This window comes from Halosimplex carlsbadense 2-9-1, from assembly GCF_000337455.1.
Lineage (GTDB): Archaea > Halobacteriota > Halobacteria > Halobacteriales > Haloarculaceae > Halosimplex > Halosimplex carlsbadense.
Map to the genome: position 1 here is coordinate 57,672 of NZ_AOIU01000004.1, position 43,777 is coordinate 101,448.

The 43,777-nt window shown below is 69.8% G+C and carries 39 protein-coding genes and 1 tRNA gene (1 of these 40 running past the window's edge); 15 read left to right on the forward strand and 25 right to left on the reverse strand.

Annotated features, from left to right (window positions below; translation table 11 throughout):
- A protein-coding gene (locus C475_RS00825; RefSeq protein ID WP_006881821.1) for an ABC transporter ATP-binding protein crosses the window boundary here: on the reverse strand, window positions 1-1,160 show its 5' portion. It extends 718 nt beyond the left edge of the window; the window shows 1,160 of its 1,878 coding nt (coding positions 1-1,160); its start codon is at window positions 1,158-1,160; the stop codon falls past the left edge of the window.
- Window positions 1,157-3,019 (reverse strand): ABC transporter ATP-binding protein, encoded by a 1,863-nt coding sequence (locus C475_RS00830; protein WP_006881822.1) that lies wholly within the window; start codon window positions 3,017-3,019, stop codon window positions 1,157-1,159. The genes C475_RS00825 and C475_RS00830 overlap by 4 nt, the downstream gene beginning before the upstream one ends.
- 421 nt (window positions 3,020-3,440) lie before the next feature.
- Here C475_RS00830 and C475_RS00835 point away from each other — a divergent pair, with 421 nt between their 5' ends.
- Together C475_RS00835 and C475_RS00840 are read left to right on the forward strand one after the other, a co-directional pair.
- The gene (locus tag C475_RS00835) at window positions 3,441-6,149 is read left to right on the forward strand and encodes a cation-translocating P-type ATPase (protein ID WP_082223217.1); all 2,709 of its coding nucleotides are present in this window, start codon (window positions 3,441-3,443) and stop codon (window positions 6,147-6,149) included.
- 92 nt (window positions 6,150-6,241) lie between these two features.
- Complete coding sequence (locus tag C475_RS00840; protein ID WP_006881824.1) at window positions 6,242-6,703, forward strand: pyridoxamine 5'-phosphate oxidase family protein; 462 nt, start codon at window positions 6,242-6,244, stop codon at window positions 6,701-6,703.
- 21 nt (window positions 6,704-6,724) lie between these two features.
- On the opposite strand, the gene C475_RS00845 is transcribed toward C475_RS00840, so the two are convergent.
- The 3 genes from C475_RS00845 to C475_RS00855 form a co-directional block, all read right to left on the reverse strand.
- Complete coding sequence (locus C475_RS00845; RefSeq protein WP_006881825.1) at window positions 6,725-7,303, reverse strand: VIT1/CCC1 transporter family protein; 579 nt, start codon at window positions 7,301-7,303, stop codon at window positions 6,725-6,727.
- 2 nt (window positions 7,304-7,305) lie between these two features.
- Window positions 7,306-7,596, reverse strand: coding sequence for a DUF211 domain-containing protein (locus tag C475_RS00850; RefSeq protein WP_006881826.1), 291 nt, complete (start codon window positions 7,594-7,596; stop codon window positions 7,306-7,308).
- 72 nt (window positions 7,597-7,668) lie between these two features.
- Window positions 7,669-8,745: a flippase-like domain-containing protein gene (locus C475_RS00855; RefSeq protein ID WP_006881827.1), complete on the reverse strand. Its 1,077-nt coding sequence runs from the start codon at window positions 8,743-8,745 to the stop codon at window positions 7,669-7,671.
- Between the two features lie 359 nt (window positions 8,746-9,104).
- On the opposite strand from C475_RS00855, the gene C475_RS00860 reads away from it, so the two are divergent.
- Window positions 9,105-10,397 carry a glycosyltransferase gene (locus C475_RS00860; RefSeq protein WP_006881828.1) on the forward strand — a complete coding sequence of 431 codons (1,293 nt, stop codon included), beginning with the start codon at window positions 9,105-9,107 and terminating at the stop codon, window positions 10,395-10,397.
- Window positions 10,398-10,746: 349 nt separating this feature from the next.
- On the forward strand, window positions 10,747-12,957 hold the full coding sequence (locus tag C475_RS00865) for a beta-glucosidase (RefSeq protein ID WP_006881829.1): 2,211 nt from the start codon (window positions 10,747-10,749) through the stop codon (window positions 12,955-12,957).
- Between the two features lie 6 nt (window positions 12,958-12,963).
- Here C475_RS00865 and C475_RS00870 read toward each other — a convergent pair whose 3' ends face one another.
- Genes C475_RS00870 through C475_RS00885 form a run of 4 tightly spaced genes read right to left on the reverse strand, consistent with a single transcriptional unit; the run spans window position 12,964 to window position 16,505 of the window.
- Window positions 12,964-13,599 carry a cysteine hydrolase family protein gene (locus C475_RS00870; RefSeq protein ID WP_049929858.1) on the reverse strand — a complete coding sequence of 212 codons (636 nt, stop codon included), beginning with the start codon at window positions 13,597-13,599 and terminating at the stop codon, window positions 12,964-12,966.
- A 1-nt stretch (window position 13,600) separates the two neighbouring features.
- Window positions 13,601-14,431, reverse strand: a complete 831-nt coding sequence (locus C475_RS00875) for a YqcI/YcgG family protein (protein WP_006881831.1) — start codon at window positions 14,429-14,431, stop codon at window positions 13,601-13,603.
- Window positions 14,432-14,479: 48 nt separating this feature from the next.
- Entirely contained in the window at window positions 14,480-14,938 is a 459-nt protein-coding gene (locus C475_RS00880; protein ID WP_006881832.1) for an MOSC domain-containing protein, read from the reverse strand.
- A 49-nt stretch (window positions 14,939-14,987) separates the two neighbouring features.
- Window positions 14,988-16,505 (reverse strand): tryptophan 7-halogenase, encoded by a 1,518-nt coding sequence (locus C475_RS00885; protein ID WP_006881833.1) that lies wholly within the window; start codon window positions 16,503-16,505, stop codon window positions 14,988-14,990.
- Window positions 16,506-16,727: 222 nt separating this feature from the next.
- Between C475_RS00885 and C475_RS00890 the strand changes: the two genes are divergently transcribed.
- Genes C475_RS00890 through C475_RS00900 form a run of 3 tightly spaced genes read left to right on the forward strand, consistent with a single transcriptional unit; the run spans window position 16,728 to window position 22,389 of the window.
- On the forward strand, window positions 16,728-18,503 hold the full coding sequence (locus C475_RS00890; protein ID WP_006881834.1) for a type II/IV secretion system ATPase subunit: 1,776 nt from the start codon (window positions 16,728-16,730) through the stop codon (window positions 18,501-18,503).
- On the forward strand, window positions 18,500-20,755 hold the full coding sequence (locus tag C475_RS00895; protein ID WP_006881835.1) for a type II secretion system F family protein: 2,256 nt from the start codon (window positions 18,500-18,502) through the stop codon (window positions 20,753-20,755). Before C475_RS00890 ends, C475_RS00895 begins: the two co-directional genes overlap by 4 nt.
- 2 nt (window positions 20,756-20,757) lie before the next feature.
- The gene (locus C475_RS00900; RefSeq protein ID WP_006881836.1) at window positions 20,758-22,389 is read left to right on the forward strand and encodes a type IV pilin; all 1,632 of its coding nucleotides are present in this window, start codon (window positions 20,758-20,760) and stop codon (window positions 22,387-22,389) included.
- 262 nt (window positions 22,390-22,651) lie between these two features.
- Here the strand turns inward: C475_RS00900 and C475_RS00905 are convergent.
- From C475_RS00905 to gnd, 3 genes are all read right to left on the reverse strand, one after another.
- Window positions 22,652-22,724 (reverse strand) — tRNA-Arg (locus C475_RS00905).
- A 74-nt stretch (window positions 22,725-22,798) separates the two neighbouring features.
- On the reverse strand, window positions 22,799-23,380 hold the full coding sequence (locus tag C475_RS00910; protein ID WP_006881837.1) for a 2Fe-2S iron-sulfur cluster-binding protein: 582 nt from the start codon (window positions 23,378-23,380) through the stop codon (window positions 22,799-22,801).
- A gap of 114 nt (window positions 23,381-23,494) precedes the next feature.
- Complete coding sequence (gene gnd, locus C475_RS00915; RefSeq protein ID WP_006881838.1) at window positions 23,495-24,409, reverse strand: phosphogluconate dehydrogenase (NAD(+)-dependent, decarboxylating); 915 nt, start codon at window positions 24,407-24,409, stop codon at window positions 23,495-23,497.
- A gap of 734 nt (window positions 24,410-25,143) precedes the next feature.
- Here gnd and C475_RS00920 point away from each other — a divergent pair.
- Both C475_RS00920 and C475_RS00925 read left to right on the forward strand, forming a co-directional pair.
- Window positions 25,144-25,902 carry a creatininase family protein gene (locus C475_RS00920; protein ID WP_006881839.1) on the forward strand — a complete coding sequence of 253 codons (759 nt, stop codon included), beginning with the start codon at window positions 25,144-25,146 and terminating at the stop codon, window positions 25,900-25,902.
- 166 nt (window positions 25,903-26,068) lie between these two features.
- Window positions 26,069-26,416: a hypothetical protein gene (locus C475_RS00925; protein WP_006881840.1), complete on the forward strand. Its 348-nt coding sequence runs from the start codon at window positions 26,069-26,071 to the stop codon at window positions 26,414-26,416.
- 7 nt (window positions 26,417-26,423) lie between these two features.
- On the opposite strand, the gene C475_RS00930 is transcribed toward C475_RS00925, so the two are convergent.
- The 4 genes from C475_RS00930 to C475_RS00945 form a co-directional block, all read right to left on the reverse strand.
- Entirely contained in the window at window positions 26,424-27,338 is a 915-nt protein-coding gene (locus tag C475_RS00930) for an ABC transporter ATP-binding protein (RefSeq protein WP_006881841.1), read from the reverse strand.
- The gene (locus tag C475_RS00935; RefSeq protein WP_006881842.1) at window positions 27,335-28,498 is read right to left on the reverse strand and encodes a FecCD family ABC transporter permease; all 1,164 of its coding nucleotides are present in this window, start codon (window positions 28,496-28,498) and stop codon (window positions 27,335-27,337) included. The genes C475_RS00930 and C475_RS00935 overlap by 4 nt, the downstream gene beginning before the upstream one ends.
- Window positions 28,499-28,572: 74 nt before the next feature.
- Complete coding sequence (locus tag C475_RS00940; protein WP_006881843.1) at window positions 28,573-29,547, reverse strand: FAD-dependent oxidoreductase; 975 nt, start codon at window positions 29,545-29,547, stop codon at window positions 28,573-28,575.
- Window positions 29,548-30,780, reverse strand: coding sequence for an ABC transporter substrate-binding protein (locus C475_RS00945; RefSeq protein ID WP_006881844.1), 1,233 nt, complete (start codon window positions 30,778-30,780; stop codon window positions 29,548-29,550).
- A gap of 177 nt (window positions 30,781-30,957) precedes the next feature.
- On the opposite strand from C475_RS00945, the gene C475_RS00950 reads away from it, so the two are divergent.
- The 3 genes from C475_RS00950 (at window position 30,958) to C475_RS00960 (ending at window position 34,285) form a co-directional block, all read left to right on the forward strand.
- Entirely contained in the window at window positions 30,958-32,055 is a 1,098-nt protein-coding gene (locus C475_RS00950) for an aminopeptidase (protein WP_006881845.1), read from the forward strand.
- A 197-nt stretch (window positions 32,056-32,252) separates the two neighbouring features.
- Window positions 32,253-33,317, forward strand: coding sequence for a Gfo/Idh/MocA family protein (locus C475_RS00955; protein ID WP_006881846.1), 1,065 nt, complete (start codon window positions 32,253-32,255; stop codon window positions 33,315-33,317).
- Window positions 33,318-33,853: 536 nt separating this feature from the next.
- Window positions 33,854-34,285 (forward strand): dCTP deaminase/dUTPase family protein, encoded by a 432-nt coding sequence (locus C475_RS00960; RefSeq protein ID WP_006881847.1) that lies wholly within the window; start codon window positions 33,854-33,856, stop codon window positions 34,283-34,285.
- Window positions 34,286-34,312: 27 nt separating this feature from the next.
- Here C475_RS00960 and C475_RS00965 read toward each other — a convergent pair whose 3' ends face one another.
- Complete coding sequence (locus C475_RS00965) at window positions 34,313-34,540, reverse strand: hypothetical protein (protein ID WP_152436293.1); 228 nt, start codon at window positions 34,538-34,540, stop codon at window positions 34,313-34,315.
- Window positions 34,541-34,822: 282 nt separating this feature from the next.
- On the opposite strand from C475_RS00965, the gene C475_RS00970 reads away from it, so the two are divergent.
- The gene (locus C475_RS00970; RefSeq protein ID WP_006881849.1) at window positions 34,823-35,209 is read left to right on the forward strand and encodes a 30S ribosomal protein S6e; all 387 of its coding nucleotides are present in this window, start codon (window positions 34,823-34,825) and stop codon (window positions 35,207-35,209) included.
- Window positions 35,210-35,507: 298 nt separating this feature from the next.
- On the opposite strand, the gene C475_RS00975 is transcribed toward C475_RS00970, so the two are convergent.
- The 3 genes from C475_RS00975 to C475_RS00985 all read right to left on the reverse strand — a co-directional run bounded on the left by C475_RS00975 (window position 35,508) and on the right by C475_RS00985 (window position 37,643).
- Window positions 35,508-36,680 (reverse strand): inorganic phosphate transporter, encoded by a 1,173-nt coding sequence (locus C475_RS00975; RefSeq protein WP_006881850.1) that lies wholly within the window; start codon window positions 36,678-36,680, stop codon window positions 35,508-35,510.
- Between the two features lie 79 nt (window positions 36,681-36,759).
- Window positions 36,760-37,461: a DUF5828 family protein gene (locus C475_RS00980; RefSeq protein WP_006881851.1), complete on the reverse strand. Its 702-nt coding sequence runs from the start codon at window positions 37,459-37,461 to the stop codon at window positions 36,760-36,762.
- Window positions 37,461-37,643 carry a hypothetical protein gene (locus C475_RS00985; RefSeq protein WP_006881852.1) on the reverse strand — a complete coding sequence of 61 codons (183 nt, stop codon included), beginning with the start codon at window positions 37,641-37,643 and terminating at the stop codon, window positions 37,461-37,463. Before C475_RS00985 ends, C475_RS00980 begins: the two co-directional genes overlap by 1 nt.
- A 750-nt stretch (window positions 37,644-38,393) precedes the next feature.
- Between C475_RS00985 and C475_RS00990 the strand changes: the two genes are divergently transcribed.
- Both C475_RS00990 and C475_RS00995 read left to right on the forward strand, forming a co-directional pair.
- Window positions 38,394-38,606 carry a hypothetical protein gene (locus tag C475_RS00990; RefSeq protein WP_006881853.1) on the forward strand — a complete coding sequence of 71 codons (213 nt, stop codon included), beginning with the start codon at window positions 38,394-38,396 and terminating at the stop codon, window positions 38,604-38,606.
- Complete coding sequence (locus C475_RS00995) at window positions 38,603-39,259, forward strand: hypothetical protein (RefSeq protein WP_006881854.1); 657 nt, start codon at window positions 38,603-38,605, stop codon at window positions 39,257-39,259. Before C475_RS00990 ends, C475_RS00995 begins: the two co-directional genes overlap by 4 nt.
- Here C475_RS00995 and C475_RS01000 read toward each other — a convergent pair.
- The 5 genes from C475_RS01000 to C475_RS01020 all read right to left on the reverse strand — a co-directional run bounded on the left by C475_RS01000 (window position 39,256) and on the right by C475_RS01020 (window position 43,555).
- Entirely contained in the window at window positions 39,256-41,121 is a 1,866-nt protein-coding gene (locus tag C475_RS01000; RefSeq protein ID WP_006881855.1) for a carbon starvation CstA family protein, read from the reverse strand. The genes C475_RS00995 and C475_RS01000 overlap by 4 nt on opposite strands.
- A 224-nt stretch (window positions 41,122-41,345) precedes the next feature.
- A complete protein-coding gene (locus C475_RS01005; RefSeq protein WP_006881856.1) occupies window positions 41,346-42,317 on the reverse strand; it encodes an ArsA family ATPase in 972 nt (323 codons plus the stop codon).
- Window positions 42,318-42,366: 49 nt separating this feature from the next.
- Window positions 42,367-42,681 (reverse strand): hypothetical protein, encoded by a 315-nt coding sequence (locus C475_RS01010; RefSeq protein WP_006881857.1) that lies wholly within the window; start codon window positions 42,679-42,681, stop codon window positions 42,367-42,369.
- Between the two features lie 168 nt (window positions 42,682-42,849).
- Window positions 42,850-43,074, reverse strand: coding sequence for a zinc-ribbon domain-containing protein (locus C475_RS01015; protein ID WP_006881858.1), 225 nt, complete (start codon window positions 43,072-43,074; stop codon window positions 42,850-42,852).
- Window positions 43,075-43,144: 70 nt separating this feature from the next.
- Window positions 43,145-43,555: a hypothetical protein gene (locus tag C475_RS01020; protein ID WP_006881859.1), complete on the reverse strand. Its 411-nt coding sequence runs from the start codon at window positions 43,553-43,555 to the stop codon at window positions 43,145-43,147.
- Window positions 43,556-43,777 lie beyond the last annotated feature (222 nt).

Sequence of the window (43,777 nt, forward strand, 5' to 3'; positions counted from 1 at the left end):
ATGACGGACTCGTCGGTGCCAGGGTACGAGAAGCTCACGTCCTCGTACGCCACGTCACCGTCGACCCGTTCGACCGGATCGGCATCGGTATCCTCCGCCACGCGGCTGTCGGCGTTGCGCACACCGACGATGCGCGCGGCCGAGGAGTTCACCCACTGATAGATGCCGACGAGCGCCGAGAGGAACTCGATGCCCCCTTCCATGTTCCGCATGTAGAACAGGAAGGGCACGAGTTGGCCGACCGTGAGTGTCCCCGTGAAGAACAGCGGCGGGCCATCGATAACCCACAGGCCGCCGACTATCATCACGACGACGAGCACGAGGCCGGTCACGCCCTGTATGAGCGGCGTCTGCTGGATCCGCTTGCGCGTGCCGGTCCAGGATCTGTCTCGGAGGTCTCCCGAGCGCCCCGTGAACCGTTCCCGCTCGACGCCCTCTGCGCCGTTCGCTTTCACGACGTCCATCCCGCCGAGCGTGGACTCCATCCGGGCGTTGAGTCGTCCCTCGGCGCGCTGAATCGGGGGATACAGTTCGCTCAGCGCCCGCGAGAAGTGGATATTGATGGCCGCCAGGACGGGGAGGAGCAGGAACACGACGGCCGTGAGCTGCCAGTTCAGGTAGGCCATGAACGCCAGCGCGCTGAGGAGGGTGACCGACGTCCCTACCGCCCAGCGTGCGCTCTTCGACAGGCCGCGTTCCAGCGTGTTGACGTCGTCGTTGAGCGCGCTCATCACGTCGCCGGTCTGATGCGTGTCGAAGAACGCGAGCTCCTGGTGCTGGGCGGAGTCGAACGTCTGGACGCGGACGTCGTCGACGACGCGCTGGCCGAACAGCTCCCAGAGGACGTTCTTGCCGATAGCCATGAAGACGCCCACGGTCCCGCTGACGATCAGGAAGCCGCCGACGAACCAGAGTTGCCCCTCGGTGCTCGCGGGCACCCACGTGTCGGGCACCAACGGGACCGTCAGCGGCTGGGAACTGAACACGCTGTCGAAGCCGACGCCGATGACGTACACCGAGAGGTTGCTGTTCACTGCCGCGACTATCGTCACCAGCACGGCCGTGGCGAACAGCCCCAGATGTCGGCGACCGGCGTGCCGGATGACGTAGAAGAACGGGTACTCGACGTCGGACTCCTCGGCGAGGTCTCGCTCGCTCATCGGTTCGCCTCCACGAACTCCTCGGAGACGGCATCGATGTCCCCGACTTGCACCTTCCAGAGGTCGGCGTAGAGGCCGTCCCGTTCGAGGAGTTCCTCGTGGGTGCCTTCGGCCGCGACGGTGCCGTCGTCGACGACGAGAGTCCGGTCCGCGTCCCGAACCGTCGAGAGCCGGTGGGCGATGGCGAACGTCGTGCGCTCGCCGGCCATCGATTCGAGCGAGCGCTGTATCTGCACTTCCGTCTCGTTGTCGACGTGGCTGGTCGCCTCGTCGAGGACGAGGACCTTCGGGTCGCGCAACAGGGCTCGCGCGATAGCGACGCGCTGGCGCTGCCCGCCGGAGAGCTTCACGCCGCGCTCGCCGACCTCCGTGTCGTACCCCTCCGGGAGCTGCGCGACGAACTCGTGAGCGCCCGCGAGCGTCGCCGCGCGAACGATTCCGTCGGCCGGGTCGTCCGTATCGAAGCGGTCCTCGGTGGCGTACGCGATGTTTTCGGCTATCGTCCCGTCGAACAGCTGCGGGTCTTGGGAGACGTAGCCCAACTGCCGGCGCAGGCTCCGCAGGCTCACGTCTCGGATGTCCTGGCCGTCGATTCGAATCGCTCCGCTGTCCGGCTCGTAGAAGCGGAAGAGGAGCTTGACGAGCGTCGATTTTCCGGCCCCCGTGGAGCCGACGACGCCGACGAGTTCGCCCGGTTCGGCGGTGAACGACACGCGTTCGACGGCGGGCTCCTCGGCGCCCTCGTAGGTGAAGGTCACGTTGTCGAACTCGACGTGACCCTCGGTGACGTCCAGTTCGTCACCCTCGCGGGAACCGGCGCGGCGGGCGGGATGCGAGAGGAGGCCGTCGATACGCTTGGAGGATGCGAGCGCGTCCTCGTAGGCGTCGATGGTGTCGACGGCGAGGTCTTTGACCGGTTCCAGGAATCCCCGTGAGTACAGCATGAACGTCAAGAGGGCGCCGGCAGTGAACGTGCCCGAGAAGAACGCGGGCGGGCCGGCGATGACCCAGTAGCCGCCGAGGAGGAAGACGACCTTTCCGAAGACGTTGTTCGACATCCAGGTCACGAAGTCGAAGCCCAGGCGCAGGCGGATGGTTTCCCAGTTTTTCGTCCTGTATTTCGCCGAGATGTCGGCGACGCGTTCGCGCTCGAACTCCTCACGTGTGAACGCTTTCACCGTGCGAACGCCGTTCAGCGAGTCCTCCAGGCGGGCGTTCAACTCGCCGACGGTCTCGCGGACGGCTTCGTGGCGCGGTTCGAGCATCCGCGCGTAGACGCGACTGGCGAGCGCGACGAACACGGGGATGGTGGCGAGCACGAGCGCTAGCTGCCAGTTCAGCAGCGCCATCAGGGCGAACGCGACCACGACCTGCGAGACGCGGCTCGTGGCGCTGTAGACGGCACCGATGACGCCGCCGAAGTTCTCCGTGTCGTTGTGGATAACGCTCATCACGTCGCCGGTCTGTGAGTCGTCGTAGTAGCTCATCCGCAGGTCCGTCGCGGCGTCGTAGGCGTCCGTGCGCAGGTCGTGGCTCATCGCGACGTTCCCTCGGTTCTGGAACCACGAGGAGAGCCAGTCGAGACCGTTCTGCGCGACGAACGCGGCCGCGAGAACGCCTGCCGTCAGCCAGAGTTGCGCGATCTGACCCGACGGAACCCACGCGTCGGGAACGAGGGGCAGGCTGTACGCCCGGTCGCTCAGGAGCACGGCGTCGAAGGCGACGCCGATGACGAACGCCGGAGCGCGCTGAGGGATCCGAGCGAGCAGCAGCGCGACGAGTCCGAGTCCGAAGTTCGCCGCCTCCGGGCGGGCGTACTCCCGAAGGAGTTTCACGAGCGAGTTCTCGCTCGCGCTCATCGACTCACCTGCAGGTGGTTCGGGCCGGAACGACCGGCGCCGGACTGTGCTCGCAGTGGCGTGTGTGTTGACATCCGTGTCGGTGGTGGAAGTCGGTGAAACGGCGATTCGAACGAAGGAGCGAGGGAGCGTCCCGGCGCGGCCGGCGGGTGAAGCCCGACCGGGTTACGCCAGACCACTGTCCGCTGCCACAGATCCATGCCAGAGCACGGGTCCAAGCTCGGTAGCGGACATCATATTTCGATGAACTATGGTGTAGGATATAAAGTTTGGGAAACTAAGATGTGATCGTTTCCGACACGTCCGTCGCCGTCTCGTATCTGGCCGGACCGAGTTGTGGTCCGAGATCATCCCCGTTGGCTCTCGGTGATCGCCCGATCCGGCCAAACACCGATAGGACGGGGACGAGAAGGCGCTGTCAGTGACAGATCCCCCACACAGCCGACCGGTCGAGGCGGTGCTCGACGACGCTGGCGTCGACGAGTCGGGGCTGTCGGCGGCCGAGGCGGCCGAGCGCCGCGACGAGTACGGCCCGAACGAGATCGCCCGCGGGGAGGGGCGCTCGCCGGTCGATATCTTCCTGACGCAGTTCGACAGCTGGCTCATCTGGGTGCTGCTCGCCGCGGCCGTCCTCTCGGTGTGGGCCGGCCACACCGTCGACGCGGTCCTCATCGCGGTCATCGTCGTCGCGAACGGCGTGTTCGGGTTCGTCCAGGACTACCGCGCCGAGCAGAGCCTCGAATCGTTGCGGGAACTCACGGCGCCGACCGCCGTCGTCCGTCGCGACGGCGAATCGGCCGAGGTCGAGGCGACCGAACTCGTCCCGGGCGACGTGGTCGAACTCTCGGACGGCGACGTGGTGCCGGCGGACGGACGCGTCGTCGAGGCGACGGGACTGGAGGTCGACGAGGCGGCGCTGACCGGCGAGAGCCTCCCGGTCTCGAAGTCGGCCGAGCCCGTCGAGGCCGACGCGCCGCTGGCCGAGCGGTCGTCGATGGTCTACAAGAGCACGGCGGTCACGCGGGGGAAGGCCGCCGTCGTCGTGACCGCGACCGGCGAGGACACGGAGGTCGGCGCCATCGCGCGCCAGCTCGCCGACACAGAGGAGACCGAGACCCCGCTACAGGCGGAACTCGACGACCTCGGCCGGACGCTCGGGCTCGGCGTCGTCGCGCTGGCCGCGCTGGTCGTCCCCTTGCTCTGGGTCCGCGGCGTCGAACCGCTGCAGACGGCGCTCACGGCGATTTCGCTTGCCGTCGCGGCCGTGCCGGAGGGGCTGCCCGCGGTCGTGACGCTGACGCTCGCGCTCGGCGTCCGTCGGATGGCCGACGAGAACGCTCTCGTGCGCCGGTTGCCGGCCGTCGAAGCCCTGGGCGCCGTCGACGTGGTCTGTACCGACAAGACCGGGACGCTCACCGAGGGCCGGATGGCCGTCAGCCGGCTGTGGGTCGACGACGCCGTCGTCGGCTTCGACGAGGTGACCGACGCAGCGAGCGGGGCCGACGGTGACCGGCCGGCGGCGAACGGCGGCGCGACGGGCGAGGGCGAGTCGGCGACCGCGGCCGACCGCGTCGACCTGCTCCTGCGGGCGGGTGTGCTCTGTAACGACGCGACGGCCGAGGAGGGTGACCCCACGGAGCGGGCGCTCGTCGCCGCCGCCGAGGATCGGGGACTCGACGTGGCCGCGCTCCGCGAAGCGCACCCCCGGACCGACGAGATCCCCTTCTCCTCGGAGCGCAAGTGGATGGGGACGGTCCACGGCGACCGCGCCTACGTCAAAGGCGCCCCGGAGGTCGTCGTCGAGAAGTGCTCGCGAGTGCTGACCGACGACGGTCCGGTCGAACTGGACGAGGCGGGCGCCCAGCGAGTCCGAGAGCGGACCCGCGGGTTCGCCGACGACGCGCTGCGCGTGCTCGCGGTCGCCTACACCGAGGACGGGCGCGGGTTCGAGGGAGGCGGCGACGGCGACCTCGACGGCGGCGACGACCTCGATGATCTGGTGTTCGTCGGGCTCGTCGGGATGATCGATCCGCCGCGGACGGAGGTGGCCGACGCCATCGAGCGCACGCGGCGGGCGGGCATCGACGTGAAGATGATCACGGGCGACAACGTCCGGACGGCGGCGGCCATCGGCGCGGAACTCGGACTGGGCGGCGACGTGGTCGACGGCCGCGAGATCGAGGGGCTGAGCGACGCGGAACTCCGCGAGCGCGTCGTCGAGGTGGACGTGTTCGCGCGCGCCTCGCCCGAGCACAAGGTTCGGGTGTTGCGCGCGCTCCAGGACGAGGACCGAACGGTGGCGATGACGGGCGACGGCGTCAACGACGCGCCGGCGCTGAAAAACGCCGACGTGGGCGTCGCGATGGGCGTCCGCGGGACCGACGTGGCCAAGCAGGCCAGCGACGTGGTCTTGCTCGACGACAACTACGCGACCATCGCGCGGGCGGTCGAGCGCGGCCGGGCCATCTTCGACAACGTCTGGAAGTTCGTCGCCTACCTGCTGAGCGCCAACGTCGCCGAGGTCGCCATCGTCTTTCTCGCCTCGCTCGGTGGGTATCTCGTCCTCCCGGCGGTCCAGCTTTTGTGGATCAACCTCCTGACCGACGGCCTGCCGGCGCTGGCGCTGGGCGCCGACCCGGAGAGCGGCGACGTGATGGAGCGGCCGCCGCGCGAGCCCGACCAGGGCATCGTCGACCGGCCCATGCTCGGGGTCGTCGGCGGGACCGGCGCCGTCACGACCGTCGTCATGCTGGGCCTGCTCGCGCTCTTGCTCGACGGTGCGGGCGCGGTCGACGCGTACGTGACGACGATGATCTTCACCGCGTTCGTCGTCCTGGAGTTCGGGAAGCTGTTCGTCGTCCGCTGGCTGCGCGAGACGCCGACGCTGTCGAACCGCTGGCTGTTCGCCGCCGTGGCCGGGTCGCTGGCCCTGCAGCTGGCCGTCCTGTACACCCCCCTCCGCGAGTACTTCGACACGGTCGCGCTCGGTGTCGGCGACTGGGGGATCGTCGCCGGCGTCCTCGCCGTCACGCTGCCGGCGTACCTGCTCGTGGCCGTGGGCGTCCGACGCCTGCGCGAGTCGGGCGCGGCGGCGGGCGCGAACCCGGAGACGGCGTCGAGTGAGGGGTGACGCGAGCGGTCGGCAACGCAGCGATCGTCCGGCCGGGCCCGATCGGCTACGCCGGCCGCGGGCTTATTAGCGCGACGAGCGTATCTGTTTACATGACCGACGCGGAGGAGATCGAGATGGACGCCGCGGAGTGCGACCGGTTCCTGGGGAGCGGGGGGACGGGAGTGCTCTCCCTCTCGACGACGGGGGACGAACCGCCGGACGCCGTGCCGGTGTCCTACGGGTACGACGAGGAGGAGAGGGTGTTCTACTTTCGGATCTCGGTCGGCCACGAGGACGACCGCGGCGACCTCGCCGGGCGCGCGGTGACGTTCGTCGCGTACGGCGACGAGGACGGGGACGACGACGAGCGATGGCGCAGTGTGATCGCGCGCGGGCGGCTCCGCGACACTGAGGAGGAGGGCATCGCGACGGAGACGCTGGCGGAGATGGAGCGGGTCGACATCCCGCTGGTCGACGTGTTCGAGGAGCCGCTACGGATGGTGTCGTTCGACTTCTTCCGGCTCGACCCAGACGAGTTCACCGGCCGACGGGAGTCGCTCGTCAACGAGTAAACGACCTCCCCACGCCGGTCGCTACCCCGGCAGGAAGACGTTGATGACCGCGACGACCAGCCCGGCCAGCCCCATGCGAGCGGCGGCGACGTACCAGCGCTGGCCGGAGATCGAGCCCATGTACGCGCCGAAGGCGCCGAGGACCCCGACACCGAGCGCCACGGAAGCGAGAGCGGCCTCGACCATGGAGAAGACGGTCCCCTCGAAGACGAACGGGAGGAGGGTGATCAGGATGCCGATGAGCGGGCCGAGACCGCTCGCGACCGCGTGGACGACGCGGGCGCCGCTCTGTTCGCGCTGGATGCGCGTGTCGTCGAGGTCGGTGAGCATCGCCCGTTCGACGCGGCGGATCTCCGCGCGGGTCTCGGCGCGCTCGATCTCCCAGACGCTCCAGAGCGCCGAGGTGCCCAGCCCGACCGCGGCGCCGGCGCCGATCTTGATCACCGTCGCGCCGTCGGGCACGCCCGAGAGGACAGCCCCGACGACGACGCCGATGGCCGTGAGCGTCCCGTCGAAGCCGTTCGAGACGAAATAGCGGCGGGCGATCGAGAGCACGTCCTCCTTGCCGAGCAGGCGGCGGACCCGATCGAGCGCGGACACGGTCAGCCGTCCTGGGGCGTCGGACGGTTCTCGACGACGTAGTCGCCGCAGGCCACCTCGTCGACGGAGTGGATCGTCCCGCTGAGGTCCTCGACGGCCGCCTCGACGGCGTCGAAGTCGAGCGCCTCGCCCTCCAGCGTCACTTTGACGTTCTGGACCTCCTGGTCGAGTTCGACGAGCGACGTGCTCGCACCCTCGACGGAGTCGAGTTCGCTCAGGTGCTCGGTGAACGCGAGCAGCGGCGGGTCGTGCGGTTTCAACACGTCGACGACGAGTCGGCGGACGGGTGCCATGGGTGTCCGTCGGACTGCGACGCACAAAAAGGCAGGTCGACGCCGCCGGGGAGTGAGCGGCGGTGCGGTCAGTCAGTCCGCGCGAGCGTCGCCGTCGTCGGTCTCGCGAAGCCACCCGAGCGACACCGCGGCAGCGACGACGCCCCCGCCGACGACGAGCGCGGGGCCCGACGTAGCGATGCGGTAGACCAGCACGGCCGCCCCGGCGACGGGCGCGACGGCGCTCGTGCCCGCGGCGAGCAGGCCGACCAGCGCGGCGTCGACCCCGCTTCCGCCGGGTGCCGGGACGACCGCCGCCGCGACGGCGGCCGGGATGACCGCCAGGAGGACGCCCACCGAAACCGACTCGCCGACCGCCCGGAAGGAGAGCCACAGCGCCACGATGGTCAACGCGTGGGCGACCGCGAGCAGTCCGACGAGCGTCGCGAGTTGCCGCGGCGACCCGCCGCGCAGGCGCGAGAGCGCGTCCCGAAACCCGTCGACCCGCTCGGCGACGGCCGCCCGGTCCGGCGGGGTGAAGCGAGGGACGACCCGGAGCGCGCCGGCGATTCGGGCGGCCAGCGAGACGCCCAGTTCCGTCGCCCGGTCGCGGACCCGCCAGAGGGCGACCGCGCCCGCGACGGCCAGCGCGAACAGGCCGACGCCGACGGCCGCCAGCGTCGCCACGCCGCCGGCGCCCGCGGTCGCGAGCAGGTAGCCGACCCCGAGGACGCCGAAGGCGCCGACGAGGACGTTGGTGAGCGCGCTGACGGCGACGACGGCGGCGACGCCGTCTTCGTAGTCGGCGTCGGAGGAACGCGCGACGAGCAGGCCGTTGACGGGCGCGCCGCCCGCCTGGCCGCCCGGGACGACCGTGTTGACGACCGTCGTCGCGACGTACGCGCCGAGGACGCGACTCACCCGGGCGTCGTGACCGAGAATAGCCAGCAGGACGCCCAGCGCGAGGCCTCTGGCGACCAGCACCGCGACCGCGACGCCGGCGACCAGGCCCACGGTGCCCGCGTCCGCACCGGCCAGCCCCGCCCGTATCGCGCCGGGACCGACGAGCGCGACCGCCCCGGCGACGGCCGCCGGCGTCGCGACCAGCGCGACGGTCCTGCGGACTATCCGCCCGGTCGGACGCCCGGACCGACGGGTCGCGGAACTCACGGGACCACCCGTCGCCGTGGTCGCCCGTGGTCGGAACCGGCCGATCGCCGGATCGTCCGGATCCGTCGTTGTTCGTGCCCGTACATGTTGAATCGCCCGTACCGCGCACCCGTCGAGATGGTAGCACAGTTTGGGGTTACACCGACATAACTGTGACGCGGACGCGACCCTCGACTCGACGCCCTCCGACGAGGTGACGCGCTCCGGGGCGGGATCACCGCGACCCGTTGGAAGGGCAACACTTACCGGACGGCCGGGCGTACCGGTCGGAACAGTCGCTGTAACCGGCCTGTCCGTCGCCCCTGCCAGCGCGCCACGGCGTCGACGGTCCCCGCTCGACCGCACCCACCCCCGCCCCGATGGTTACGCACACCTTCCGCCGGTGGCTCGACCGGACCTGTTTCGCTCTCGCGACGCTGGCCGTCGTCACCGTCGGGTTCGTCCAGGGGCGGATCGCCGTCACGATCCCGCTGTTGTTCGTCGGTATCGGGGGCGTCACCGTCCTGAACGCGACGGTCGCCTGCCTGAGTTTCGCCGCGACGCTGCTGAGTTCCGGCGCCGTCTTCGTCACGGAGGTGCTCCGCGAGCGCCGCCGCGGCCCCTACCCGGCGAGCGGTCCGGAGATCGCGGCCATCGTGCCCTCCTACGGTGACGCGGGCGCGCTCCACCGCAGCGTCGAGAGCCTGCTGGCCGCCGACTACGGGGACCTGTCCGTCTACGTCGTCTGCGAACCGGGCGACGAGTCGACGCTGTCGGTCGCGCGCTCGCTCGCCGAGCGCCGCCGGGTGACCTGTCTCGTCAACGACCGCGACCCCGGCTCGAAGGCCGCCGCCGTCAACTGCGCGGTCGACCACACCGACGCGCCCTACGTCGGCGTGTTCGACGCCGACGAGCGCGTCCACCCGACCTTCGTCCCCGCCGCGGCCGCCGGCCTCGCCGACCACGAGGCCGTCCAGGGACGGACCGTCCCGCGCCCGGACGGGCTCCTCGAAGCCGTCACCTACTACGAGTCGGTCGTCCTCGGGTATCTGAGCCACCGGCTGGTCGCCCTGCTGACCGACTTCGACATGGTGGCGAGCAACGCGCTCGTCGTACGCCGGTCGACCTACGAGCGCGTCGGCGGCTACGACCCGCGGATGCTCACCGAGGACTTCGACTTCGCCTTCCGCTGCTACGAGGACGGCGTCTCCGTCCAGTCCTCCTTTGCCTACCCCTCCGAGATCGAGGGCGCCCACACCCTGCGGGACTGGTGGGGCCAGCGCAAGCGCTGGATGACCGGCTACGCCCAGGTGTTCCACCGCCGACTCGGCCGCCTGCACCCGATCGCCCGCCCGCGTAGCGTCGCGTCGCTGGTCTTCTGCGGCGGCGCCATCCTCGGCAACTTCGTCGTCCTCTCGCTGGTGCCCCAGGCCGTCGTCCTCGCCGTCGGTGGCGGGCCGGCCGTCCTCGCCGCGACGCTCGGGACGCTCGCCGGGATCTGCCTCGGCGTCCGACTGCTCGACCGCCGCGTCGGCGTCGTCGACTCGGTGGGGCTGGGGTGGCTACTCGTCCCCTTCGTCCTCCCGTTCTACAGCCTCGCCGCGATCAAGGGCATCGTCGAGTACCCCATCTCCTGGCGCGGCGAGTGGTTCCGCGTCGAAAAGGAGGGGTGAGAGTGGGGGTTCGGAACGAAAACGGTCGGCGGTACGAACCCGGACTCGACCGCGACCGCAGACAGCGTGAAAGCCCCCGTCTTCTGCGCTCCCGGGTAGCGAGGGGCCGAAGTCCCTCGGACAGTCGGGCGGCAAGGCCGCCCGACGAACTCGCTGCGCTCGCTCCAGTGCTTACTTCGTACGGGTTCCCGCAGAGGACGACCCCTTTCACGCTGTTTGCGGTCACGAGCACGAGAGCAGTCGCGGTAGCGACCAGTGCGGTCGCGGTCCGCTGAATCACACAGCACCTCGAACGGCGACCTACGACTCGCCACAACGGATTTCCCGTCGGCACCCCTCACACCGGCAGATGAGTGACGGCCGAGTCGACGCCCTCCTATCAGCGCTGACCCTCGACGAGAAACTCCGGTTGGTCCGCGGGCGGGCCGACCCCGAGGGACACGCCACGGGCTACGTTCCCGGCGTCGAGCGACTCGATATCCCGCCGCTGGGGCTCGTCGACGGCCCGCTGGGGATCCGCGACCGCCAGGCGACGGCGTTCCCGGCGACCATCGCCCTGGGGGCGGCATGGGACCCCGACCTGGCCCGCCGACTCGGTCGCGCGCTGGCGGCCGAGACGCGCGCTCGCGGCCACGACGTGTTGCTCGCGCCGGGACTCAATATCGTCCGCGTCCCCACCGGCGGGCGCAACTTCGAGTACCTGAGCGAGGACCCGCTGCTCACCGCCGAGGCGGCCGCGGCGTACGTCGACGGCGTCGAAACGGGGGGCGTCGGCGCGACGGCCAAACACTTCGTCGCGAACAACCAGGAGCGCCGCCGCGACACGGTCGACGCCGTCGTCTCCGAGCGCGCGCTGCGGGAGATCTACCTCCCGGGCTTTCGCGCGGCCGTCGACGCCGGCGCTTCGGCGGTGATGGCCGCCTACAACCGCGTCAACGGCCACTACATGAGCGAACACCAGCAACTCCTCGACGGCGTCCTGCGCGAGGAGTGGGGGTTCGGCGGCGTCGTGATGAGCGACTGGTGGGGGACTCACGACGCCGTCGCCGCGGCCGATGGCGGGCTGGACCTGGAGATGCCTGGCGCCTCTCCCCTCGAACTGTTCGCACCGAACAGCCGCGGCCTACGCGCGATGCTCCGACTCCGCCTCTCGGAGCGGCTCGACCTCGACCCGCCGCTGGTGTGGCGACTCGCAGACCGGGTGACCGACGACGGCCAGCCCGACCCCTATCCGTTCGATTTCTTCGGCGACCCGCTGCGTCGGGCCATCGCCGACGGCCTCGTCGCCGAGGCGACGCTCGACAGCAAGGTCCGGCGCGTCCTCGGGCTGTACGACCGACTGGGGACGCTCGACGGGTCCCGGTCGGACAGCGCGGGTGACACCGCGCCGACCGTCGACCGGGACGCCCACCACGACCTCGCCCGGGTGGTGGCCCGCCGCGGGACCGTCCTCCTGGCGAACGACGGCGTCCTCCCCCTGGAGGACGGCGACACCCTGGCCGTCGTCGGGCCGAACGCCGACGAGGCGAAGGTCGGCGGCGGCGGCAGTTCGGAAGTCACGCCCACCCGCACCGTGAGTCCCGTCGAGGGCCTGCGTGGGCGGACGAGCGCACCCGGGGTCACCTTCGAGCGCGGGGTCGAGCGGGTCGCGAACCCGTCGATGTTCGACCTGCCGGGGTCGGGACTCCGGCGGCGACTGGGCCGGGGACCGGACTTCGATGCCGCGGTCGAGGCGGCGGCCGACGCCGACGTCGCGGTCGTCGTCGTCCAGGACGGCGCGACCGAGGGCGAGGACCGCGACTCGATGGCGCTGCCCGGAAAGCAGGACCGACTCGTCCGGGCCGTCACCGAAGCGAACCCCGACACCGTCGTGGTCTGTCGGTCGAGCGGTCCCGTGGAGCTGCCGTGGGCCGACGACGCGGCCGCCGTGGTCCAGACGTGGTACCCCGGGCAGGCCGACGGCGCAGCGCTGGCGGACGTGCTCTACGGCGCCGACCCCGGCGGACGGCTCCCGGTGACGGTCGGCCGGCGGTTCGACGACTACCCGGTCGCCGGCGACGAGCGCCGCTACCCCGGCGAACACGAACACGTCCACTACGGCGAGGGCGTCTTCGTCGGGTATCGCGGGTTCGACCGCGACGGCGTCGCCCCCCGCTTCCCGTTCGGTCACGGCCTGAGCTACGCCGCGTTCGACTACGCCGACCTCGCGGTCGAGGCCACTGGCATCGACGGGACCGCCGATCTCGAAGCGACCGCCCTCGACGTGGCGGTCACCGTCGAGAACCGCGCGGACCGCCCCGGTCGGGAGGTCCTCCAGGCGTACGTCGGACCGCCGGCGGCGCCGGCGGGGGTCGACCGCCCGGAGCGCGAACTTGCGGCCTTCGAGTCGGTCGCGCTCGACGGCGGCGAGCGGCGGGCCGTCTCGCTGTCCGTTCCGCAACGGGCGCTCGCTCGCTACGACCCCCGCGACGGCTGGACGGTCGACGCCGGCGAGTACGCGGTCGTCGTCGGCCGCTCCGCGCGCGACGAGCGGGCGCGGGTGAGCGTCGAACTGTCCTGAGACGCGTCACCGACCGGCTTCGAGCGCATCGACGAGTTCGTCGCTCGACCGGATCGACGCGAACTCCCCGTCGAGGTGGGCCAGCGCCGTGCGGTGGACCAGATCGGCGTCGAAGGACTCGCCGTCGGACTCGTTCCGCTCGTCCGACGAGCCTCCGGTCGCTTCGCTCCCGGAGACGCCGCCCAGCGACCGGTCGAAGGTAGCGGTCGCGTCGCGGACGACGGTCACGTCGAAGCCCCGATTCTCGGCCATCCGCGCCGTCGTCGAGACGCAGTGGTCGGTCGTGAGCCCGCAGACGACGACGGCCTCGTGACCGCCCTCGCGGAGCCACCGTTCGAGGTCGGTCCCGACGAACGCGCCGTTGACCCGCTTGACGAACTCGGCTTCGCCCTCGCGGGGCTCGAACCCCTGCGTGAACGCGAACCCGGGTCGGTCGCGGCGGAGCGGCGAGTCGTCCTCCGTCGAGTCGTGACGGACGTGCGCTACGGGAGCGCCGGCCTCGCGCCAGGCGCCCAGCAAGCGGAGCGCCGCGTCCTCGGCGTCGGGGTTGTTGCGCGTCCCCCAGCCGGGTTCGTCGAAGCCGCGCTGGAAGTCGACGAGAACGAGCACCGGCGCGGACGGCCCAGCGGAGTCGCCCGTCATCTCAGTCGTCGCTCGCGGCGGCCCGGCCGCGACCGGCACCGAGCAGCGCGTCCGATTTCGGGTGCTCGCGCGTTACCGTGATGGGGCACTCGTCGGGCATCGCGGAGTCGTCCGACGAGAGCATGTACTGGACCCACTCGCGGTCGCCGTCGGCGCCCCAGTCGCCCAGGTCGGCGTGCGGGCAGACGCCGTCGTAGTCCTCCAGGCGGTCCTGGATGACCTCGCGGGCGTGCTGGCCGGCTGGCTGGTCGGCGGTCACGTCGAGGTTCTCGAACAGCGCCCGGGGCTGGAAGGTGATCTCCAGCCCGACCGGGCAGTAGCGGCTCATCCGGTCGTCGTAGAAGGGCGCCCGGCAGGTCGGGAACATCGGCTCGCCGCCGAAAGAGAACTCCCAGTAGGGGTCGTCTGGGTCGGTCGGGATGTCGGCTGGCCACGGCTCGGGGTCGTGGACGTGCAGGAACTGGAGGACGTGCCACAGGCTCCGGTGATACGCCGCCTCCGACAGCGGCTCTGTCGGCGGCCGGAAGAACGTCACGAGCGACGCCCGGTCGCTGTGGGCCTCGTAGCTGTCGAGGTACTCGAGGAGCGTCCGGCCCAGGTCGAGCAGCGCGTCCTTGTCGGTCATCGACGGGACGGCGGTGTACAGCGGATCGCCGTTGGCGACCGACTCCGCGCCGAAGAAACAGGGAAAGGGACTGTCGTTGCGCTCGCCGAGCAGCCCGTCGCGGAAGGTCCGCCAGTGGTCGCCGACCCAGTCGGGAGCCGCGCCCGACTCGACCCGCGACGCGACGGTCTCTTGGTCGACCAGTTCGCCGACGACCGGTTCTGTCATCGCCGGAATTTGGGACCGTTCGATGTTCAATCCATCGCTCGTCCGCGATCACTGCCACGAACCGACGGGATCACCGACGTCGATCCGCCCACCGTCGACGATCCGACAGCGCAGGCCGCCGCGGCCGGCCAGCGCCTCGGTCGTGCCCGGTTCGTCCAGACGGTCGGCCAGGTACGCACAGGGCTCGCAGGGCCCCGTCCCGACACAGACCGCATCGCCGACCCGGAATCGCTCGCCGACCAGCGCGTCGAGGTCGACGCCCGCGACGGTGACGTTGCGGCGGTGTTCGCCCCGGTCGAGGTCGATCCCGTGGTCCCGTTCGACCGCGGCGAGCGCCTCGCTCGCGACGAGCGTCAGGTCGCTGCCGGCGCGGGCCGAGCCCGACGAATCGTCGAAGTAGCGGTCGCCCCGCAGGCCCGCGCCGGCGACCGCTTCGACCCGCTCGACCGGGTCGGGCTCGCCGCCGCTGGTCGCGACGAGGTGTATCCGCTCGACGCGTCCGTCCATACGGTACCGTGGGCGGCGAGCGACGTAAGTGATACCCGCTCGCGGCGGGTCAGTGCTGGCCGAGCGCGCCGTGGTAGAACTCGCGGTGGTCGTAGTGGTCGGCCACGTCGTCGCGGATCGACCCGTAGTTGCGCTCGACCGCCCGGCGCGTCTCGTCGTCGATTTCGAAGTCGTGGGCCTCGTAGAACTCGGAGGTGGCGCCCATGTTGTGAATCAGCGCGTAGAAGTCCAGCGGCTGGAAGAAGAGCGGCTCGTCGACGTCGCTGTGGCCCATCGTCGGGTCGACGTGCGCGTCGAAGCCGTTCCGGTCGAAGTCCTCGAGGAGCAACTCGACGCGCGGGCTGAGATCGAGGCCCCGAGCCGACTCCCAGAACGCCGTCTCGCCGTCGGCGAAGGCGTAGTGGACGCTGACGAAGTCGTAAATCGACTCCCAGGTCCGCTCGACCCAGGCGTTGTACCGCTCGCGGACCGCGTCGGTGGCAACGCGCCCGTGGCCCGACAGCAGGGTCGCGAGCGTCACCGACGCCTTGGCGTTGGCGGTCAGCCCCGTCGACTGCAGCGGCTCGACGAACCCCTCGGCGTTACCGACCGCGACGCAGTTCTCGATCCACGCCCGGTCGTGATACCCCGACGAGAACTCGTAGTTCACCACGTCCTCGGCGTCGATCCCCTCGCAGTGGTCGACGAACTCCGCGCGGGCCTCGCTCTCGGAGACGTACTCGGAGGCGTAGACGTACCCCCGGTCGCGGCTGTCGGAGGTGTCGATCTGCCAGAACCAGCCGGCCTCGCCCGTGTCGATCACCGTCGCCGGCACCACCTCCGACAGGTCGATCTCCGAGCGGGCGTTCAGCGCCGCGTCCAGCGGCAGGTCGAACTCGCGGAACGCCGCGTCCTGTTCGCCTCTGAGGACGCGCGAAAAGCCCGACGCGTCGACGTAGAGGTCGGCCTCGTAGGCCCGGTCGCGGCCGCGCAGTCGCCGGATCCGGTCGCCGGCTGTGTCGACGGTGACGACCTCGTCGTCGACCAGCGAGATGTCGCGCTCGAGACACAGCTCGCGCAGGAAGCCGTTGAACCGCTCGGTGTCGAGGTGATAGGCGACGTTCTCGTACTTGCGGGCGCCGCCCTCGCGGGGCTCGAAGGACCACGGCGACTTCCCCTGGGCGACCAGCTGTTCGCATTTGGACAGGTGGTCGTCGCTGTCGGCGAGTTCCGCGTAGTAGAAGTAGTACGCCTCGCCCGTGTCGCGCTCTTCGGGGTTCGGGAACTTCCGCCTCTGGTCGAAGGGGTAGTGGAACGGGTCGCAGCCACACCAGTCCCGGAAGTACACCGACGCCTTCCAGACCGGCTGGACCGCCTCCACGAACCGCTGTTCGTCGATCCCCAGCGAGTCGTGGAGGATCTGCTGGATGGCCAGGAAGGTGCTCTTGCCGACCTGCGGGATCGGCCGGTCGAAGTCGTCGACGACCGATACGTCCAGCCCGGGGTTCGTCCGCTGTAGCGCCAGCGCCGCGAGCAGCCCCGAGTCCCCACCGCCGACCACAGTCACGTCCTCGATACGCTCGCCCATCTCTCCGTGACGATGGGACAGTCCCATACAAGAGTGTTATCCCGATTCGAGGAACAGGTCGCCGGGTCGTCGGCCGAGTCCTGGCGTCGAGGACGGGTCGAGTTCGCGACGGAAACGCGGCGAAACCGCATCACTACGGGGTCTCGCCGACCGCGGCGCGGCGGCGGTTCTCCGTCGTCGGGTTTTATGATTCGAGCGCCCAACGGTGGGGTATCCCGACGGATGTCCGACGACTTACACAGTGACGCGAGGACCCCCGACGGCGAGGCCGACCGAGCGGCGGCCGCCGACGGATCCGAGCGAGCGACGACCGCCGATGGCGACGGCACGAGCGACGCCGCGCCGGTGACCGGGAACGACCGCGAGGCGGTCGAGACGGCGGTACTCGACGACGTTCGAGCCTGGTTCGACGCCCACGAGGGCGAGACGGTCGTCGGCCGTCCCACCGACGAGTACATCGAGACCTCGTTTTTCGACTTCGACTACCTCGACGACTACGCCGAGTGCGAACGCTACTGGGTGGCCCAGCCGTTCGCCTACGTGACCGTCCTCTACGACGAGTCGACCAACAGCTACCGCTATCACGTCGTCGAACCGGCCCTCGACGAGTTCGAGGAGTACGTCCGCGAGGACCTGATACGGGTGCTCCGGAGCGACCTGATGTACCGCGACATCGACGAGGAGGCCGACCGGGCGACCGTCCTCGAAGAGGAACTCCCGCGGGTGATGGCCGACCACGCCGCGACCGTCCCCGACGGGACGCTCGAACAGGTGGCCTACTACCTCCGCCGGGACGTGGTCGGCTACGGCAAGGTCGACCCCGTCATGCGCGACGGTCGCATCGAGGACATCTCCTGTGACGGCGCGGACACGCCGCTGTTCGTCTACCACCACGAGTACCGCGACCTGCGGACGAACCTGACCTTCGAGGACGAGCGGCTCAACGCCTACGTCGTCCGCCTCGCCCAGCGAGCGGGCAAGCATCTCTCGGTCGCGGACCCGCTGGTCGACGCGCGGCTGCCCGACGGCTCGCGCGTCCAGTTGACGCTGGGCGGCGAGGTGACGACCCGCGGGTCGAACTTCACCGTCCGCAAGTTCGCCGAGGTGCCCTTCACGCCGGTCGACCTGATCGAGTGGAACACGTTCTCGCTGGCCCAGATGGCGTATCTCTGGCTGGCCATCGAGAACCGGCAGTCGCTGCTGGTCGCCGGCGGCACCGGCTCGGGGAAGACGACGACGCTCAATGCCCTCTCGCTGTTCATCCCGCCCGACAGCAAGGTCGTCTCCATCGAGGACACCCCCGAGATCACGCTGCCCCACGACAACTGGATCCAGAGCGTCACGAGGGAGGCGGTCACCGCCGCCGAGCGCGGGGCCGTCGACATGTTCGACCTGTTGCAGTCGGCGCTGCGCCAGCGGCCGGAGTTCCTCGTCGTCGGCGAGATCCGCACCGAGAGCGACGTGGCCCACACGTTCTTCCAGTCGATCGCGACCGGCCACACCGCCTACACCACGTTCCACGCCGACACGATCGACGGCATGCTCAGCCGCCTGGAGAACGACCCGCTGAACGTCCCGCCGGGGATGATCGCGAACCTCGACCTGGTCGCGATCCAGCAGCAGGTCCAGCAGGGCGAGAAACGCGTCCGGCGCAACCGACGGCTGGCCGAACTCGACCGCGACGACTCCGAGACCGGCCTGTCGACCAGCACCGTCTTCGAACACGACGCCGCGACCGACGCCATCGAGCGGGTCGGCGAGTCGACGCTGCTCGACGACGTCGCCGACGAGCGCGGGTGGAGCGACGAGCGCCTCGACCGCGCGCTCGCTCGGCGCCGCGAGGTGCTCGAACACCTCGTCGAGACCGACACGACGGACTACGAAGCCGTTAGCCGGACGATCCGCGGGTTCATGCGCGATCCCGAGACGGTCGTCGAGGCGATCCGCGCCGACCGCTTCGAGCCGACCGACCTGCCCGCGGCCGGGACCCAGTCATGAGCGGCCCGGGAGAACGCGAACGCGGGACCGCGACCGAGAGCGAGGGCGAGACCACGACGGAACGCGAGAGCGAGACCACGGCCGACGACGCGCCGTTCCGCGGGGCCGGCGTCGACCCCGAGACGGCCGAGACGGTGATCGCCGACGCGCTCGAGGAACCGGTCGGGGAACCGCTCGACCCCGCATCGGGGGACGCCGAGGCCGCTCGCGAGCGCCGGGGCGACCCGGGACCGCCCGAGGAAGTCGAGCGGCGGCCGGAGCCCGAGACCGCGCTTGGCAGCGGGCTCGAAGCGGGTCACGCCGCCCGCGAGAGCGAGCGCGAGGAGTTGCGCGAGGCCTACGGCTACGTCCGCGCGTTCTTCAAGCGTCGCCCCGACCGCTATCAGCGGCTGGCGCGCCGGCTCAAGCAGGCGCGGATCGGCGTCACGTACGACGAGTACCTGGTGACGAGTACGTACGTCGCAGCGCTGTGTGGCGTGGTCGGCCTCCTGGTCGGGCTGTGTGGCGTGGTGGCCTGGACCGCGTTCGGGGCGCAATCGGGGGCGGCCGCCGGGTCCGGCCTCGCGGCCGTCCTCTCGGGTGCGCTCGCGGCGACCGCGTGGCCGGTCCTGGTCGGCGCGGCCGTCGCCGGGGCGGTCCTCGGCGCCGGGTGCGGGTGGGTCGGGCGCAACTACTACTACCCGAGACGCGTCGTCGCGGCGCGCCGCCGGGAGATCGCGCTGACGCTCCCCTACGCCATCACGTACACGTACGCGCTCACCAGCGGTGGGATGACGTTTCTGGCGGTCTGTCGGCGGCTGGCCGCCGCCGACGCGGTGTACGGCGAGGTGGCCAACGAGTTCGACGTGGTCGTCCGCGAGGTCGACCTCTTCGGCAACGACCTGCCGACCGCGCTCGGCAACGCGCGGACGCTGACGCCGAGCGACCCGCTCCAGCGCTTCTTCGACGACCTGCTGTCGGTGCTGGAGTCGGGCGGCGACCTGGAGGCGTTCCTGGAGGGGGAGTCCCGCGAGTACCTCGACGAGGCGATGGACGAGCAGACGGCGTTCATCGAGACGCTCGGGACGCTCAGCGAGGTGTTCGTCGTCGCGTTCGTCGCCGCACCGCTCTTTCTGATCGTCGTCATGCTCGTCGTGAGCTCGCTCGGCGCCGACACCGTCGGCCAGGTGGCGCTGCTGGTGTATCTGGGGTTCCCGCTCGCGATGCTCGGATTCCTGCTGCTGATCGACCTGCTGTCGGCGCCGTACGAACAGCCGGCGGTCGCCCGCTCGGCCGACGGGGCCCGACCAACTCCCGACGCGGGCGACGACGACCGCTACGCGGACTACGAGCGGTCGGCCCGCCGCCAGCGCCTCCGGGAGCTGGTCACCCGACCCGCGGCGATAATCCGCCGGCGGCCCGGCGCCTCGCTGGCGCTTACGGTCCCGCTCGGGGTCGGCGTGGCCGTCCTCGCCGTCGCGCTGGGGGTCGTGACCCCGTCGGTCGAGGCGGTCCTCGCGGCGCCAGTGCGGACGACTGCGGGGCTGGCGGTGGCGCCGCTGCTGGTGGCGACCGTGCCGCTGGCAGCGCTGCACGAGCGCGAGCGGCGGCGGTCGCTGACCGTCACCGAGCGGTTCCCCGACGTGCTGGGTATCCTCGCGAGCGCGAACCGCATGGGCATCGACGTGGTCGACGGGTTCGACCTTGTGGTCAGGTGGACCAGCGGGACGCTGGCCGACGAGCTGCGGACGGTCCGCAACGACGTGGCCTGGAACCACGACCTCCCGTCGGCGCTGCTTTCCTTCGCCGACCGGGTGCGCGTGCCCGGGCTGACCCGGACCGTCCGCCTGATCGCCGACGGGAGCCGGACGACCGGCGACCTCCACAAACTCCTGGAGGTCGCGGCGACGGACACCCGCGCCCGGGCGAAGGTCCGCCGAGCCCGGCGCCGCGCCGTCGGCACGTACGTCGCTATCGTCGTCCTCGGATTCCTCGTCTACCTGCTCGTGGTCGTCCTCTTGAGCCGGAGCTACCTCGCCCCGCTGGCCGCCGTCCCGGAGCTGCCCGAGTCGACGGTCACCACCGGGCTCCCGCTGGGCGGCTCGGTCCCCGTCGACGTCTTCGAGGTGCTGTTTTTCCACTCCGCGCTCGTCCAGGGGTTCGGCAGCGGCCTCCTCGCCGGCAAGCTCGCCGAGAACGACGTTCGCAGCGGCCTCAAATACGGCATCGGACTCGTGCTCCTGACCGTCGCGACCTTCGCCCTCCTCGTCTGACCATGTTCGACACCACTCACTCCGACCGGTCGCCCCGCGGGGCCGGGCTGTCCGGCGCCGGCCGCGCCGTCTCGCCGGTCGTCGGCGCGGTGCTGATGTTCGCCCTCCTGGTCCTGCTGCTGTCGGTGTTACAGGCGACGGCGATCCCGGCGCTCAACGAACAGACGGAGTTCCGCCACAGCGAGCGCGTCCAGTCGGACGTGGTCGACCTCGCGGCCGCCGTCGACCGGACGGCCGCGACCGGCGTCGAGCAGACCGTCCGGATCGAGGCGGGTCTACGCTACCCCGTCCGCCCGCTGTTCGTCAACCCCGGCCCGGCGACGGGGACCGTCCGAACCGTCGAACGGCGCCCCGTCGTCGTCGACAACGCCGTCGCGGGCGGCGAGAGCCGCGACTTCTGGAACGGGACCGAACGCCGGGTCCCGACGACGGGCGTCGTCTACGCGCCCAACTACAACGAGTACGACAGCGCGCCGGTGACGCGGCTCGAACCCTGGGCGCTGGTCAACCGCTTCGACGAGCGGACCCTCGCCGTGAGTCCCGACACGTTCGTCGACGGCCGGCGGGTCTCGCTGGTCGCCTTCGACGGCAACCGCTCGACCGGCCGCGTCGGCGCGCTCCCGGTGACGGTCGAACCGACCAGCGCCCCGACCCGGACCGTCAGCGTCACCGCCGGCGACGACCCGATCACCGTCTCCGTCCCGACCGCGATCCCCGAGGACACCTGGACGGAGCTGCTCGCGCCGGAATACGACGGGAGCGACGAACCGACGAACGACCGCTACGTCGACGACTACGGCTGTGCGAACCCGGCGCCCGACCCCTGCGGCCGGCTCACGGTCACGCTCGAAGCGAACGCCACCTACGACCTCCGGCTCGGGGAGGTCGGGATCGCCGCCGACGCGACCGACGAGCGGGCGGCGTATCTCACCGCGGTCGAGGGCGACGACGCGACCGTCCGGGAGAGCAGCCGCCAGCGGCTCGTCGTCGAGGCCCGGGACCGCTTCGACAACCCAGTTTCGGGCGTCCTCGTCAACGGGACGGTCACGGCCGAGAACGGCGACACCGCGGACGCGGGCCGGCTCCGCCGGACGAACGCGACCACCGACGCCGACGGCCGGGCGTCGTTCGTCTACGAGGCCCCCGCGAACGTCGAGGGAGTGGCCAACGCCACCGTCACGCTCCGGTTCGGCCCCGGCGAGGCCCCGCGGCGGGCGGTGACGATGTCGCTTCAGGCTGTCGGCCCCGTCGCGGTGGGGAACGGCACCGACGGCACCGGGACCGGCGACGAACAGGGCGGAGGCGGAGAAGCCACCGGGACGGCGCCGACCGTGCAGTTCGACGGCGTCGAGCGAAAGGCCCGAGGTAACGGCCGCGTCGACGAGTACGACGTCGACGTCGCGACTGCGGACGCCGACGGCGACCTCTCACGGGTCGAGTTCGAGCTCCGGTCGCTCGACGGGACGGCCCTCGACGACACGTCCGAGACGGTCGCCGGCGACGCGGCCTCGACCACAGGGTCGCTGCGGGTCGAGGGCAGCCGGATCCGCGGGGAGTACCGCGTCGTCGTCACCGTCGTCGACGGCGCCGGCAACACCGACACGATCGAACGGACCGTCGCCGGCTCCGGCTGATCGACAGCCCGACTCGCGGGTTCGACTCCCCGCTCGACGGGAAAGGAAGGTGTCGGGCGGAGATGAGACTCCGCGCGGTTCGAATTTCGAGAAGCGAGCCCGCGGGGATTTGAACCGGAGGAAGACGTTCCAGGGTGCTCGCTCACGCCGTTCGCTGCGCGCCCGGGGCTGCGACTGCCAGGGTTCAAATCCCCGGTCGGTCGCACACGAAATGCAGGTGATGCGCGGAGATGAAACTTCGCGCGGTTCGAATTTCGAGAAGCGAGCCCGCGGGGATTTGAACCCCGGGCAACTTGGTCCGGAACCAAGCACTCTGTCCACTGAGCTACGGGCCCTCGTATTCGGGTAGCGCGGTCCCACTCTTAATCGTTGTGAGACGGCGACGGAACGCGGAGAACTCGGGCCGAGGTCAGGGCTGCTCGCCCGTCTCGATGGTGAAGTCGTCGGTCGGGTAGGCGACGCAGGTCAGGCAGTAGCCGTCGTCGAGGTCGTCGTCGAACAGCGCCTCGTTGTGCTCGTGCTGGATGTAATCGAGCGCGGCGCCGTCCTGGATCTGGCCGGCGCAGGAGACGCACTGTCCCTGTCGGCAGGCGTAGGGCAGGTCCCAGCCTTCCTCCTCGCCCATGTCGAGGATGTTCTCGTTGTTGGCGATCTCGATGGTCTCGCCTTCCTTGGCGAACTCGATCTCGTAGTACTCGACCTCGTCGTCGGCGATGGCCTCGGGGTCGAAGCCCTCGTCCTCTTCCTCTTCGTCGCCCTCGGCGAGTTCCGCGCCGCCCTCGCCGGACGGGATGGCGCCCGCCGCGCCGCCCCCGATCGAACGGTTCATCGGCTCGGGGAAGTCCGTCTCCGGCACCGCCGCGGCACGCTGTTCGAGGACATCCTGGGAGATGTCCGCCGGGGGCTCCCAGCCGGTCCCCCTCGCGTAGTGGACCGCGACGACGACGAGTGTCAACGCCGCCCCGATCGCGACACTCACTATAGTGTCCATATCCGGGCTTCGGAGTGCCCGTATAACTAACTGACGCTTCAACGGTGGACGACCGCCCGACGTCGGCCCCGAACGTGTTCTCCGGGCGACGGGACCGCCCCGATAGGGTCGCGTTTACTCCTCCCGGCGCGGCACCTCGTGGCGCCCGAACCCGTAGCGAAGCCGGTTGGCGAGCCGCCGAGAGAACCGACCGGGGCCCTCGCCGCCGGCCGAGCGCGAGTCGAAGCGTTCGGCGAGCGCCTGGTAGATCAGGGGAACGGGCACCTCCTGTTCCAGAGCTTCCTGTACCGTCCAGGTGCCCGTCGAGCCGCCCTCGATGCGGTCGGCGACGGTCCCGAGGTGGTTCCCTTCCTCGGCGAAGGCCTCCTCGCAGAGCTCAAGCAGCCACGAGCGGATGACCGCGCCGTTGTTCCAGGTGCGCGCGACCGACTCCAAGTCGAGGTCGTAGCGGCCGTTCGCCAGCAGTTCGAACCCCTCGCCGTAGGTCTGCATCAGCGCGTACTCGACGCCGTTGTGGACCATCTTGACGTAGTGACCCGAGCCGGCTGGCCCCATGCGGTCGTGGCCCGCGGGACCGGTCGCGACGGCGTCGAAGACGGGGACGAGTTCCTCGTAGGCCCACTCGGGACCGCCGACCATCAGTGAGAAGCCCAGCTCCGCCCCCGCGGGGCCGCCGGAGGTGCCACAGTCGAGGTAGGCGGTGGTCGTCGACTCGGCGCGCCGGACGGAGTCCTCGAAGTAGGAGTTGCCGCCGTCGACCACGACGTCGTCGGAATCGAGGTGCGGGTCCAGGTCGTCGAGCGCGGCGTCGACGGCCTCACCGGCGGGGACCATCAGCCAGATCCGTTTGTCGTCGTCGAGTCGCTCGGCGAGGTCGACGACGGAGTCGGCGGGCGTAGCGCCCGCGTCGGCCGCCGTCGCGACGGCCTCCTCGTCGAGGTCGAAGGCCACTACGTCGTGGCCCGCATCGAGCACGCGGTCGACGACGATCTGTCCCATCCGGCCGAGTCCGACGACGCCCAGTTGCATGTGTGGTCGCTCTCGGAGCGGGGAGGTAGGGGTTGTGGTTTCGCGGTTCGACGGGGCGAACGGCGTCGGGTGCGCCACCGGGCCGAACGTCACGGTAACCGGCGCGCGACCGGCACGCACCGCGCAACAACGCTCTTGTCAATAGCCACCATACCACACAGTGCGGACGCGGCGAGGACAGATCGGACGAGCCGAGTGGGTGCGCCCGACAGGACGGGCTCGCTCGGGTTGGAGGCAAAATCGAATGGCCCGTAACAGGGCGACGAGATGAACGCCTCGAAGGAGGACCGAAGCGCGTCAGGGCCGGTCCAGCCGGCTGGACCGGTGCGAAGGCCAACTACCGGACGCCGGGTGACCGGCGCTCGGGAAGCCGGTCGCTGGCAACCGCTGGTGTGAGTCCAGCTAAAGCCCGGAAGGGCGACGCCGGGAAACCGGCTACAGCCAGACCACGCCGGAAGAGCCGTACGGTGCGCGGAAAACGTCTCCCGTCCGAGTCCAATTCGCGGCGTCCGACCTGTTTCGAGTGGGCCCGATTTTCCCGATTCCGTATATCGGCATGGCCTTGACAGCGTCAGACGCTCCCGAACACCGTCGCCCGTGGAGACGGCCGGAACTGAGCGCGAGAGCGCCCAGACGTGCGGCCTCGTCCCACACTTCGGGTTCCCGGCGCGTCCGTGACAACCGATCGCAGGGTCCCGCAAGGCTTTCGCGGCGAACGCGTGTAGCAGGTCCGGATGTCTTCTCGTCGGTCCGTACGCCTGGCAGAGCTATCGTGGACGGAGATCGAATCGACGCTCGACGACGGCACGGACACAGTGATCGTTCCCGTCGGGTCCATCGAGCAGCACGGCCCGCATCTCCCGCTGAACATGGACACCCTCGACGGCGAGGTAGTCGCCGAGCGGATCGCCGAGCGCCTCGGGGACGCGCTGGCCGCACCGGCCATCCGCCCGGGCTGTTCGGGCCATCACATGGACTTCCCCGGGACGATCACCGTCCCGCCCGAGACGCTGATGGACGTGATCCGGTCGTACTGTCGCTCACTCGACGAACACGGCTTCGAACACGTGGTCCTCGTCCCCACCCACGGTGGGAACTTCGGGCCAGTCACCACCGTCGCGCCGGATATCGGCCGCGAGATCGACGCGAGCGTGATCGCGCTCGCGGACCTCGACGAACACATGCGACTCCTGAACGAGGGACTGGACGAGGCGGGGATCGACTACGACCAGGACGTGATCCACGCGGGCGCGGCCGAGACGGCGATCGTCCTGGCCATCGACGAGGGGCTGGTGCGAACCGGCGAGGTGGAACCCGGGCCCGAGGGCGAGTTCTCGACCGCACGGCTATTGAGTGAGGGGTTCCGGGCGATCACCGAGAACGGCGTCCTCGGCGACCCGAGCGAGGCGACCGCCGAGGCGGGCGAGGCCATCCTCGATCTGGTGACCGATGCGTACGTCGAGCGGATCGAGTCTGAACGCGCCGCGGTCTGACTCGCCGGAGCGAGCGCGGCCCGGGTCGCGGCCCGTTCGCAGCCTCCAGTCTTCCGCCGGACCCGGGATTCGATATATCGGCACGGCGTTGACAGCGTCAGACATCGTCGGGTGTAGATGACCTCGGGGGCGTGCTATGTATGTCACTGGCGACCCAAGTGTCGGCATGCCATCGATAGTCGAAGCCGTCGACGGCGGGATCATGGCGCGTTACGAGAGCGACTCGGCGGTTTTCGAGGTGACCTTCGAGACGCTGCGGGTCAACGACGTGACGTTGCACTTCGAGCGCGACGGCGAGAAGGTCGGCAGTATCTACAACGACGACGGCACGGAACGGACGATGGCCCGGCTGGTGACGAGCGGCGAGGATTTCATCGGCGTCGAGGTGCCGAAGTCGTTCGTCGCGGAAATACTCGCGGTGGCGGAGGACCGCGACAGGGCCGCAGACGGGCGGTCGACGCCGGAGCGCTACCGGCTACGTGTCCTCGATACCGACGCGACCGGAGCAGAGTAACGAGCGATCAGTCGTCGTGCAGCGGACGCAGCGGCGTGACCTGGGGGCCCAGGTCGGACTGCGTGACGTCCGCTTCGATACCGAACACGTCGGCGAGCATCTCCTCGGTGACGACCGCTTCGGGGCTGCCCCGACTCCGGACGGCGCCGTCCTGCAGCGCGACGACGCGGTCAGCCAGGCGGGCGGCCTGCTGGAGGTCGTGGAGGACGACGACGACGGTCTTGTCGCTCTCCTCGCGCAGCGTCTCGACGATCTCCATCACTTCGAGCTGGTGGTGCATGTCGAGGAAGGTAGTGGGTTCGTCGAGCAAGAGCACGTCCGTCTCCTGGGCGAGGACCATCGCGATCCAGACGAGCTGTTTCTGGCCGCCGGAGAGACTGCCCACGTCCCGGCCGCGGAGGTGGTCGACGCCGGCCAGATCGATGGCGCGGTCGACGGCGGCCCGGTCCTCGTCGGTGAGACCGTCGAAGAAGCCGCGATGGGGGTAGCGGCCGTGTTCGACGAGCTTCTCGACGGTGATGGTGTCGGGCGCGACGTTCTCCTGGGAGAGCAGGCCCAGCCGGCGGGCCAGGTCCTTGGCGTCCATGTCGGCGACCGCGCTGCCGTCGATGCGGACGGCGCCGGCCTCGGGGGCGAGCTGGTCGGCCATCGCTTTCAGGAGGGTGCTCTTGCCGCTGCCGTTGGGGCCGACGAGCGCGGTGACCTCGCCGGGCGCGGCGACGAGCGACTCGCCGTCGACGACGGGCTCCTCGCTGGTGGGGTAGCCGACGACCAGGTCCTCGGCCTCGAAGGGCGTGCCGCTGTCCCCGTCGGCGCCGATGGCGGGCGCCGCGAGCGCCGACTGGGCGTCGGGGCTCTCGTCGCAGTCGGTGTGTTCGTCGTCGCGGTACGGCGGGGTCGGGGTGGTGTCGCTCTGGCTCATATTGCTCCGAGTTGCTCCTGTTTGCGCATCAGATAGAGGAAGTACGGGCCGCCCACGAGGCCGGTGACGATGCCGACGGGGAGCTGGCCGCTCCCGCCCGCGAGGACGGGGATAGCGAGCCGCGCGCCCACGTCGGCGGCGACGAGGAGGGCGGGGCCGGCGAACAGACAGCCGACGACGAGCCGGCGGTAGTCGCTCCCGACGATGTTGCGGACCACGTGGGGCACGATGAGCCCGACGAAGCCGACGATGCCGGCGACGGCGATGCTCGCCGCGGCGGCGAGCACGCCCACCGCCGAGAGGGCAAAGCGCATCCGCTCGACGTTCATCCCGAGCGAGGAGGCGGTGCGTTCGCCCAGCAGCAGGACGTTCAGCTGGCGCGCGCCGACGAGCGAGAGGCCGATAGCGAGTATCGACCACGGGAGCGCAGTGCGGACCTGCTCCCAGTCGACGCCGGTCAGCGACCCGGTCGTCCACTGGATGGCCGACTGGACCACGCCGATGCTGTCGGCGAAGAAGAAGAGGCCGGTCTGGAGGCTCTGGAAGACCGTGCCGACGATGACGCCCGCCAGTACCAGTCGCACGGGCGAGGTGCCGCCCTTCCAGGCGATGACGTAGACGATGACGAACGCGGCCATCCCGCCGAGGGCGGCGATGATGGGGAGCGCCGCCGCCAGCATCGGGAAGACGACCAGCGTCAGGAGGATGAGCAGACCGGCTCCCGAGGAGACGCCGAGCACGAACGGACTCGCCAGTTCGTTGCGCGTCACGGCCTGGAAGATTGCGCCCGAGACGGCGAGGTTGGCGCCGACGAGGCCGGCGACGAACACGCGCGGCAGCCGGATCGTCCAGACGATGAGCGTCGGCGTCGCGAGCTCCGGCAGCTCGCCGCCGAAGCCCGTGACCGTCCGCATCAGCCCCTCGCCGAGCAGGAAGTTGAGTATCCAGCGGTGGTCGAGCAGGACCGACGGGTCGAAGACGGCGCTCCAGGCCTGGACCACTGACATCGAGTACGACCCGAAGCTCACCTGCACGAGCCCCCCGGCCACCGTGACCGCGAGACCGGCCAGACACAGCCCCAGCAGCGAGCGGTCGACCCACCCGAAGCGGGCGCTGTCGGCCGCTCCCGATCCGGCATCCGGCTGAGCATTCTCCGGCATTCGATCGATTTAGGTATGCCTAAACAGCGGCTTAGTGGTTGCGGTTCGGTGCGCCGGGCGGGAGAAGGGGAAACTCACCGCCTCTCTCCCCCGTTTGCGGGCGATTCGTCTCGCTCGGCTTCGATCTCGGCGGCCCGTTCGAGGACCGCGTCGTCGTCGAGGTGGTCGAGGAGTCGGCGGTGGGCGCGGTCTGTCAGGTCGTCGACCTCGTCGGCGCTCCGGCGAGTGTCGAAGGCGTCGTCGATGTACGCCTCGCGGAGCGCGTCGAGTCGGTCGGCGCTCGCGTCGTGGTCCTCGGGGACGCGCTCGTCGAACCACTCCCGCCAGCGCTCGCGCTCGCCCCACTCGCCCTCGAACTCGCTGTCGGGGCGGAGCCAGTCGTAGTGGCGCGCGAGGTCCACAGGGTAGCCTTGCTCGACGCGACGGTCTTCGAGCAGCGTCCGCGCGACGTGGGCGCCCCGTCCGGCGGCGACGACGGCCTGCACGTCGCGCTGGCCCGACGGCGAGGCGACGTACAGTCCCTCGACCGGCGTCCGACCGTCCTCGTCGGCGTAGTCGGGGTCGAAGTGTTCGTGTTCCTCGCCGTCGTGTTCGTGCGTTTCGAACATCGCGTCGCCGTCGAGCGGTCGGCAGTACTCGCCGGTGTAGCGCGTGGCGGCGACCACTCTCTCGGCGACGACGCGGCGACCGCCCTGGGTCTCGACGGCCAGTGGGAGTCGAGCTTTCTCGTCGCTCTCGCTCGCCTCGGTCGCCCGTTCGACGGACTCGACGAGGTCGTCGACGAGCCGGCAGCCGGCTTCGCGGGCGTGCTCGCACAGTAGCGTCTGGAAGGTCCCCACGTCGATGCCGGCCGGGAAGCCGGGGTAGTTGCCGAGAAACGCACAGCGGTCGAGCGAGGCGGTACCGCGGTCGAAGACGACGGTGTCGAGCCCGGAGCGAGCGAGGAAGACACCGGCCGCCGCGCCCGCCGGACCGCAGCCGACCACGACCGCATCCGCTGACTCCAGCGGGGACTCGGACTCCCCGTTCCCCTCGCCCGCGTCGCTCATCTACAGGTCACCCGCGACGATCTCGGCGACCCGTTCGCGGTCGAACAGCTCGGCGTCGGCGCCGTAGAGCTGGCTCGCGGTCCGCTCGGTCAGCACCATGCTCGTGATCGGGCCCTGGTAGAGGCCGCCGGCGCGGTACACGTCGCCGTTCTGGACGGCCGTGAGCGCGCTGGCGGTCTGGTGGTCTTCGAGGAACGAGACGACGGTGTCCCGGAACTCGGAGGCGGACATGGCCTCGTAGCCGCGCAGCATCATGACCTCGGGGTCGACCTTCAGCAGCGTCTCCAGGTCGATGGCCGCCCGCGAGCCGTGGAAGTCCTTGATGTCCGTGCTCGCGAGCGCGTCGCGCACGCGGAGGTCGGTGAGGTGCTTGAAGCCGGTCCCCTCACCGATGACGTAGGGATAGTACTCCTCGGGCTCGTTGCCGACCCCCCAGAGGACGGCGACCTCGGGACGGCTGCCCTGGTTGGGCACGACGGGTGCGAGGTTCGACTGGAAGTCGTCGTGGACGGCCTCGAAGGCCTCGTAGCGGTCGGTCCGACCGAACACCTGCGCGAGCTTCTCGAAGCCCTCCATCAGGGTGTAGTACCGGTAGTCCGAATGCCAGGGGTAGTGCTGGGCGTAGATGCAGTTGCCGAAGACCGGCGCGATCTCCGAGGTGATCTCGTCCACGTCCGACTGCTCCCAGCCCGTGAATCGATTCATCAGGAAGTTCGGATCGAAGACGTGCACGTCCGCGTCGAGTTCGTAGAAGATCTCCTTGTCGATACCGCCGTCCTGGTAGAGCGACACCATGTCGCTCTTGTCGACGCTGACGCCCGGGATCGAGTCGTAGTAGTCGGTGTGATAGCGGTTCTTCAGCCAGACGCCCTCCGGCGGTTCGAGCCCGAGCGCGACCCCCATGTCGGCCCACGAGCCGTTGTTGGCGACCCAGGTCTCGGGCACCGAATCGAACTCGACGCTCCCCATCGGCTCCATAGACACCGAGTACGGCGTCTCCACCGACGAGGACTGCGTGGTCGCGGGCGTCTCCGTCGCAGTGCCCGACGCCTCCGTCGGGGTCTGCGCGTCGGTGGGTGTCGCCGTCGGTGTCGCAGTGGGGTCGCCCTCGTCGGCGGGTGTGTCGGTCGAGCCGCCGTCGCTGGCACAGCCCGCGAGGGCGCTCCCGCCGAGGACGGCCGCCGCACCGGCCAGATACGCTCTGCGCGTCGCGTCGGAGTCGAAGTCTGCCATACGTTTTAGGCACACCTAATTCCATAAAGCCGTTTCGGATTTTAGGCGGCCCTAAACACGAGTGACAGGAAGGGGATCGCGATAGATCGGGGGGTGGGGCCGCGGTCGTCGAACGTGGGCGACCGCGCGGCGGGCTCGCCGCGCCACCGTTTAGTCCGCGGCGGCCGACGGCGAGGTATGGACGAACGCGTACGCGAACACGCGGAAACGCTGGTCGACTGGAGCGCGCGGATCGAGGCCGGCGACGACGTGGTCGTGTCCGTCGACGAGGGCGCCCACGACCTCGCCGTGGCCGTCGCCGAGGCGCTGGGCGAGCGCGGGGCGAACGTGACGACTGTCTACGCCTCCGAAGAGGTCCAGCGGGCCTACCTCCGCGCCCACGACGGCGAGTTCGACGCGGATCCGATACACGAGCTATCGCTGTACGAAAACGCCGACAGCGTGCTGTCGCTGGGCGGCGGGCGCAACACGGCGGCGACCGCCGACGTGCCCGGCGAGCGCACCCAGCGCTACGGCCGCGCACGCCAGGGGATCAGGGAGGCTCGACTATCGACCGACTGGGTCTCGACCGTCCACCCCACCCGGTCGCTCGCCCAGCAGGCCGGGATGGCCTACGCGGAGTACGCCGAGTTCGTCTACGACGCCACCCTGCGCGACTGGGAGAGCCTCGCCGAGGAGATGGACCAGTTGAAAGAGATCCTCGACGACGGCGAGGAGGTCCGGATCGTCAACGAGGGGACCGACATCACCCTGTTCATCGACGGCCGCACCGCCGTCAACTCCGCCGCCAGCGTCGCCTACGACTCGCACAACCTCCCCTCGGGCGAGGTGTTCACCGCCCCCTACGACACCGCCGGCGTCGTCACCTTCGACGTGCCGATGACGGTCCGCGGTCGCGACGTGCGCGACGTGAAGCTCACGTTCAAAGACGGCGTCGTCGTCGACTGGGAGGCCGCCCAGGGCGAGGACGTGATCGACGAGATCATCCAGACGGACGGCGGCTCCCGACAGCTGGGCGAACTCGGGATCGGGATGAATCGCGGTATCGACCGCCCGACCGGTCGGATCCTCTTCGACGAGAAGATGGCCGGGACGGTGCATCTGGCGCTCGGCCGCGCCTACGACGCCAACCTTCCCGACGGCGAGTCGGGCAACGACTCGGCGGTCCACGTCGACCTGATCACGGACATGACCGGCGACTCGCGGCTGGAGGTCGACGGCGAGGTCGTACAGCGCGATGGCGTCTTTCGGTGGGAAGAGGGAGGTCCGAGCTGAGCGAGGCGCGACTGACGGGAGCGCCTCGAAAACGCGAGCGGCGAAGCCGCGAGCGATGCGAGGACCTCCGAGACCGAACGGTGAGCGAAGCGAACCGTGAGGACGGATTCGAGGGGTGAGTCGCCCGGGCCGGTTCCGGGAGCAACCGGACTTCCGCGGGCGCAAGGACTAACGGAGCCCCCGTGGGAGGGGTAGTCGTGCCTACCTACGATATCGCGTTCGTCGGAACAGGGGACCAGGCGGACCTGAAGAACCCGAATCCCGAGGGCTTCGCGATGAACTACTACCACGCCGAGGGCTACGAGAAGCTCGACGACTGCGAACTCGTCGCCTGCGCGGACCTGCAACGGGAGCGCGCCGCGGCGTTCGCGAGCCGCTTCGACATCGACGACGGCGACGTCTTCGAGGACTACGAACGGATGCTGGCCGAGGCCGAGCCCGACATCGTCTCGATTTCGGTGTGGCCCGAAGACCACGCCGACGTGGTCCTCGACTGCGCGCGAGCCGACAGCGTCGACGCGATCCACTGCGAGAAGCCGATGGACCTCACCTGGGGGAACTCCCGACGGATGGCCGAGGGGTGTCGCGAGGCGGGCGTCCAGCTCACGTTCAACCACATGCGCCGGTTCAAGCCGACCTGGGTCGAAGCCCGCGAACGGATCGAGGACGGCGCCGTCGGCGGCCTGGAGCGGGTCGAGCTTGCACCGGGCAACATCTACGACGGCGGGACGCACATGATCGACTTCGCGACCGGCGTCGCTGGCGACCGCCCGGCCGAGTGGGTGATCGGTCAGGTCGACTACCGAGAAGAGAATCAGTGGTTCGGTGCCCACAACGAGAACCAGGCTCACGCCCACTGGCGCTACGAGAGCGGCGTCGACGCCGTCGTCTCGACCGGCGGCGACCGCTCGTTCGTCCCCGCCGACATGCGCTTCGTCGGAAGCGAGGGCATCCTCGAAGTCGGCCCCGAGGACGCCGAGGGAGACCTGCGCTGGCGGGCGGCGGGCGAAGAGTGGAACAGCGAGACGGTCGAGGAGGGCGCCTGGACCGACCCGATCCACGACGCGGTCGCCCACGTCGTCGACTGTCTGGAGTCGGGCGAGCAGCCGGTGATCGGCGCCGAGAACGCGCTCAACAGCACGGAGATCATCTTCGGGGTCTGGGAGTCCGCTCGGCGGCGCGGCCGGGTCGAGTTCCCGCTGGGGATCGACGACAACCCGCTCGAAGCGATGGTCGGGTCCGGCGACCTGGACCCGCAGTAGTCGGGGCAAGTCCGGTTCGCCCCGTCTCGCTCGGTCGGGAGTGGCGTTCAATACAGGTGATAGACGTAGCAATCCACCGTGGCGCGCGCTGTCGCGCGTCTCGTCTTCCTCGTGAGCGAAGCGAGCGAGGGTCAGCGAGAGCTTCGCTCTCGCCAGACGTGACAACATCGTGCGAGGGATGAGCATCGGAGCGAACGCAGTGAGCGAGAAGCGCAATCGGCTGGGGAGGTGTGTGGCTGGTTGCGGTGCTGTGCGGTGCAGTCCCTGGTGGACTGAAAGGGCGAGGCGCGCTTGCGTTCATGTAGTCGCTTGAGCGGGCACTATCCGCGCGGGCGGTGCCGAGAGCGCGGATATCCCGGTCAGCGACCGCGAGCGCACCGAGGGCTTTCAACGCTTGCTGTCCCCGGTGAGTGCAGTCGCTGTCGTCGACTTCATTCCGCAACTCGAACACCCGAAACAATTGGTACGTGAGCACGCGAACCGAGCACTGGCAGACTGACCCCACGCTTTTGCCCGGAGCGGGCGGAGACACGGACATGACGGATCTAACGGCGTTCGTCGACGGCATCGTCCACGAGCCGACTCAGACGGAGGGACGGGGGCTCGATCTCACGGTGACGGAGGTCTACGAAATCGTCGAGCCCGGTCGCGTGGACTTCGGCGGCGGCGAGCTGGAAGCCGCCGACCTCGAACCCCACGACCGGCAGTTTCGAGACGAAGACGACGACTACGAGTGGTGGCACCTCGACGCGGGCCAATACCTCGTCGAGTACAACGAGTCGCTGGCGGTCCCGGAAGACTCGGTCGCGCGGGTGCAGACCCGGGACGCCGTGGTCGCCCGCGGCGCCTTCCATCCGACGCTCGAACTGTCCGAACTCGGTCGCGTCCCGCTGTCGGTCGGCGGCGCTGGCATCCGCCTGAAGGAGAACGCCCGCGTCTCGACCGTGGTGGGCGTCCAACGGGCGTGAGCGGGGTTTCCGAACGGTCGAACGGATTCAACGGTCGTCGGACCCGTCGGCGAGGCGGTGGACACCGTCGGCGATCGCCTCAACCGCGACGAGCAGGCGCCAGAGAGCGTAGCCGAGCCCGACGAGCAGTCCGAGTAGTATCGCCCACAGGACGGCGTTCTGGACGAGAATCGCGTAGAGGGTTACTACCACGAACGCGACCCCGAATCCCACGGCCAACTCGCGCGGCGGCGACGGGGGTGACCAGCCTGACATGTCCGAGTGATCGGATAGTCGACACATGAGCGTTCGGGTCGAACGGTCGCGGCTGGCCACCGCGGTTTACTGTCGGCGGCAGACACGATTTTTATGAGTCCTGCGGGTTCGACCGCGAGGCCGAGACCGGATTCATGATGGATCTCGGCGATGGGACCACGAGCGCGAGCGACGGCGGCGACCGGGGATAGCTCGCGACCGTGCGAACGGTTGGCTCGGCGGGGACAGCGACGGACGGGGCGTTCCGACGGGCTTTTGAACGCGCGTCGAGTTCGACCGGGTATGGCAGATTTCACGGTCGCCGTCTCCGACCCGGAGGACGGCCACACCTACCAGGTGGAGATCGACGGACAGGACGCCAACCGGTTCATCGGTCGCGAGATCGGTGAGGAAGTCGACGGCGGGAGCGTCGGCCTCTCGGGCTACACCGTCGAGATCACCGGCGGCTCCGACGAGACCGGCCGCCCGATGCGCGACGACGTGCGCGGCACGGAACTCAAGCAGATCATGCTCGAAGGCGGCACGGGCTACGAGCCCGGTCGCGACGGCGAGCGCAAGCGCGTCACCGTCCGCGGCCGCGAGGTCGGCGAGGCCACCCGCCAGATCAACGCCCGGATCGCCGAGCGCGGCGGCGAGGACCCCGCCGACCTCCTCGGCGACGACGAGTAAGCTCGCGACCGGCCTCCGGTCGAGACGCCGCTGTGTTCTTTTTCGGTCCGGTGTGTGGTGCGTGTTGACTCGCGGCGAAACATCGCTCGGGAGACGCATCCGAACGCCAGTGGGTCAGTGAACTCCCGAGTGTCGGGAGCCGGTACAGTCGACAGGGACGGCACAACACAGTATCGAAGTCACCGAGACGGAGCTGGAGCGCCTCTCCGAGATCACAGACGAACAGGGGCTGACCCGGCGAGAACTGCTCCTAGGCGGAAGCGACGTGCCCGATCTGTCGTAGCGGGGAGCGAGAGCGTCACACCACGAAGTCGACGGCCGCGAACGCACCGTAACTCACGCCGAGCGCCAGCACCAGCGAGCCGACCCAGGCGGCGACGGTCTTGAGCATCTTCTCGCCGCTGACGGCGCTGTTGCCGGCGGCGTAGCCGCTGCCGACGATGGCCGAGACGATGATCTCGTTGAACGAGACGGGGATACCGAAGAAGACGGCGGTCTGGGCGATGGCGAAAGAAGGGATGAGCGCGGCGATCGAACGACGGGGGCCCAGCGAGGAGTAGTCCTGCGAGAGCGCCTTGATCATCCGCGGGGCGCCGGTCCACGAACCGATCAGGAGCCCGAGTCCGCCGCCCAGCAGGACGGCGACGATGGGGAGCCCGAAGGGGTCGAGCAGGGGGACCAGCGGGCCGATCGCGAGGCCGACCTGGCTGCCGCCGGCGGAGAAGGCGACGAGGCCGCCCAGCACGAGCAGGAAGTGCCGTTGCCCGCGCTCGCCGTTCGAGCGGATGTCGACCCACAGCGCCAGCGCCGCGGCGGCGGCGAACGCGAGCGAGACGCCGGCTCGAACGGCCAGCAACGGCGCGTCGACGGCGGCCCCGACCGCGGTGACGACCGAATCCTGCTCGCCGGCGGGGCCGAGGAAGACGAACTGGACGTTGGCGAGGATGACGCCGACGACGCCCGCGAGCGCGGGGACCGCGAGCCGTTCGGCGACGCTCTCGCTGCGGAGCAGGCGTGCGGTTCCGTAGGCGACGCCGCCGCCGACGAACGGGACGGCGATCCACAGCGCCGCGATCTGCTGGTACTTCGCCCACGCGGGGTCGCCCCCGAGGGCGAGTCCGACGCCGACGACCGCGCCGGTGACGGTGAAGGCGGTGGCGATCGGGTAGCCGGCGAAGACGCCGACGGCGACCAGTATCGCGGCGGTCGTCAGCCCGACTACGGCGGCGGTCGGCGAGAGCGTGACTCCCTGGATCAGTTCCTGGCCGACCGCCTCGGTGACGTTGGCGCCCTGGAAGACCGCGCCGGCCAGCCCGAGGATGCCGACGATAAACCCGGCGCGCATCACCGAGATCGCGTTGGCGCCGACGGCCGGCGCGAAGGGGGTCGACCCCGAGGATCCGGCGCCGATCGCCCACGCCATGAAGAGACTCGCCGCGGCCGCGACCATCAGTATCGCCAGCGATGCCATCTGGGCACGGCTAACGGGGGTCGGTATAATAGCCTGCCGACTGCGGCGGAGTAGAAGGTGGGTGAGCGCGAGCGCCGACTCAGGTCGTCTCGGAGTCGGCCTGGTCGCCCAGGTCGGGTGCCTCGACGCCCTCGGCGGCCTCGGCGGCGTCTGTGACCTTCTCGGTGTCGACGTGCCAGCGGTCGACGGTCGACTCGTAGTCGGCCAGCTTGTTCGACACCTTGATCTTCAGGTCGTCGTCGTTGACGTTGATCTCGAAGACGTACTCGGGGCGGTCGTCGCCGTTGACCCGCTGGAGGTTCGCGCTGACGAGCTCGTTGTCGAAGTAGTACGGCGCGATCTGGGTCATCACGTTGCGGTAGACGGCGTCCTCGACCTTCCGGACGGCCTTGCGGCCGGCAGAGTCGGCCGCCCGGGCGACGTAGTCGAGCGACTCGCCCCACTTGTCGACGGCCTCGTCGGTCTCCTCGTCCTCGAGGCTCTCGTAGGACTCGGTGAGCTTCTCGCCGGCCTTCTGCAGGTCCTCGTCGGGGTCCTTGCCGGCCTTCTCGCCCTCGCCCTCCTCGACGCTGGCCTGGTCCGCGGTCTTCTCGTTGACGTCCTCGTCGAGTCGCTCGTGGCTCTTGGGGCGCCACTCGTCGAACTCGTCGAGGGCGGCCAGTGACACGTCCTCTTCGCCGTCGGCCTGCAGGTCCTTGAGCGCGCGGACGATCCGCTCGCCGTGTTCGACGGCGTCGACCCATCCGCCGCGGGTCTTGAACCCGGAGACGCTCTCCTCCATTATCGCCCGTAGGTGATCTTCGTCGCAAGTTGGTCGATCCGGCGCTTCGCCCGACCCAGCAGGACCTGGGGCGTCGCGGCGCGGCGTAGCTGGTCCTCGGGGACCTCGATGCGCGCGTCGCCGAACGGGTCGCGGTCGCTCCCGTCGTCGCCCTCGCTCGCGGCGCTGACGACGCTGGTCATACTGCAACGACCGCACGCCTCGGTGTCTTTCGGAGCCATCGATTCAGCCGTTGGTTCGCACTCGCTGCGGTTAAAGGTTGCCAGCCCATCTTTTTGCCGGCCGGGTGCCCGCAGGGAGCGTAGCGACCGAGGACACCCGGCCGGCAAAAAGATGGGTGAAAAAGGCCGCTCGCGCCGACGGCGCGAGCGGTGAACCGGCGCCTTCGGCGCCGGATGCTCAGTGCAGAACAGCGACTGACCAACCGCAGTGGCGCGCGACGGAGTCGTGCGAGGGATGAGTAGCGTAGGAGCCTGCGACGAGCAACGCAATCGGTTGGGGAGGCGTGTGGTAGTCTGCGGTGTCGTGCTGTCCTGGTGTCCTCGTGAGTAGCGAGGGAGCGAAGCTCCCTCGGACCGTTCGCGCGGCGCTGCCGCGCGAAGACGAAGCGAACGAAGGCTCAGGAGAGCTTGCTCTCCTGGTGGACTGAACGGGCGAAGCGCGCTCGCGCCGATAGTCGCCTGAGCGACCGCGAGTGCGAGGCGCGGGCGAAGCGAGCGCCTCGACATGCGAACGGGGAGTGCAACGACCCGTGAGCGAGCGCGTCGAGGGCTTTCATCGTTTGCTGTCCCCAGTGAGTACGGTCGCTGTCGTGCAACTTCGTTCCGCGACTCGTTCACCCGTGACCACCGATACGTCCGAGACACCAACCGAACGACACCGCGTGTCGTTCCGGGCGCACGTTTTTGTCGCCCGGACCCCACGAGTGTGATATGGAATACCGTCACGTGGCGGTGAGGGAGACCGAGCCGGCGCTGGGCCGGTCGACCGTCCAGCGATCGCTCCCTCACGCAGCGTCCGTCGTCGAGCCGGACAGCCCACAGCGGGCGCACGTCTCCGAATCGGCCAACGGGCGAGCGGTCGCGCTATGCGTGGGGGCGCCGGCCGTCGACGACGTACACCCCTCCGAGGTGGGCGAGAGATGAGCGACCGGGAGCGAGCCGACGCGGACGAGGAGGGCGAGCGACCGGAACCGACCGGGGCGGTCGACATCGACGAGGCGACCGCGACCGGCGAGGCGACGCCCGAGGACGTGCCGGTGTGGGACGACGACTACGTCGAGCGGGTGAGCGGGCGGCTGCTGCACAACTTCGACCTGGAGAACGGTCGGACGGTCGCGGGGGAGTCGTTCACGCTGTACGGGCGGATGGAGATCGAGAGCCGCAAACAGCTGTTCCACGCGGCGCTGAACTACGCGAACCACGGCTCGACCGAACACCTGTTCGTCGCGCGCCGGGACGGTGTGGGGGTCGCCGACCTGGAAGCGTACGTCGAGTGGGCCCACGAGCTGGCCGACGAGTGGATCGACGCCGACGAAGAGCACTTCAGCACGGACTTCACGGTCGCGCTGGTCGTTCCGCGGATTCCGGGTGCAGTCCGGGCGTTCGTCGAGGGGTTCAAAGACCGGACGCTGATCAGGTACGGCTACTACGGCCACTACGAGGTGAACCTCGTGGTGGTGGCGCCCGAGCGCGAGGAAGTCGTGACGAGTCGGGCGACGGACCTCGACCGGGCGTTCGACCTGTGGTCTTCGCCGGACGAAGAGGAGTCGTCGGGACTCCTCGGTCGGTTCCTCTAGTCGTCGCCGGGTTCGACGCCGCTCTCCTCGCCCGCGCCGACGATGGCCTCACGGTCGAGGCCGCCGCGGGCTTCCCGGATGTTGTCGTAGCTGAACCAGACGAGGCCGAAGATGAGTCCGACGAGCACGAGCGCGATGACGCTCTGGAAGACGAGCGACGCGGCGCCGATTGTGCCGCTGTAGTCGCCGGTCATGAGGGCCATGGGGTTGCGGTAGACGCCGATGGTCACCAGCGCCCAGACGGTCACCGCGAGCATGAAGACGAGCGGCGCGCCGGTGCTGACGAGCTGTTTGTTGTCGTCCCAGTTGGCCAGCCAGACGGTCGCGACCAGCAGCGCCAGCGCCGCCAGCGCCTGGTTGGCGCCGCCAAAGAGCGGCCAGATGTTCGACCACTGGCCCGAAGCGACGAGGAAGTAGCCCGCCAGCGAGAGGATACCGGCGTTGACGTAGCGGTTGGTCACCGTGCGTTCGAGGTCGGTCTCGGGCGTGCCGACGATCTCTTCGAGCATGTAGCGGCCGAGCCGCATCGCGGTGTCGGTGCTGGTCAGCAGGAAGCTGACGAACACGAGGCCGATGAACGTCGCCGCGGCGGTGACACCCAGACCGAAGACCGTCAGCAGGGCGCCGCCGCCGGCGGGGAAGGTGACGAGCGCGGAGCTGAGCGAGTCGCCCGCGCCGACGACCAGCGAGACGGCGAGGATCGCGGTGACGGCGAGCAGGCCCTCGCCGAGCATCCCGCCATAGCCGATGAGACGGGCGTCGGACTCCTTGTTCAGCTGTTTGGCGGTCGTCCCGGAGGAGACCAGCGAGTGGAACCCGCTGATGGTCCCGCAGGCGATGGTGACGAACAGGAACGGGAACAGCGCCCCCAGTTCCGGATGGATGAAGCCGGTCCAGCCGGGGATCTGCGTCGTCAGCGACGTGACCTGGACGCCCTCGATCCCTGCCGAGGCGACGTTGATCGTGATGTCCGTGAAGCCGACGACGGTGCCGACGATGGCGCCGAGGATCATGCCGCCGACGCCGACGTACAGCAGGCTGGAGGTGAGGAAGTCACGCGGCTGGAGCAGCACCCAGACGGGCAGGACGCTCGCGGCGAAGGCGTAGATGACGGTCACGAGCACCCAGCCGCCCATGTTGGGGTTCTGCGCGTTCGCCAGCGGGAGCCACATCCCGCCGTCGCCCAGCAGGACGATGGTCTCGGCCGGGAGCCCCTCGCGTGCGAACAGCGCGACGGGGTACTCCAGGCCGACCCAGACGCCGCCGAACACCAGCGCCACGAAGGCGACGGCACCCGGCAGGAACGGGCCGTTGAGCTGGTAGAGATACACCCCGAACAGGATCGCCAGGGCGATGTAGACGAACGACGCCGTCGCCGTCCACGGGAAGGCGTCGAACACCAGCCCGATCAGGTAGGCGAAGGCGGCGATGACGAGGATGATAGTCAGGTACGCGAACCACAGCAGCATGTCCTTGCCGCGCTCGCCGACGTACTGGCCGATGATGTATCCGATCGACTTGCCGTCGTGGCGGACGCTCGACGACAGCGACATGAAGTCGTGGACGGCGCCAAAGAGCGGGTTCCCGATCGCGACCCAGATGATCGCGGGGATCCACCCGAACGCCGCGGCGGCCGTGATCGGCCCCGCGATCGGCGCGCCGCCGGCGATACTGGAGTAGTGATGGCCCAGTAAGACCGGCTTTTTCGACGGGACGTACTCCTGCCCGTCGTCGTACTTGTGCGCCGGTGTCTCACGTTCGTCGTCGAGTTCGACGAACCGCGCCAGATACCTGGAGTAGCCCAGATACCCCACCGAGAACGTTGCCAGTGCCGCTATCGCGAGCCACATCACCTGTACCATGTGTTGTCACCACACACCCCACATCACGAAAGAACACTATAAAACCTGAAGATTATAATATAGGTTATCCAATAGTTAACGGCGGCAAAACGGCGGTAAGTGTGGTCGAGCGCCGCGTCGGGGGTGCCGAACAGAGCGATCGTCGACGGAGTGGGCCGGGCAGAGCGGTCGTCCGCGGAGTGGACCGAACGGAGCGGTCGTCGGAACCGGGGGTCGTGCGCGCCTTACGCTTCGACGGAGCCCGCGTCCGCGTCGATGGCGAGTTCGTCGGCCACCGCCGCGAGCAGGTCGCCTTTCACCTCGCGGACGCGCGACTCGATCTCGGCGACGACCGGCTCGTCGAACGCCCGCCGGATCTCGTCGATCCGCTCGCGCTCGGTCGCGACGCGGTCGCGCAGCCACGTCGCGCCCCGGCCCTGCTCGTCCTCGTCGGGCGCGGGCGTCACCCTGTTGACGACCAACCCCTCGACGCCGAGGTCCTGCTCGGCCATCTCGGCGACCGCCCGCTCGGTCTCGCGGATCGACAGCTCGTCGGGATTGACCACGAGGAAGAAAGCCGACTCGTCGCGCAGCGTGCGGCCGGCGAACTCGAAACGCTCTTTGCGGCCCTGCAGGTGGGCGATCAGCGGGTCCTCGTCGAGTTTCCGGCGGGCCTCCCGGTCGCCGACGGCCGCCTTCTCGAACAGGTCGACCGACTTCGTCCGCTTGGCGACAAGCCGTTCGATCCAGCCTTCGAGAAAGTCGGGGAGCGCGAGCAGCCGCAACGTCCCGCCGGTCGGCGAGGTGTCGAAGACGACGCGGTCGTAGTCGTCGGCGGTCCGCATCACCTCGATGAACCGGTCGAACAGCGCGGCCTCGTAGGCGCCCGGCGTCCGGTGGGCGAGCTCGATCTGGCGATCGATCTCGTTGACGATGGCGGCGCTGACCTGCTCGTTCATGCGCCGGCGGATCTCCCCCATGTGCCGTTCGACCTCCTCGTCGGGGTCGATCTCCATGGCCCAGAGGCGCTCGCGGCCCTCGACCGCGGTCGGGTCGTCGTCGAACGCCTGGTCGAACACGTCGGCGGTGCTGTGGGCCGGGTCCGTCGAGACGACGAGCGTGTCCAGGCCCGCCTCGGCGCATTTGAGCGCGTAGGCGCAGGAGACGGTGGTCTTGCCGACGCCGCCCTTCCCGCCGAAGAAGACGAACTGCTCCACGGTCAGGCTCCCCTCCGCACGAGGACCCTCCGGTCGACGATCCCCACCATCAGTGGACGTGGTACTGCTGGCCTTTGCGTTCGAGCCACGAGCCGCGGTCCCACATGCGCCGCTCCCAGGCCTCGAACTCCTCGGCGAGATACGGCAGGAGTTCGGCCGTGTAGTACGACGCCGGGCTCGGGATGCCGAAGGCGTCGGCGAAACAGGCGAACAGGAACGTGTCCTCGACGTCCTCGGCCTCCTTCTCTATCTTCTCGAAGGATGGATGCTCGACCATCCCGTGATAGAGCCCGTGGAGCCACTCCGCGAACCGCTCGCGGAACGTCGCGATACGCCGAGCGAGCGGTCGGCCGTCGTCTGCCATGAACGTTCGTAGCAGACGGTCACACTTAAAGATGTCAGCGGGGAACTGCGACGGCGGCGAACGTCGCCGGTTGGGCCGACGACGCGGGTACGGGATCCGTCGTGGCTCCCCCGGTCCCATGGGTTCAGGTGGACCCGGGACGGGCGGTCGTCTGCCCGGCAGTTCCGGTCAGCAGGCGCAGCCGGTCGACGCGGCCGAGCGCTCGAACGTCATCTCGTCGCCGCAGGACGGGCACGGGGGCGCGGCGTCGCCCTCGGCGTCGAGATCGAGCACGCGCTCGTCGCAGTCGTGACACCAGTAGGCGCCCGTCGACTCCCGCGTCGGATCTTCGCCCCGTGTGGGATTCTGCGTCGAGGCGCGGAGCAGCTCCGTGATAGTCGTGAGCACACCCATGGGCGTCCGAAAGTATTCACTGAATCGACATAATTGCCCGCCGGTCGTGCGAGGGAGGCGCACGGGCGAGTCAGTGGAGGTCGTCGTCGAGTCGTGCGAGCGCCCGGTCGAGTTCGCCGCGGCGCTTCCAGGCGGCGACGCGGTCGGTGACGGCGGCCAGCGGGAGCCCGAGACTCACACCGGAGGTCGCGACGACGCGCGTGCCCTCGTGGTCGGCCGTCCAGTCGATCTCGGTCCACAGCTCGTCGAACGGGCCGGCGTCGCCGACCTGCTCGTATCGCAGGCCGTCCTCGCCGGACTCGAACCGGAGGGCGACGCCGACGCCGCGGGCGCCCGCGGTCACGAACGTCGCGTCGTCGCGCTCCTCGACCTCCAGCACCTCGAAACTCCCCTCGTACTCGACGACGACGCCCGGCGCGAGCGCTCGCCGCACCTCCGCCGGCGTCGCGTCGACGAACCGCTCGACCGAGACTTCCCGCATCGACCCGTGCCTCGCGGCCGCGGGGCTTAAACGCTGGCCCGGTCGCGCAGGTCGGCCTCGCGGGTCGGCCGGACACGTCGGCTCGTCCCCCCGCCCGGTCGTCGGCTCGGCGGGGAAATCCTTACCAGCGGGGAGTCCGTTCGCTCGGAGACATGTATGGGGCGCAGGTGCGCGACGGCGCGTCGAGCGGCGAGCCAACGGCGACACGGAGCGAGTCGTGAC

Excerpts from the sequence above, each read along its gene's own strand:
- C475_RS00830 (WP_006881822.1), bottom strand. The coding sequence starts at position 3,019 with ATGAGCGCGAGCGAGAACTCGCTCGTGAAACTCCTTCGGGAGTACGCC.
- C475_RS00840 (WP_006881824.1), top strand. The coding sequence starts at position 6,242 with ATGACCGACGCGGAGGAGATCGAGATGGACGCCGCGGAGTGCGACCGG.
- C475_RS00850 (WP_006881826.1), bottom strand. The coding sequence starts at position 7,596 with ATGGCACCCGTCCGCCGACTCGTCGTCGACGTGTTGAAACCGCACGAC.
- C475_RS00860 (WP_006881828.1), top strand. The coding sequence starts at position 9,105 with ATGGTTACGCACACCTTCCGCCGGTGGCTCGACCGGACCTGTTTCGCT.
- C475_RS00865 (WP_006881829.1), top strand. The coding sequence starts at position 10,747 with ATGAGTGACGGCCGAGTCGACGCCCTCCTATCAGCGCTGACCCTCGAC.
- C475_RS00870 (WP_049929858.1), bottom strand. The coding sequence starts at position 13,599 with ATGACGGGCGACTCCGCTGGGCCGTCCGCGCCGGTGCTCGTTCTCGTC.
- C475_RS00875 (WP_006881831.1), bottom strand. The coding sequence starts at position 14,431 with ATGACAGAACCGGTCGTCGGCGAACTGGTCGACCAAGAGACCGTCGCG.
- C475_RS00880 (WP_006881832.1), bottom strand. The coding sequence starts at position 14,938 with ATGGACGGACGCGTCGAGCGGATACACCTCGTCGCGACCAGCGGCGGC.
- C475_RS00885 (WP_006881833.1), bottom strand. The coding sequence starts at position 16,505 with ATGGGCGAGCGTATCGAGGACGTGACTGTGGTCGGCGGTGGGGACTCG.
- C475_RS00890 (WP_006881834.1), top strand. The coding sequence starts at position 16,728 with ATGTCCGACGACTTACACAGTGACGCGAGGACCCCCGACGGCGAGGCC.
- C475_RS00895 (WP_006881835.1), top strand. The coding sequence starts at position 18,500 with ATGAGCGGCCCGGGAGAACGCGAACGCGGGACCGCGACCGAGAGCGAG.
- C475_RS00900 (WP_006881836.1), top strand. The coding sequence starts at position 20,758 with ATGTTCGACACCACTCACTCCGACCGGTCGCCCCGCGGGGCCGGGCTG.
- C475_RS00910 (WP_006881837.1), bottom strand. The coding sequence starts at position 23,380 with ATGGACACTATAGTGAGTGTCGCGATCGGGGCGGCGTTGACACTCGTC.
- gnd (WP_006881838.1), bottom strand. The coding sequence starts at position 24,409 with ATGCAACTGGGCGTCGTCGGACTCGGCCGGATGGGACAGATCGTCGTC.
- C475_RS00920 (WP_006881839.1), top strand. The coding sequence starts at position 25,144 with ATGTCTTCTCGTCGGTCCGTACGCCTGGCAGAGCTATCGTGGACGGAG.
- C475_RS00925 (WP_006881840.1), top strand. The coding sequence starts at position 26,069 with ATGCCATCGATAGTCGAAGCCGTCGACGGCGGGATCATGGCGCGTTAC.
- C475_RS00930 (WP_006881841.1), bottom strand. The coding sequence starts at position 27,338 with ATGAGCCAGAGCGACACCACCCCGACCCCGCCGTACCGCGACGACGAA.
- C475_RS00935 (WP_006881842.1), bottom strand. The coding sequence starts at position 28,498 with ATGCCGGAGAATGCTCAGCCGGATGCCGGATCGGGAGCGGCCGACAGC.
- C475_RS00940 (WP_006881843.1), bottom strand. The coding sequence starts at position 29,547 with ATGAGCGACGCGGGCGAGGGGAACGGGGAGTCCGAGTCCCCGCTGGAG.
- C475_RS00945 (WP_006881844.1), bottom strand. The coding sequence starts at position 30,780 with ATGGCAGACTTCGACTCCGACGCGACGCGCAGAGCGTATCTGGCCGGT.
- C475_RS00950 (WP_006881845.1), top strand. The coding sequence starts at position 30,958 with ATGGACGAACGCGTACGCGAACACGCGGAAACGCTGGTCGACTGGAGC.
- C475_RS00960 (WP_006881847.1), top strand. The coding sequence starts at position 33,854 with ATGACGGATCTAACGGCGTTCGTCGACGGCATCGTCCACGAGCCGACT.
- C475_RS00965 (WP_152436293.1), bottom strand. The coding sequence starts at position 34,540 with ATGTCAGGCTGGTCACCCCCGTCGCCGCCGCGCGAGTTGGCCGTGGGA.
- C475_RS00970 (WP_006881849.1), top strand. The coding sequence starts at position 34,823 with ATGGCAGATTTCACGGTCGCCGTCTCCGACCCGGAGGACGGCCACACC.
- C475_RS00975 (WP_006881850.1), bottom strand. The coding sequence starts at position 36,680 with ATGGCATCGCTGGCGATACTGATGGTCGCGGCCGCGGCGAGTCTCTTC.
- C475_RS00980 (WP_006881851.1), bottom strand. The coding sequence starts at position 37,461 with ATGGAGGAGAGCGTCTCCGGGTTCAAGACCCGCGGCGGATGGGTCGAC.
- C475_RS00985 (WP_006881852.1), bottom strand. The coding sequence starts at position 37,643 with ATGACCAGCGTCGTCAGCGCCGCGAGCGAGGGCGACGACGGGAGCGAC.
- C475_RS00990 (WP_006881853.1), top strand. The coding sequence starts at position 38,394 with ATGGAATACCGTCACGTGGCGGTGAGGGAGACCGAGCCGGCGCTGGGC.
- C475_RS00995 (WP_006881854.1), top strand. The coding sequence starts at position 38,603 with ATGAGCGACCGGGAGCGAGCCGACGCGGACGAGGAGGGCGAGCGACCG.
- C475_RS01000 (WP_006881855.1), bottom strand. The coding sequence starts at position 41,121 with ATGGTACAGGTGATGTGGCTCGCGATAGCGGCACTGGCAACGTTCTCG.
- C475_RS01010 (WP_006881857.1), bottom strand. The coding sequence starts at position 42,681 with ATGGCAGACGACGGCCGACCGCTCGCTCGGCGTATCGCGACGTTCCGC.
- C475_RS01015 (WP_006881858.1), bottom strand. The coding sequence starts at position 43,074 with ATGGGTGTGCTCACGACTATCACGGAGCTGCTCCGCGCCTCGACGCAG.
- C475_RS01020 (WP_006881859.1), bottom strand. The coding sequence starts at position 43,555 with ATGCGGGAAGTCTCGGTCGAGCGGTTCGTCGACGCGACGCCGGCGGAG.